34 protein-coding genes, 6 tRNA genes and 1 riboswitch are annotated in these 44528 nt (G+C 72.5%); of the genes, 22 read left to right on the forward strand and 18 right to left on the reverse strand.

The genetic code is table 11. From position 1 onward, the window contains the following. Positions 1-43 precede the first annotated feature (43 nt). From ACIP67_RS17020 to hrpA, 3 genes are all read right to left on the reverse strand, one after another. Positions 44-235, reverse strand: coding sequence for a DUF6274 family protein (locus ACIP67_RS17020; RefSeq protein WP_401692462.1), 192 nt, complete (start codon positions 233-235; stop codon positions 44-46). A 367-nt stretch (positions 236-602) separates the two neighbouring features. After that, positions 603-677: transfer RNA gene (locus tag ACIP67_RS17025), tRNA-Asp, on the reverse strand. Between the two features lie 94 nt (positions 678-771). Further along, positions 772-4716: an ATP-dependent RNA helicase HrpA gene (gene hrpA, locus ACIP67_RS17030; protein ID WP_401692464.1), complete on the reverse strand. Its 3945-nt coding sequence runs from the start codon at positions 4714-4716 to the stop codon at positions 772-774. A 380-nt stretch (positions 4717-5096) separates the two neighbouring features. Between hrpA and ACIP67_RS17035 the strand changes: the two genes are divergently transcribed. Next, positions 5097-5810, forward strand: coding sequence for a hypothetical protein (locus ACIP67_RS17035; protein ID WP_401692465.1), 714 nt, complete (start codon positions 5097-5099; stop codon positions 5808-5810). 119 nt (positions 5811-5929) lie between these two features. Here ACIP67_RS17035 and ACIP67_RS17040 read toward each other — a convergent pair. From ACIP67_RS17040 to ACIP67_RS17055, 4 genes are all read right to left on the reverse strand, one after another. Continuing rightward, positions 5930-6003: transfer RNA gene (locus ACIP67_RS17040), tRNA-Phe, on the reverse strand. 24 nt (positions 6004-6027) lie between these two features. Continuing rightward, positions 6028-6102: transfer RNA gene (locus tag ACIP67_RS17045), tRNA-Asp, on the reverse strand. Between the two features lie 38 nt (positions 6103-6140). Further along, a tRNA-Glu gene (locus tag ACIP67_RS17050) sits at positions 6141-6213 on the reverse strand. An 80-nt stretch (positions 6214-6293) separates the two neighbouring features. Next, positions 6294-7850, reverse strand: a complete 1557-nt coding sequence (locus tag ACIP67_RS17055; RefSeq protein WP_401692467.1) for a metallophosphoesterase — start codon at positions 7848-7850, stop codon at positions 6294-6296. 84 nt (positions 7851-7934) lie between these two features. Here ACIP67_RS17055 and ACIP67_RS17060 point away from each other — a divergent pair, with 84 nt between their 5' ends. The 8 genes from ACIP67_RS17060 to ACIP67_RS17095 all read left to right on the forward strand — a co-directional run bounded on the left by ACIP67_RS17060 (position 7935) and on the right by ACIP67_RS17095 (position 16603). Next, complete coding sequence (locus ACIP67_RS17060) at positions 7935-8285, forward strand: metallopeptidase family protein (protein ID WP_003999986.1); 351 nt, start codon at positions 7935-7937, stop codon at positions 8283-8285. Between the two features lie 85 nt (positions 8286-8370). Next, positions 8371-8910, forward strand: coding sequence for a hypothetical protein (locus tag ACIP67_RS17065; protein WP_401692469.1), 540 nt, complete (start codon positions 8371-8373; stop codon positions 8908-8910). 260 nt (positions 8911-9170) lie between these two features. After that, positions 9171-11429 carry a DEAD/DEAH box helicase gene (locus tag ACIP67_RS17070; RefSeq protein ID WP_401692470.1) on the forward strand — a complete coding sequence of 753 codons (2259 nt, stop codon included), beginning with the start codon at positions 9171-9173 and terminating at the stop codon, positions 11427-11429. Between the two features lie 235 nt (positions 11430-11664). Then, positions 11665-13227 carry an amino acid permease gene (locus ACIP67_RS17075; RefSeq protein WP_401692471.1) on the forward strand — a complete coding sequence of 521 codons (1563 nt, stop codon included), beginning with the start codon at positions 11665-11667 and terminating at the stop codon, positions 13225-13227. A 90-nt stretch (positions 13228-13317) separates the two neighbouring features. Continuing rightward, a tRNA-Lys gene (locus tag ACIP67_RS17080) sits at positions 13318-13390 on the forward strand. Positions 13391-13771: 381 nt separating this feature from the next. Next, positions 13772-14788 carry an STAS domain-containing protein gene (locus ACIP67_RS17085; RefSeq protein WP_401692472.1) on the forward strand — a complete coding sequence of 339 codons (1017 nt, stop codon included), beginning with the start codon at positions 13772-13774 and terminating at the stop codon, positions 14786-14788. Positions 14789-14891: 103 nt separating this feature from the next. Further along, positions 14892-15329, forward strand: a complete 438-nt coding sequence (locus ACIP67_RS17090) for a DUF5994 family protein (protein WP_401692473.1) — start codon at positions 14892-14894, stop codon at positions 15327-15329. Positions 15330-15409: 80 nt separating this feature from the next. Further along, a complete protein-coding gene (locus tag ACIP67_RS17095; RefSeq protein ID WP_401692474.1) occupies positions 15410-16603 on the forward strand; it encodes a PP2C family protein-serine/threonine phosphatase in 1194 nt (397 codons plus the stop codon). Positions 16604-16640: 37 nt separating this feature from the next. Here ACIP67_RS17095 and ACIP67_RS17100 read toward each other — a convergent pair whose 3' ends face one another. After that, positions 16641-17123, reverse strand: coding sequence for a DUF5994 family protein (locus ACIP67_RS17100; RefSeq protein ID WP_401692475.1), 483 nt, complete (start codon positions 17121-17123; stop codon positions 16641-16643). A 697-nt stretch (positions 17124-17820) separates the two neighbouring features. Beyond that, positions 17821-18078, reverse strand: a complete 258-nt coding sequence (locus tag ACIP67_RS17105; protein WP_401692476.1) for a winged helix-turn-helix domain-containing protein — start codon at positions 18076-18078, stop codon at positions 17821-17823. A gap of 182 nt (positions 18079-18260) precedes the next feature. On the opposite strand from ACIP67_RS17105, the gene ACIP67_RS17110 reads away from it, so the two are divergent. Genes ACIP67_RS17110 through ACIP67_RS17130 form a run of 5 tightly spaced genes read left to right on the forward strand, consistent with a single transcriptional unit; the run spans position 18261 to position 20812 of the window. Further along, positions 18261-18545, forward strand: a complete 285-nt coding sequence (locus ACIP67_RS17110; RefSeq protein WP_401692478.1) for a hypothetical protein — start codon at positions 18261-18263, stop codon at positions 18543-18545. Then, entirely contained in the window at positions 18545-18886 is a 342-nt protein-coding gene (locus ACIP67_RS17115; protein WP_401692479.1) for a hypothetical protein, read from the forward strand. The genes ACIP67_RS17110 and ACIP67_RS17115 overlap by 1 nt, the downstream gene beginning before the upstream one ends. 45 nt (positions 18887-18931) lie before the next feature. Next, positions 18932-19720: a DeoR/GlpR family DNA-binding transcription regulator gene (locus ACIP67_RS17120; RefSeq protein WP_401692480.1), complete on the forward strand. Its 789-nt coding sequence runs from the start codon at positions 18932-18934 to the stop codon at positions 19718-19720. Positions 19721-19775: 55 nt separating this feature from the next. Further along, entirely contained in the window at positions 19776-20135 is a 360-nt protein-coding gene (locus ACIP67_RS17125) for a DUF4406 domain-containing protein (RefSeq protein ID WP_401692536.1), read from the forward strand. Continuing rightward, on the forward strand, positions 20132-20812 hold the full coding sequence (locus ACIP67_RS17130) for an NUDIX domain-containing protein (RefSeq protein ID WP_401692481.1): 681 nt from the start codon (positions 20132-20134) through the stop codon (positions 20810-20812). The genes ACIP67_RS17125 and ACIP67_RS17130 overlap by 4 nt, the downstream gene beginning before the upstream one ends. A gap of 87 nt (positions 20813-20899) precedes the next feature. On the opposite strand, the gene ribA is transcribed toward ACIP67_RS17130, so the two are convergent. Both ribA and ACIP67_RS17140 read right to left on the reverse strand, forming a co-directional pair. Next, on the reverse strand, positions 20900-21535 hold the full coding sequence (gene ribA, locus ACIP67_RS17135) for a GTP cyclohydrolase II (protein WP_401692482.1): 636 nt from the start codon (positions 21533-21535) through the stop codon (positions 20900-20902). A 167-nt stretch (positions 21536-21702) separates the two neighbouring features. Then, positions 21703-22224 (reverse strand): MarR family winged helix-turn-helix transcriptional regulator, encoded by a 522-nt coding sequence (locus ACIP67_RS17140; RefSeq protein WP_401692483.1) that lies wholly within the window; start codon positions 22222-22224, stop codon positions 21703-21705. A gap of 119 nt (positions 22225-22343) precedes the next feature. Between ACIP67_RS17140 and ACIP67_RS17145 the strand changes: the two genes are divergently transcribed. From ACIP67_RS17145 to ACIP67_RS17160, 4 genes are all read left to right on the forward strand, one after another. After that, the gene (locus ACIP67_RS17145; RefSeq protein ID WP_401692485.1) at positions 22344-23480 is read left to right on the forward strand and encodes a dihydrofolate reductase family protein; all 1137 of its coding nucleotides are present in this window, start codon (positions 22344-22346) and stop codon (positions 23478-23480) included. Between the two features lie 84 nt (positions 23481-23564). After that, positions 23565-23638: transfer RNA gene (locus ACIP67_RS17150), tRNA-Met, on the forward strand. A gap of 433 nt (positions 23639-24071) precedes the next feature. Continuing rightward, positions 24072-24230: riboswitch (cyclic di-AMP (ydaO/yuaA leader) on the forward strand. Positions 24231-24237: 7 nt separating this feature from the next. Beyond that, a complete protein-coding gene (locus ACIP67_RS17155; protein WP_401692486.1) occupies positions 24238-25263 on the forward strand; it encodes a M23 family metallopeptidase in 1026 nt (341 codons plus the stop codon). 117 nt (positions 25264-25380) lie between these two features. Beyond that, positions 25381-26325 (forward strand): aldo/keto reductase, encoded by a 945-nt coding sequence (locus ACIP67_RS17160; RefSeq protein ID WP_401692488.1) that lies wholly within the window; start codon positions 25381-25383, stop codon positions 26323-26325. A gap of 22 nt (positions 26326-26347) precedes the next feature. On the opposite strand, the gene ACIP67_RS17165 is transcribed toward ACIP67_RS17160, so the two are convergent. From ACIP67_RS17165 to ACIP67_RS17180, 4 genes are all read right to left on the reverse strand, one after another. After that, positions 26348-27871 carry a PrsW family intramembrane metalloprotease gene (locus ACIP67_RS17165; RefSeq protein WP_401692489.1) on the reverse strand — a complete coding sequence of 508 codons (1524 nt, stop codon included), beginning with the start codon at positions 27869-27871 and terminating at the stop codon, positions 26348-26350. A gap of 132 nt (positions 27872-28003) precedes the next feature. Next, positions 28004-28807: a tRNA (guanosine(46)-N7)-methyltransferase TrmB gene (gene trmB, locus ACIP67_RS17170; RefSeq protein WP_401692491.1), complete on the reverse strand. Its 804-nt coding sequence runs from the start codon at positions 28805-28807 to the stop codon at positions 28004-28006. A 151-nt stretch (positions 28808-28958) separates the two neighbouring features. Further along, on the reverse strand, positions 28959-30218 hold the full coding sequence (lhgO, locus tag ACIP67_RS17175; RefSeq protein WP_401692493.1) for an L-2-hydroxyglutarate oxidase: 1260 nt from the start codon (positions 30216-30218) through the stop codon (positions 28959-28961). 248 nt (positions 30219-30466) lie between these two features. Then, the gene (locus ACIP67_RS17180) at positions 30467-31891 is read right to left on the reverse strand and encodes an MFS transporter (RefSeq protein ID WP_385071379.1); all 1425 of its coding nucleotides are present in this window, start codon (positions 31889-31891) and stop codon (positions 30467-30469) included. Between the two features lie 735 nt (positions 31892-32626). Here ACIP67_RS17180 and ACIP67_RS17185 point away from each other — a divergent pair. Further along, the gene (locus ACIP67_RS17185; RefSeq protein WP_401692494.1) at positions 32627-34762 is read left to right on the forward strand and encodes an asparagine synthase-related protein; all 2136 of its coding nucleotides are present in this window, start codon (positions 32627-32629) and stop codon (positions 34760-34762) included. 86 nt (positions 34763-34848) lie between these two features. On the opposite strand, the gene ACIP67_RS17190 is transcribed toward ACIP67_RS17185, so the two are convergent. Beyond that, the gene (locus ACIP67_RS17190; protein WP_401692495.1) at positions 34849-36810 is read right to left on the reverse strand and encodes a sigma-70 family RNA polymerase sigma factor; all 1962 of its coding nucleotides are present in this window, start codon (positions 36808-36810) and stop codon (positions 34849-34851) included. 607 nt (positions 36811-37417) lie between these two features. Then, complete coding sequence (locus ACIP67_RS17195; RefSeq protein ID WP_401692497.1) at positions 37418-38188, reverse strand: TetR/AcrR family transcriptional regulator; 771 nt, start codon at positions 38186-38188, stop codon at positions 37418-37420. 382 nt (positions 38189-38570) lie between these two features. On the opposite strand from ACIP67_RS17195, the gene ACIP67_RS17200 reads away from it, so the two are divergent. Both ACIP67_RS17200 and ACIP67_RS17205 read left to right on the forward strand, forming a co-directional pair. Beyond that, positions 38571-40088 (forward strand): NAD(P)/FAD-dependent oxidoreductase, encoded by a 1518-nt coding sequence (locus ACIP67_RS17200; protein WP_401692499.1) that lies wholly within the window; start codon positions 38571-38573, stop codon positions 40086-40088. A 292-nt stretch (positions 40089-40380) separates the two neighbouring features. Next, positions 40381-42033: a SpoIIE family protein phosphatase gene (locus ACIP67_RS17205; protein WP_401692501.1), complete on the forward strand. Its 1653-nt coding sequence runs from the start codon at positions 40381-40383 to the stop codon at positions 42031-42033. A 101-nt stretch (positions 42034-42134) separates the two neighbouring features. On the opposite strand, the gene ACIP67_RS17210 is transcribed toward ACIP67_RS17205, so the two are convergent. After that, complete coding sequence (locus tag ACIP67_RS17210) at positions 42135-43409, reverse strand: MFS transporter (protein WP_401692538.1); 1275 nt, start codon at positions 43407-43409, stop codon at positions 42135-42137. Positions 43410-43559: 150 nt separating this feature from the next. On the opposite strand from ACIP67_RS17210, the gene ACIP67_RS17215 reads away from it, so the two are divergent. Beyond that, entirely contained in the window at positions 43560-44120 is a 561-nt protein-coding gene (locus tag ACIP67_RS17215; protein WP_401692503.1) for a MarR family winged helix-turn-helix transcriptional regulator, read from the forward strand. The last annotated feature ends 408 nt before the right edge of the window (positions 44121-44528 follow it).

Below are 44528 nucleotides of genomic sequence, written 5' to 3' on the forward strand. Positions count from 1 at the left end.
GTCACCGCGCCGGACGCCGTTCCGTCTGCCGTTCCGCCCGCGGTCACGTCGACGGGGCGCCGTCCCCCTCGGCGGCCTCCTGGGGGGCTTGGGCGGCCCGTGGAGCGCCGTCCATCGCCAGCCGCAGCAGGCGGTGGCAGATCGGGCAGTGACGGGTCCGATGTCGGTAGGACGACGCGGCCGACAGATGCGCGCGGAGCAACGCTCGCGTCTCGTGCCTGGCCGATGCCGCCATACGCCACCTCCGAGAGGTCCACGCGGGGAACAGAGCCCTGAACTCTGGGGTACCGGGCGAATGTGACGCCGTCAAGGGAGCGCGGCGCGTGCACGGCGACGGCGAGCCCGTACGGAGTCCCTCGCACCGGCCGGAACGGCCCCGCGGTGCGTCCGCCGGAACGGCCCCGCGGTGCGTCCGCCGGAACGGCCCCGCGGTGCGTCCGCCGGAACGGCCCCGCGGTGCGTCCGCCCGGCGGGTACGGCCCTGCGTTCGCCGACCGGCCGTGGCCCCGGGACTGGACCCGGCTCCCGGTTCCAATTCCGAACCGGAGCCGGAGCCGGAACACACGAGAGCCCGGGTCCGAAGACCCGGGCTCTCGATACTGCGGTCCTGACGGGATTTGAACCCGCGGCCTCCACCTTGACAGGGTGGCGAGCACTCCAAACTGCTCCACAGGACCAGGTTTCGCGGCACTTGGTGTTGCGTTGTGCTGCGAGAAGGACTGTACAGGAGGGTGAGCCCCTTGGTCGAACTCACCCTCCGCACCGGGACCGTCACGGCACCGCCGCGTCGATCGCCTTCACGATCCGCTTGTCGGAGACCGGGTACGCCGTGCCCAGCGCGTGGGCGAAATAGCTGACCCGGAGCTCCTCGATCATCCAGCGGATGTCCAGGACGGCGGACGGGACCGGGCGGCCCTGGGGCAACTGCTCCAGCAGCCACGCGTACTCGTCCTGCATCTCGTGGACCTTCTCCATACGGGTGGTGTCCCGCTGGACGTTGGTCGGCATCTGCTGGAGGCGCCGGTCCGCGGCCACCAGGTACCGCATCAGGTCCGGCAGCCGGCGCAGCCCCGTCTGCGTCACGAAGCCCGGCCGTACGAGCGCGTCCAGCTGCTTGCGCACGTCCGTCAGGTTCGCCAGCAGCGTGGGGCTGTTCACGGCCTTCAGGCGACGCTCACAGGCCTGCCAGGCGGCCAGCACCTGCTGCACCTGGCCGACCGTGCGTACGGTCACGTCCACGATCTCGGCGCGCACCTTGTCGTAGAGCTTCCGGTACGACTCCTCGTCCCACGCCGGGCCGCCGAAGTCGCCGATCAGCCGGTCGGCCGCCGCCATCGCGCAGTCGTCGAACAGCGCCTGGACGGAGCCGTGCGGATTCGCCGAGAGGGCGAGCTTCTGAGCGTTGGTCAGCTTTTCGGACGCGAACTTCGCCGGGTTGACCGGGATGTTGCGCAGGATCAGCCGGCGCGTGCCCTTCCACATCGCCTCCGCCTGCTCCGCCTCCGTGTCGAAGAGGCGTACGGACACGGTGTCGCCGTCGTCGACCAGCGCCGGGTACGCCTTCACCGGCTGGCCGGCCCGGCGGGTCTCGAAGACGCGGGTGAGCGATCCGATCGTCCAGTCGGACAGGCCCGAACGCTCCAGGGACTCACCGCCCCGGCGCTCGGCGGTGGCCGCGGCGGCCTGGGAGAGGGCCTGGCGGGCCTTCGGCTTCAGCCGCAGCCGCAGGACCTCGAGGTCCTTGTCCTCGGCCAGTTTGCGGCGGCGCTCGTCGACGATCCGGAAGGTGATCTTCAGGTGGTCGGGGATCCTGGACCAGTCGAAGTCGTCCGCCTCGAAGGGGACGCCGACCATCCGCTTCAGCTCACGCGCCATCGCCGTGGTGAGCGGCTCCTGAAGAGGCACAGCCCGGTCCAGGAACCGCTTGGCGAAGTTCGGCGCCGGCACGTAGTTGCGGCGGACCGGCTTCGGCAGGGAGCGGATCAGCTCGGTGACGACCTCTTCCCGCAGACCGGGGATCTGCCAGTCGAAGCCCTCGTCCGTGACCTGGTTGAGCACCTGGAGCGGGATGTGGACGGTCACCCCGTCCGCGTCCGCGCCCGGCTCGAACTGGTACGTGACCCGGAACTTCAGCTGCCCCTGCTGCCATGTGTCGGGGTAGTCGGCCTTGGTGACCGCCTCCGCCGACTCCCGGATGAGCATCTCCCGCTCGAAGTCCAGGAAGTCGGGCTGTTCGTGCCGCTTGCGCTTCCACCAGGAGTCGAAGTGGGCGCCGGACACCACGTGCTCGGGCACCCGCTGGTCGTAGAAGTCGAACAGCGTCTCGTCATCGACCACGATGTCCCGGCGCCGGGCCCGGTTCTCCAGCTCCTCGACCTCGCTGAGCAGCTTGCGGTTGTCGGCGAAGAACTTGTGGTGGGTGCGCCAGTCGCCCTCCACCAGGGCGTTGCGCAGGAACAGCTCCCGGGAGACCTCGGGCTCGATCCGCCCGTAGTTCACCTTGCGCTGCGCGACGATCGGCACGCCGTACAGCGTGACCTTCTCGTACGCCATCACCGCCGCCTGGTCCTTCTCCCAGTGCGGCTCGCTGTAGGTCCGCTTCAGCAGGTGCCCGGCGAGCGGCTCGATCCACTCCGGTTCGATCTTCGCGTTGACGCGGGCCCACAGGCGGCTGGTCTCCACCAGCTCCGCCGACATCACGAACCGCGGCTGCTTCTTGAACAGCGCCGAGCCGGGGAAGATCGCGAACTTGGCGCTTCGGGCGCCGAGGTACTCGTTCTTGTTGCCGTCCTTCACGTCCTTCATCCCGATGTGGGACAGCAGGCCGGCGAGGAGGGAGACGTGGACGCTGTCGCCGGAGGCGTCCTGCTCGTTGAGGTGGATGCCCATCTGCTTGGCGACCGTGCGGAGCTGGGTGTAGATGTCCTGCCATTCGCGGATGCGCAGGAAGTTGAGGAACTCCTGGCGGCACATGCGGCGGAAGGACGACGAGCCGCGCTCCCGCTGCTGCTCGCGGACGTACCGCCACAGGTTGAGGTAGGCGAGGAAGTCGCTCGTCTCGTCCCGGAAGCGGGCGTGCTGCTGGTCGGCCTGGGTCTGCTTGTCGGCCGGGCGTTCCCGTGGGTCCTGGATGGAGAGCGCGGCGGCTATCACCATGACCTCGCGGGCACAGCCGTTCTTCTCGGCCTCCAGGACCATCCGGGCCAGTCGCGGGTCGACGGGCAGCTGGGCCAGCTTCCGGCCGGTCTGGGTGAGCCGCTTGCGCGGGTCCTTCTGCTCCGGGTCGAGCGCGCCCAGCTCCTGGAGCAGCTGCACGCCGTCCCGGATGTTGCGGTGGTCCGGCGGGTCGATGAACGGGAACTTGTCGATGTCGCCGAGGCCGGCCGCGGTCATCTGGAGGATGACGGAGGCCAGGTTGGTGCGCAGGATCTCCGCGTCCGTGAACTCCGGACGGGCGGTGAAGTCGTCCTCGGAGTACAGCCGGATGCAGATACCGTCGCTGGTCCGTCCGCAGCGGCCCTTGCGCTGGTTGGCGCTGGCCTGCGAGACCGGCTCGATGGGCAGCCGCTGCACCTTGGTGCGGTGGCTGTAGCGGCTGATCCGGGCGAAGCCGGGATCGATGACGTACTTGATGCCCGGCACGGTCAGGGAGGTCTCGGCGACGTTCGTGGCCAGAACGATCCTGCGTCCGGTGTGCGGCTGGAAGACGCGGTGCTGCTCGGCGTGCGACAGCCGGGCGTACAGCGGCAGCACTTCGGTGAACCGGTACTTCTTCTTCTCCAGCGCGTCCGCGGTGTCCCGGATCTCCCGCTCGCCGGAGAGGAAGACGAGGATGTCGCCCCGCCCCTCTCCCATCAGCTCCTCGACGGCTTCGGTGATCGCGGTGATCTGGTCCCGGTCGGTGTCCTCGGAGTCCTCCTCCAGGAGCGGCCGGTAGCGCACCTCCACGGGATACGTCCGGCCGCTGACCTCGATGATCGGCGCGTCCCCGAAGTGCCGGGAGAACCGTTCGGGGTCGATGGTCGCGGAGGTGATGACGACCTTCAGGTCGGGCCTGCGCGGCAGCAGCCGGGCGAGGTAGCCCAGCAGAAAGTCGATGTTGAGGGACCGTTCGTGGGCCTCGTCGATGATGATCGTGTCGTAGGCGCGCAGCTCGCGGTCGGTCTGGATCTCGGCGAGCAGGATGCCGTCCGTCATCAGCTTCACGAAGGTGGCGTCCGGGTTCACCTGGTCGGTGAAGCGCACCTTCCAGCCGACGGCCTCCCCGAGCGGCGTCCGCAGCTCGTCGGCCACCCGCTCGGCGACGGTCCGGGCGGCGATCCGGCGGGGCTGGGTGTGCCCGATCATCCCGCGCACGCCCCGCCCGAGCTCCAGGCAGATCTTCGGGATCTGGGTCGTCTTGCCGGACCCGGTCTCACCGGCGACGATGACGACCTGGTGATCGCGGATGGCGTCGGCGATCGCGTCCTTGCGCTGGCTGACGGGGAGCTGCTCCGGATAGGTCACGGCGGGCACACGGGCGCGCCGTGCTCCCATCCGCTCCTCGGCCTGGGCGACCTCCGCCTCGATCTCGGCGAGAACGGCGGCCCGGCCCTCCGGCTTGCGGATCTTGCGTGCGCCTTCGAGCCTGCGCCCGAGCCGGTGCGCGTCACGCAGGGACAACTCGGCCAGGCGGGGGGCGAGGGCGCCCAGGGCGGGGGCAGGGTGCGTAGACATACGCGATCCAGGATCTCATCCCGGAGAAAAACGTGGCGAACGCTTTTGCCTCCGGTCGGGGGGGCGGTTCGTGGGGTGGGGCGGGTGCGGGTGACTGCTCCGGGGCCGGCCTTCCCCGTGCCCCCCCGGCATCCGGCCTGCGGGGACGGAGAGACCCGGTACCGCCGGACGGGCCGCCGGTGCCAGGCCGGTGAACGGGAAAGACGGGGTCTGTTCCGATCGGAATCGATCTCATACCGCCCTGTCCCGTTCAGCTGGACGGTCATATCTATCCAATTGATCGACGGCTGGTGAATGTCAATCCGAAGGATGGTGCATGGTGCCGGGTGTTCGTATAATGCGTGATCGACTCGAATGGGTCGCATACGGGGGAGGGGCGGATGGCGTTACATCGAGAAATCGAGATCTCACAACAGGGCGACCCGGGATTCGTGCGATACCGGCTGGGTCCTTCGAGGCTCTATTTGAACGATGTCGAGCTGATTCACACAACACTGGTGAAGGCGGCCAAGGAGCGGGCCGACAGTCTGGACACCGAGGCGGCCGAGGTGCGGATCACGGCACGGGACGCGACTGCGGACGCACCCGGGGACCTGAGGGACGCCACCCTCAGTGAACTGCAGCGGGTCCGGATCTCGGTGGAGGCGCCCTTGATCTCGGTCGACCTCTGGTCGGAGAACGCCGATGTGTCCGCTCAGGCCTCCGATGCCGAAGGGAAAGCGGTGGCGGAGGGGATCAAGAAATTCGTCGACGCCAAACGCAGCCTCCGGGGAGGTTATCAGTGGCTCGACGGTACTCATGACGTCGTTCTCCTGATCAGTGGAATCGCCTTGGCGGCGTCTTCGTTTTTCGTCTTCGGTGATTGGCGGGCGGCCCTGGCGTCCTTCCTCGGCGCATGCTTCGTCACCTTCGGATTCAACAGCACCTTCGCGTATCGCACCGGAACGGTTCGCATCGTTCCGCGGAACGAGAGCGAAGTGCGGAAGCTGAGTTCGGAAACCCGTAAGCAGTTGTGGATCGCTCTGGCGGGTGCGGCCGCCGGAGCCCTGATCGTCGGGACGGCAGGGCTCTGGGCCGGCTTCGCGGTCAAGTGATCTTCCGGTCGACGCGGACTGCGTCTTCGCGCCGTGCGCGGCACGGGCAGGCGCGGTCCGCACACACGAAAGACCCCCGCCGGTTTCCCGACGGGGGTCTTTCCGCTGTTCAGCGGTTGTGGCTGGGGCCGGGGTCGAACCGGCGACCTTCCGCTTTTCAGGCGGACGCTCGTACCAACTGAGCTACCCAGCCACGAGGTTCCCAAGGGAACCTCAGCGGTCCTGACGGGATTTGAACCCGCGGCCTCCACCTTGACAGGGTGGCGAGCACTCCAAACTGCTCCACAGGACCAAGCTGTTGTGTACGACAGTGTCGCACACGGTGTTGCGTGCCCCCAACGGGATTCGAACCCGTGCTACCGCCTTGAAAGGGCGGCGTCCTAGGCCGCTAGACGATGAGGGCTATCGGCCCGCCTGGGCGCTTCTCAGCGCGTCGGGGACGTGAGAAGCATATGGGATGGCGGGAGGTATCGCCAAAACGGTTTACGGAGCGGTGCCGGAGGGCGCGGGGGAGGAGGTGGCGGTGGACGTGGGGGAAGGGGTGGCTCCCGGCTGGTTCTCCTTGGGGAGGTGGCGGCTGACCTCGGCCGTCGTCAGGCCCAGGCCGCCCAGCTTGATCGCGTCCCAGGCCTGGAGGCGGCGGGTGTCGCGGTCGAAGTAGAGGATCGACGCCTCGATGGGGTCGGGGTACGTCCCCTCGACGGCGCGCAGGCCGCTGCCGCCCGTGGAGCCCTCGGTGCGCAGCCGGGTGCCCTTCTTCAGGACCTCCATGTCCGCGTGGTGGAGGTGGCCGGCCAGGGCGAGGGGGACCTCGCCGTCGGTGCGGCGGGCGGCGGAGGGTTCGTGGGCGACGGCCACGTCGACGGGGGTGCCCGCGGCCCGCTGGGCGCGCAGCGCGTCCGCGAGGCGGTCGCCGGCCGCTTCCTGGACGTCCTCGCCGCCCGGGGCGGTGGAGCGGTCGGGGGTGAACCGGGGGTCGCCGATGCCGGCGAAGCGCAGGCCCGCGAGGGTGACCGCGCGGCCGTCGTCGAGGACGTGGACGTTCTTCATTCCGTCGAGGTAGCGCTGGGTCAGGGCCGAGTCGTGGTTGCCGCGCACCCAGACGTACGGCGCGCCGAGGTCGGCGATGGGGTCGAGGAAGCCGTTCTCGGCCGCGGTGCCGTGGTCCATGGTGTCGCCGGAGTCGACGATGACGTCGACCTTGTACTGCTCCACGAGCGAGGCGATGATCTTCCAGCTCGCCGGGTTGAGGTGGATGTCCGACACGTGCAGGACGCGGACCGTGGTGGGGTCGGGCTGGTAGACGGGCAGGGTGGAGGTCACGTCGTAGAGCTTGGTCACGTTGGTGACGAGGCGGGCGAGTTCGCGCTGGTAGACGTCGAACTCGGTGACGATGCTGCGGGCGCTGCCGACGAGGGACGGGGCGGAGGAGAGCAGGCCCGAGAAGCGGGGCTCGAGGACGGACTTGGGGTTCCAGGTGGCGTACGCGGTGGCGCCGGAGGCGGCGAGCAGGGCGAGGGCCAGGCCGCCGGCGGCGAGGGCGCGGCGCGGGCGGCGGTAGACGGCGAGACCGAGGGCGGTCGCGCCGGTGACGACGGCGACGCAGGAGCGGGCGGCGAGGTCGAGGGTGCCGTGGCCGACGTCGCGGGCGATCTCGTCCTGGAGTCCGGAGAGGCGTTCGGGGTGGTCCACGAGGGCCTGGGCGCGGGCGGGGTCGAGCTGGTCGACGTTGACGTCCAGGCGGACGGGGGCGGTGTGGCTGTCGAGGTGGAGGGCGCCCAGGGGGGAGACGTTGATCTTGGTGCCGCCGGTGAGGGAGGGGCGCAGGGTCATCGTCGTGTTCATGGGGCCGACGGGTGCGCGGACGTCGCCGACGACCAGCAGGCCGAGCCAGGCGCCCAGGAGGACGACGACGGTGAGTCCGAGGGCGCGGGCCCAGGGCCGGGGGCGTCCGGCGAGTTCGGGGGTCGTGCGGGGGGAGCGGCGGCGGTGCGGGCGGTGCACGGCGTGCGGGGCGGTGGGGAGGCGGGCGCGGGCCATTGATCCCGTATGCCCAAGTGTGCGCCCGGATATGCGGGCCGTTCGTGTGGCTCGTAGGGCGGTGTCGTGCCGGAGAATGAGCCTGTGCTGGAGATGACGCGCGAGGAGTTCGAGGAACTGGTCGCCGAGGCGCTGGACCGGATTCCGCCGGAGCTGACGCGGCTGATGGACAACGTCGCCGTGTTCGTGGAGGACGAGCCGCCGGCGGACGATCCCGAGTTGCTCGGTCTCTACGAGGGGACTCCGCTGACGGATCGCGGCGAGTGGTACGCGGGTGTGCTGCCCGACCGGATCACGATCTACCGGGGTCCCACGCTCAGGATGTGCGAGACGCGCGAGGAGGTCGTCGAGGAGACGGAGGTGACCGTCGTGCACGAGATCGCGCACCACTTCGGGATCGACGACGCCCGGCTGCACGCGCTGGGGTACGGCTGAGCCCTCGCCGTGCGGGACGCGTGTCCTCCTGCGGGCGGCGGGAGTTGGGCAGGTCGACTCCTGTTTCTGCTTCCGGAGGTGGCCCGTGCGCCCCTTGTACGTACCCGTTCGACTGGCCGCCACGGTCATGGCCGTCGCCGCGGCCGCCGGTTGCATGAGCGTGGGGGACGAGGAGGGGACCCGGACCGAGCCGTCGCGTTCGGCGGGGCACCGGGGCGACGAGGCGGCGAGCGGCGGGCCCGCCGGGCCGGTCGGCGGCCACGGGTTCGGCGCGGCGGGCGGTGACGGCCGGCGCGAGCACGGCAGCGGCGGCGGGAAGGGCGGGCCGGACGGATCGGCGGCTCCCTCGGCCTCCCCCGCGTCGCCCGGCGCGAGCGCCGCGGCCTCCCCGGGGGCGCGGCCGGGCCGGAGCGAGAAGCCGGGGGCTCCGGAGCCGTCGAAGGAGCAGCCCACGCCCTCGCGGTCGGCCGATCCGGAGCCGCCGTCGTCGCCCGAGCCGCCACCGCCACCGCCGTCGCCGGCGCCCGAGCCGACGGTCGCGGAACCGTCGTCGTCGGCCCACGAGGAGCCGTTGCCGCAGCTGGTGGAACGGGAGCCGGCACCGGAGGCTGGGGCGCCGGTGTAACCGGCGCGGCCGGCTCCGGCTCCGGCTCCGGGCGTTCGGTGCCGTGTGTGACCTACGTCTACGGGGTTCGGTTTGCCTTCGGGGGTGGTGGGTGCGTATGGTGGTAGATCGTTTGATCCCATTTGCCCGGCGCCACCGCAGAGCGCGCCGTGTGGCGCGTACTCTCCCTTGCCGTGGCTGACCGCATTGAGGCGGTCGTATTGCGAATCACGGAGTTGACGGGCGCGTGCCGACGAGACTCCGGAAGGTTTCGCATACGCATGTCCATTTCCCGTACTGATCACGTCGTCGTGCCCGAGAACGACGAGGCCGCGGAGGCCGTCGAGACCGCCCAGGCCGTCTCGACCGTCGAGGCCGCCGAGGTCGTCTCGATCGCCGAGGCCGTCGAGGCCGACGCCGACGAGGCGCCCCAGGTGACCTTCGCGGACCTGGGTCTGCCCGAGGGCGTCGTGCGCAAGCTCGCGCAGAACGGCGTGACCAGCCCCTTCCCGATCCAGGCGGCGACCATCCCGGACGCCCTGGCCGGCAAGGACATCCTCGGCCGTGGCCGCACCGGCTCCGGCAAGACCCTCTCCTTCGGTCTGCCGACCCTGGCCACGCTGGCCGGCGGCCGCACCGAGAAGCACAAGCCGCGCGCGGTCATCCTGACCCCGACGCGCGAACTGGCGATGCAGGTCGCCGACGCGCTCCAGCCGTACGGTGACGTCCTCGGCCTGCGGATGAAGGTCGTCTGCGGCGGTACGTCGATGGGCAACCAGATCTACGCCCTGGAGCGCGGCGTCGACATCCTGGTCGCCACCCCCGGCCGTCTGCGCGACATCATCAACCGCGGCGCCTGCTCCCTGGAGGACGTGCGGATCACTGTTCTCGACGAGGCCGACCAGATGTCCGACCTGGGCTTCCTGCCCGAGGTGACGGAGCTGCTGGACCAGGTTCCGGCGGGCGGCCAGCGGATGCTGTTCTCCGCGACGATGGAGAACGAGATCAAGACCCTCGTCGACCGGTACCTGAAGGACCCGGTCAGCCACGAGGTCGACGCCGCCCAGGGCGCCGTCACGACGATGTCGCACCACATCCTCATCGTGAAGCCGAAGGACAAGGCGCCGGTCACGGCCGCGATCGCCTCCCGCAAGGGCCGCACGATCATCTTCGTCCGCACCCAGCTGGGCGCCGACCGGGTCGCCGAGCAGCTGCGCGAATCGGGCGTGAAGGCGGACGCGCTGCACGGCGGCATGACCCAGGGCGCGCGCACCCGCACCCTGGCCGACTTCAAGGACGGTTACGTCAACGTCCTGGTCGCGACGGACGTCGCCGCGCGCGGCATCCACGTCGACGGCATCGACCTGGTCCTGAACGTGGACCCGGCCGGTGACCACAAGGACTACCTGCACCGCGCCGGCCGTACGGCGCGCGCCGGGCGCACGGGCACGGTCGTCTCGCTGTCCCTGCCGCACCAGCGCCGCCAGATCTTCCGCCTGATGGAGGACGCCGGCGTCGACGCCGGGCGTCACATCATCCAGGGCGGTGCGGCCTTCGATCCGGAGGTCGCCGAGATCACCGGCGCCCGGTCGATGACCGAGGTCCAGGCCGAGTCGGCGGGCAACGCCGCGCAGCAGGCCGAGCGCGAGGTCGCCCAGCTCACCAAGCAGCTGGAGCGTGCGCAGCGCCGTGCGGCCGAGCTGCGGGAGGACGCCGACCGGCTGGTGGCCCGGGTCGCCCGTGAGCGGGGCGAGGACCCCGAGGCCGCGGTGGCCGAGGCGCAGGCGGCTGCCGTGGAGGCCGTCGAGGCGTCGCCGGTGGCCGAGGTCTCCGTGCCGGAGCAGCCGGCCGCGCGGGACATCGACCGGAGCGACCGGAGCGACCGGGGTGACCGTGAGGAGCGGGCGTCGGCTTCGTCGTCGTACGAGCGGCGGGAGCGGCGGCCCTTCGAGCGGGACCGCGAGCGTTCCTTCGAGCGCCGGGACGACCGGGGCGGGTTCCGCCGGGACGACCGCGGTGACCGCGGTGACCGCGGTGGCTTCAACCGTGACCGCGACCGTGACCGTGACCGCGACCGTGGTTTCGGCCGGGACCGTGACGACCGGGGCGGCCGTTCGTTCGAGCGCCGTGACGACCGTCGTCCGTTCGACCGGGACCGGGACCGTGAGCGCGGCTTCAACCGCGACGACCGCGGTGGCCGTTCGTTCGAGCGCCGTGACGACCGCGGCGGCCGTGGCTTCGAGCGCCGTGACGACCGTCGTCCGTTCGACCGGGACCGGGACCGTGAGCGCGGCTTCAACCGCGACGACCGCGGCGGCCGTTCGTTCGAGCGCCGTGACGACCGGGGCGGCTTCCGCGGCCGTGACGAGCGCGCCGGTCACCGGGGCAGCGACCGTCCGTTCAACCGTGACCGCCGCGATGACCGCCCCGGCTTCCGTGCCGCCGGCCACGACCGTCCCAACGGCCGTCGTGACGACCACCGCGGCGGCGGTTCCTTCGGGCGCCGCGAGGACAAGCCGCGCTGGAAGCGCAACGGCTGACCCGCAGCGGTTGACCACAGCGGTTGACCACAGCGGTTGACCACAGTGGTTGACCGCAACGGCTGACCACAACGGCTGACCGCAGCGGTTGCCCGCGTCGGCCCGTGTGAGTGAACGCCGTGGCCCCCCACCGACTCCTCGGTGGGGGGCCACGGCGTTCTCCGTGCGGGGCCGGGCCGGTTTCCGGTCACGTTGTGACGTGTGTCACGCCTCCGGCGAGGGAATTGCTGGGGGCATGACAGATGACGCCAGAGCGGGAGGGCCGTCCGACGAGGAACGGCTGGCCCAGCTCGGTTACACGCAGGTCCTCGCCCGCCGCATGTCGGCGTTCTCCAACTACGCGGTCTCGTTCACGATCATCTCCGTCCTGTCCGGCTGCCTGACGCTGTACCTGTTCGGCATGAACACCGGCGGCCCGGCGGTGATCACCTGGGGCTGGATCGCCGTCGGCCTGATGACCCTCTTCGTCGGGATGTCGATGGCCGAGATCTGCTCGGCGTACCCGACCTCGGCCGGCCTGTACTTCTGGGCCCACCGCCTGGCTCCGGCGCGGACGGCCGCGGCCTGGGCCTGGTTCACGGGCTGGTTCAACGTGCTCGGCCAGGTGGCCGTGACGGCCGGCATCGACTTCGGGGCCGCCTCCTTCCTCGGCGCCTACCTGAACCTCCAGTTCGGCTTCGAGGTGACGCCCGGCCGGACGATCCTGCTCTTCGCGGGCATCCTGCTGCTGCACGGCCTGCTCAACACCTTCGGCGTGCGCATCGTCGCCCTGCTGAACAGCGTGAGTGTGTGGTGGCACGTGATCGGCGTGGCGGTCATCGTCGGCGCGCTCGCCGTCGTCCCCGACCGGCACCGGCCGGCGTCCTTCGTCTTCGGCGAGTTCGTCAACCACACCGGCTGGGGCAGCGGGGCGTACGTCGTCCTGCTCGGCCTCCTCATGGCCCAGTACACCTTCACCGGCTACGACGCCTCCGCCCACATGACGGAGGAGACCCGCGACGCGTCCACGGCCGGCCCGAAGGGCATCGTCCGGTCCATCTGGACGTCGTGGATCGCCGGCTTCGTCCTCCTCCTCGGCTTCACCTTCGCGATCCAGTCGTACGAGGGCGCCCTCACCTCCCCGACCGGCGCACCGCCCGCCCAGATCCTCCTCGACGCGCTCGGCGCGACGGCGGGCAAACTGCTGCTGCTCGTCGTGATCGGCGCCCAGCTCTTCTGCGGCATGGCCTCCGTGACGGCCAACAGCCGCATGATCTACGCCTTCTCCCGCGACGGCGCCCTGCCCTTCTCCCGGGTCTGGCGCACCGTCGACCCCGTCTCCCGCACGCCCGTCGCGGCGGTCTGGCTGGCGGCCGGCGGCGCCCTGCTCCTCGGCCTGCCGTACCTGATCAACGTCACGGCGTACGCGGCGGTCACCTCGATCGCCGTGATCGGCCTCTACATCGCCTACGTCATCCCCACGCTGCTGCGGCTGCGCAAGGGCGACGCCTTCGACCGGGGGCCCTGGCACCTCGGCCGGTGGTCCCGGGCCGTGGGGGTGGTGTCGGTGACCTGGGTGGCCGTCATCACCGTCCTGTTCATGCTGCCCCAGGTCTCCCCGGTCACCTGGGAGACCTTCAACTACGCCCCCGTAGCCGTCCTGGTCGTCCTGGGCTTCGCCGCCGCCTGGTGGATCGTCTCCGCCCGGCACTGGTTCCTGCGGCCCGCCCCCGCCGGCCCGGCCGCCGACCCGACCGCCGGGGAGGTCTCCGGCGAGGTCGCCGGAGCGCGGCCGGTGGCCGAAACGACGGATCCGTGACCTTATCTCCGCTTCCGGCAGGGCCGTGTCCCCGATACCCGATCGGAGACACGGCCTCCTCCGGCTATGCTCGGGGTGGCAACATCGCCTGGGCCCTTAGCTCAATTGGCAGAGCAGTGGACTTTTAATCCATTGGTTGTGGGTTCGAGTCCCACAGGGCCTACGGCTGGCAGGCGGGGTTCATCCCCTCTGACCTGCCACGCGGCGCTCGGGTCGGCTTCGGCTGGCTCGGGCGCTGTCTCGTTTTCGGGCGCGTGCGTGAGCGATGCGTGAGCGGAAGTGCCCGTGGTCTGCGGAACGTGCTTGGGTCCGGGCTCGGTGGTTACCCCGTAGGTATGGGGTCAGGCAGAGCGCCCCACGGGCGGGTCGTCTGCTGCGGATGCGTCCTTGGACCGGTCGGCAGGCGGTGTGCTCGGTCACTAGACGAATTCCGGGCCGCCCGAGCGGACGGGTCGGAGACGGGTCGGAGCATCATGTCCGCCGCGATGACAGCAACTTGGCAGCCCCTGCCAGTCGTAGCGCTTTCCTACCGCGGGGTGGCGTGATGGTCGGGCAGCGGCTGGACATCCACCGGCGTGATCGGGGAGAGCGGGCCCTCGTCACGCTCGTCGGCGCGATAGGTCCGGCGACGGCTCCCCTGTTGCGCGCCGCGCTGGAGCAGTGCCTGCGCGACGGCATGACCGCCATCGACGTCGATCTCGCCACCGTCGGATCCTGTGACGCCAAGGGCTTGGACGTCTTCCTGACGGCATCGGAGCGCGCCGACCGGGTGCACCCCTGCTTGCGACTGCGCCATCCGTGCGCGCAGATCGCCCGGCTCCTCGCCGTCACCGACTCCGCCTCTCTGCTCAACGACCCGCCGGGCGCGTCTCCGTCGGCCGACGAGCAGCAGGGGGCCGGTGACCGCACCGGTCGACCAGTCGTCAAGGACGGTGTCCGGCTGCGCCGCCTCACCCGCGAGCAGGCGGAGGGGATGAGTGAGGACATCGCCGACCTGGTTGTGGAGCCCGCTGCGGGCTTGTCCGCGCATGCGGACCGACAGCGGGACGCGTTCTTGGACCGGCTTGCCGTCAGCTCCCGACGGCCCGGCTTCGCGCTGCTGGTCGCCGAGACGACGGTGCTGGTGGGGTGCGCCTTCGGATTTCCGGTGGGCCCAGGTGCCCGCTCCGAGCGCGGGTTGCAGGAGAGCGTCCAACGGCTCACCGGCTGTGCCTGGTTCATGCTCCTCACCCAGGTCGTGGCACATCACCACGCCCAGTACAGAGACATCGGCCGCAGTCTGCAACAGCGTCTGCTGGCCGACCGGCACGCCGCCCTCGGAGTCGTCCTGCTCCATCCGGCAGACCAGGCCGGGCAGGCCGCCTTCGAGTCCTGGGGCTGGCGGAACTGCGGGGAGATGGTAGGGCTGCCCGGTCGGGGCGCGCCCTGCCTACTGGTGTTGTGCCGGGAGAGCAGGCCGGTACCGGCGCCTCGGCTACGCCCGCCCAGGCCGAGCGTACCCTGGGTCGTACCGAGAGCATGTCGGGCGCACGCTCCGGGCGGCGCCGTTCCCGGCGAGTGACGAACGAGGGCAGCGGCTTGGCTACCCGGGACGGGATCGCACGATGGAATCCGTCACACCGCCCGCCGGAGGTACACCCCAGGATGACGCGCACACGTACACGATGCCCCTGTCGCGGCTGAGCCTCACACCGGAGGCCAGCCATGGTCCACTGGACGGAGCGTGGTGGCCGCGTTGTGACGCCCTGGCCCTGGAGCTGCCGGCGCTCGTGGGCTCGCTGGACCCCGGCCACGGTACGGTCACCCGCGTCACGGTGGGCGCTGCAGCCTGGCCTGACGCGCCGCAGACGGTGCCGGCGCCCGACCATGTGATCGAGGTCGTCCTGAGCGACGACGCCGAGGAGGCGCATGCCATCACCCTGGACTGCGGCACCGTCGGACGCTGGGAACTGCTGGTCGTCCCGCCCGACGAGCCGGTCGGAACAGCCGGTCGGCTGATGACCGCCGCCGCCGATCCCTGGAACACGCTGTCGGCTGAGCGCGTCCTCGCCCGGGACGAGGGCGGTGTCGGCGCGGAGAGCGCCGGAGAACGGAACGGCTGATGATGGAGTGATGGAACGGGCAGCTTCCTTCGCCGGCCATATCCGCCGCCCGGGTTCGAGTGGATCCGTCGGGTGAGGGAATGACGGCCGAGCCGCGCACGGACCGCTCCGAGAGCTTCGGGGAAGCCCTGCTGGGGGCGGTCCTCGATCGCGCGCACGAGCTGCCACCCCACCTCATCGGCCCGCTGGTCGCCGAGGTGGTGGAGCGGCTGGGGGGCCGCTGCCCGCAGATCCTGTTGCAGGACTACAGCCAACTGCTGCTCGTACCCCTACCTGGCGAGGGCCTCGCGGACGGAGAGCCGCTGGTGATCGACGACTCCGCCGCGGGCCACTGCTTTCTCGACGCGGTGTCCGTGGAGCTGCCCTGGGAAGACGGGCTACGGATCCACGTGCCGCTGCTGGACGGCGGCGACCAGGTCGGTGTCCTGGCCGTGACGCTGAACCGCGCCGATGACGACGTGCGTCGCATCCTGCGCCGGCTCTCTGGTCTGGTGGCCGACCTGCTGGTGACCAAGCACGGATACTCCGACCTGTTCTTCCGTACCCGCCGCGGTGAACCGATGAGCGTGGCCGCCGAGATCCAGTGGTCTCTGCTGCCACCCCTGGCCATGATCATGCCGCGCGTCGCCCTGGCCGGAGTCCTGGAGCCCGCGTACGACGTGGCGGGGGACAGCTTCGACTACGCGCTCAACGGCGACGTCCTCCACCTGGCCATGATCGACGCGATGGGACACGGCCTCGACGCGGCCACCATGGCCACCGTGGCCATCGGCGCCTACCGCCACGCCCGCCGCCTCGGCACCGGCCTGACGGAGATCTACGCCTTCATGGACGACGCCGTGGCGAAACAGTTCGGCACCGAGCACTTCGTCACCGCTCAGATGATGCGGCTGGACACGGCTACGGGCCACCTGCAGTGGGTCAACGCCGGCCACCCCGCGCCGATACTCGTCCGCGACCACCGTGTCACGGGCCGGCTCGTCGCGCCGACGACGCTGCCGGTGGGCCTGGGTGGTGCGGAACCGGAGATCAGTGCGCTGGGCCTGGAGCGGGGAGACCGCATCCTGTGCTTCACCGACGGGCTGATCGAGGAGCACGCGGCGGGCGAGGAGCAGTTCGGGGAGGAGCAGTTGATCGACTGGGTGAATGGGCTGGAGGGGGCTGGCCGTGGGGTCCGGGCGGTGGCGCGCTCCCTGTCGCACACACTCATGCGGGCGCGGGGCGGACAGACCACGGACGACGCAACGTTGCTCCTGGTGGAGTGGCGCGGCTGACCGGACCGCTGGGTCTCCCCCGGTATGCGGTGACTCATCAGCCCGCCGTCGTCTGCCCGCCTCCTGTGTCGATGAGGATCTGCTCCGCAGAGCTGACGTTGCCGGCCAGGACGGCCTGGGTCATCGCCGCGCGGGCGGCCTCAGGTGTCGCATCCGGTGGGACGACCAGCAGCGAGAAGTGGTCTCTGTCGCCCCGGGTGATCAAGATGGTGTCATCACCCACCGGGAAGGAGTCCACATGTACCACGCGGTCGTCGACGGCGATCCGTGTGGGGAGCCCCTCCCAGGCCGTGGTGTCCAGCCCGACCCGGCTCAGGGGGCCGAGGTGCTCCGTGAGCGCATCCAGCAGTGCCGGCAACTCCGCACCGATGTCATGGGATCTCGGCCACCACGCCCCGTCGAGAACCCCTTCGCGTGATGTCGTCGTCGCCAGCCGAAGCAGCGCGCACCCCGGTCGTACGGTCTGATGGATGCCACTCGGCAGATGCCGGGGATCAGGGGATGTGTCGGAGTCGGTCATGAGGACCACCCGTTCGGGATCCGGCGCGAACACGGGATGCGCCTCGCTTCTGACCACGCTACTTCCTGGCGGAGCCAGTAGTACCCCGAGTCCGACTCCAGGCCGGACTTCGGGTGCCTCCGCCCCGGGGGTGGCGGAGGAGGCCCAGCGCCAGGGGGCGCCCCAGGCCGGGAGGCCGTGGCCGAGGGCGGCCCCGACCCGGACACAATCCACGCCGTGCAGCGCGACGTCCTCCGCCCCGCCCGCGCCGACAGGACCCTCACCGGCGAGCTCGCCGTGCAGAGCGTGCAGCCTGCCATCCGCCGCTTCACCGGCACCAAGCGCGTGGTCCGCTGCAGCCGTGGTGGGTGCGGCGGCCGCATACGGGCCGCGGGTCGCGATCGCCAAGGCAGCCGAGATCATGAGCATTTTGAAGCAGTAGTGCTGCGCTCGCGTTGGTAGAAACACGCTGTTCAGCAGGCTCTTTTGCGTGAGCGATGCGTGAGCGGATGGTGCGGCACGAGCCGTCACGAGCCGCACCGCGCATCACGGTCCACATGCTCTGACCAGGCCGTTCCGGACGCCGAATCAGCGTCCGGAACCACCCGGCAAGCCTTGGCCAGGACTTTTAGTCCATTGGTTGTGGGTTCGAGTCCCACAGGGCCTACCGGAACGCCCCCGGCTCAGGAGTACTTCGAGCCGGGGGCGCTGCCGTTTCTCAGGCTTGCGGATCGCTGTCCGCGGGCTGGTCAGGCATCCCGATGACGTACGTCCCCTTCGCGGGCAGTGTCGCGACGAGCCCACGCTTCCGGAGTTCGACGACGGCGCGGCGCACGGTGCCGATGCTCACGCCGTACAGATCCGTCATGGCCCGCTCGCCCGGCAGGGCGGCCCCCTGCGGCAACTTGCCGGACGCGATGTCTGACGCGATCGCGTCGGCGAGTTTCACGTACTCGTAGCGCGGAAGCTCACTCATCCCTCCACCGTGCCGCAGCCCGACGCACAGCGCAGGGGCGGAACGCGTCCCGACGCGGTGGGACGCAGTATGACGTAGTGGGGTGCAGGGGGACGCGGTTGTCGGTATGGTCGGAAGGCAAAGCCCCGGCGAGGTGGCCAGACCTCCCGGGGCACGGCCAACGCTGAAGAAGGAGCGTCGACATGCACGACCTTATCCGCCGCGCCCTCGAAGGGCTGCGTCTTCTCTTCGCCCCGGGCACGGGCGAGCGGCGTCGGGCCCGGGGTCGGTCCGCCCCTCGGCCCCACCTCCCCGCCGTAGCGGCCTCCGCACCCCAGACCCCGTCCCTCCCCCGCCACCGCTCCCCCTACGGGCTCGTCACCCGCCTCGACGGCGCCGACTCCGCTCTCATGCGGCCCTTCCTCGCCGCCGATCTCGGGATCGGCCTCGACCGGCATGTGATCGGCGTGCGGGAGGTGGCCGCCTGATGGAGCACATGACCGACCCCGCGACGGCCTCCACCACACCTCGCCTGCTGCCTTGGCAGTCCCCCGACGGCAAGCCCTGCTACCTGGTCGCAGGCGGCGGTGGCGGATACGTGTCCCGCCTCGCCGACGAGATGGAGGCCACGCAGCTCGCCATGGGCGCCGATGTGCTCGGCCTCGCCCGCAGGGTGCTGGGCGACCCGCTCTCGCCGTACACCGAGGTGCGGTACGCAGGTCTCCGTTTGGCCGAGTGCCTGGTCGATGCCCTGCGGGTCGCAAAGTCGCGGGGGATGCGCCTCCCGGTGCCGGGCGGCGGTGACGGCCAGCCGGGAGGGTCGAGCTGAACAGCGAGATGTTTATTCGCACATCCGCATGGTAGAAATGCCTGCATGGGTGTAGCCAACCGTCTCGACCTGACCCTCCGCCTCGTCCAGGGCGCCGAAGGGCGCGTCTCCGTCGCCGAGCTCGCGCAGCGGCTCGGGGTGTCCGAGATGACCGTGCGCCGGGATCTCGACGCGCTGGAGAAGCAGGGCCTCGTGCGCAGGGTGCACGGCGGGGCCGTTGCCGACCGGGCGCGGGAGGAGGGGGGCGGGTTCGAGGCGCGGGCCGGGTGGCAGACCGCCACCAAGGACCGGCTCGGGGCGGCCGTCGCCGACCTGGTGGAGCCGGGGGCGCGGGTGCTGCTCGACGCCGGGACCACCACCGTGCACGTCGCCGAACACCTCGCCGCGCGCGGGCCGTTGACGGTCGCCGTGCTCAGTGTGCAGGCGGCGGTGCGGCTCGCCGACCGGCCGGGGATCGAGTTGCTGGTCGTCGGCGGGCGGTCACGGCCGGGGGAGCGGTCCTTCGTGGGGCCGTTGGCGCTGCGCACGCTGGAGTCGCTGGCGTTCGACGTGTTCGTGATGTCCATCGGCGGGGTGCACGCCGCACACGGCTGGTCCGAGTTCTCCCTGGACGACGCGGCCGTGAAGCAGGCGGGGCTCGGCCAGGCCGGCCGCACGGTCGCCGTGGCCGACGCGACCAAGCTGGGCGTCCGCGCGTTCAGCCAGGTCGCCCCGCTCGACGCCGTGCACACCTTCGTCACCGACGCCGCCGCGGCCGACCCCGCCACCCATCCCGGCGGCCCGCAGACCCTGGACGCCCTGCGGGAGGCGGGCGTCGAGACGCTGCTCGTGTGAGCCCTCAAGCCCCCAAAAACCCTCAGCCTCCGAAGGAGGTCCCGTGACCCCCCTGATGATCCTCGTCGCCGGCCCGTACCGCTCGGGCACCGGCGACGACCCCGCCAAGCTCGCCGCGAACGTACGGGCCATGAACGAGGCCGCCCTCACCCTCTACCGCGCCGGGCACCTGCCCGTCACCGGTGAGGCGCTCGCGCTGCCCCTCCTGGAGACGGCCGGCAGCACCGGCCCCGACGACCCGCTCTTCGCGGAGCTGTTCCACCCCGTCGCCGAACGCCTCCTCGACCGCTGCGACGCCGTCCTGCGCATCGGCGGGCCCTCCGAGGGCGCCGACCGGATGGTGGCCCGGGCCCGTGCGCAGGGCAAGGACGTCTACACCGAGATCGCCGGCATCCCGTTCGGCGGCGGACGATGACCGGGGACATCCGCGAGGGCCGCCCGGGCATCGACATCCCCGACCCCCGCGGCCGGACCGGACTCGACCGCCACGGCCGCGACCTGACGGGCAACCCCCGCGTCCGCGTCCTCGACGTCGAGGTCCTCGCCTGCGACTGGTCGGTGCTGCGCCGCACCACCTTCGACTACCGGCACGGCGACGGCCACTGGAGCCGCGAGCGGCGCGAGACCTACGACCGGGGCGACGGCGCGACGATCCTGCTCTACGACCCCGCACGCCGTACGGTCCTGCTGACCCGTCAGTTCCGGCTGCCCGCCTACGTCAACGGGCACCCCGACGGCATGCTGCTGGAGACCGCGGCCGGGCTGCTGGACGGCGACGAGCCGCGGGAGGCGATCCGTCGGGAGGCGCAGGAGGAGACCGGGCGGACCGTCCACGAGGTCGAGCATGTCTTCGACGCCTACATGAGCCCCGGCTCCGTCACCGAACGCCTGAGTTTCTTCGCCGCGCCCTACGACGGGTCGACGCCCGGCGCGGACACCGCCGGGGTGGCCGAGGAGGGCGAGGACATCACCGTCGTGGAACTGCCCTTCGGTGAGGCGCTCGACCTGATCCGCACCGGCGCCGTCGCCGACGCCAAGACGATCATGCTGCTCCAGTGGGCCGCGCTCGACGGGCCCTTCGCCCGCCGGTGAGAACCAGCGCGCGGCGGGCGCGTGGCGGCCGAGGGCGGGCGCGCGGCCGCCGAGGGTGGGCGCGGGTCAGCCGAAGGCGGGCCGGTGTCAGCCGACGCCGCGTCCCGTGAGGTCCGCCAGCGGCAGCGTGTGCTGCGTCTGGAGCACCTTCGCGCGGAGGTAGCGGACGTTGTGCGGGGTGGTGAAGACGCCCGTCGGCACACGGTCGTGCACGTCGATGCCCAGCGCGCGCAGCTGGCCCGCCTTGTCCGGGTTGTTGGACAGCAGGTCGAGGGCCGTGATGTCCAGGGCCCGCAGCATCTGGGCGGCGGCCGTGTAGTCCCGGGCGTCCTCCGGCAGGCCCAGCGCGGCGTTCGCCTCGTAGGTGTCCAGGCCCTGGTCCTGGAGGGCGTAGGCGTCGAGCTTGTTGTACAGGCCGATGCCGCGGCCCTCCTGGCGGAGGTAGAGCAGGACGCCTCCCCGCTCGGCTATGCGTTCGACCGCCTCGCGCAGCTGGGGGCCGCAGTCGCAGCGGGCCGAGCCGAGGACGTCGCCGGTCAGGCACTCGGAGTGCAGCCGGACGAGCGGGCGGGGGCCGGGCTCGCCGAGGACGACGGCCAGGTGTTCCCGGCCGTCCGTCAGACCGTGGAACGTGACCAGATCGGCGTCGACCGCGAAACCGTCGTGGAAGCGCAGCGGTACCCGGACGCGGGCACGCGGGGTGGCGGCGGGGGTGTCGGGCATGCGGGTTCTCCGGGTCAGGGGGCGGGGTCGGGGTTGCGGGCGGTGCGCGGGGCGGCGTGCGGTTCCCCGCCATGCCCGCCGTGCATCTGCTTCAGGTTTGAAGCAGTTGGGTGATCGGGACCCTACCGCATGCTTGAAAGTTGAAGCAATGGGATCCGGGGGGCGGCTCAGCGGCCGTCGGTACAGGGCGACGAGCGCCGCCGCCACGGCAGATCCTCGGGCGTGGCCTCGCCGCCGCCCTCCTGGAGCCCCTTCGCCACCTGCGTGAAGATCTCCTCCAGCTGCCCCACCTGCTCCGGTGAGAGCCGGTCGAAGAGGGAGGCACGCACCGTGTAGACGTGGCCCGGCGCCGTCCGCTCCAGCACCGCCATGCCCTCCTGTGTGAGGGCCGCGACGCTCCCGCGCTTGTCCCCGGGGCACTCCTCGCGCCGTACCAGACCGTCCTTCTCCAGCCGCGCCACCGCGTACGTCAGCCTGCTCCGCGTGATCTTCAGCTTCTCCGCCAGACAGGTCATGCGCAGCCGCCGCTGCGGCGCCTCGGAGAGGTGGGCGAGGATCGAGTAGTACAGGTGGGGCATGCCGGCCTCCTGCTGGAGCTGCCGGTCGATCGCGTCCTCCAGGAGGAGGTATCCGGCGACGTACGCGCGCCATGCGCGCTGCTCCTCGGGAGTGAGCCAGCGGGTCGTCATGCTCCCAGTGTAGGTTTGTTTCAAACTTGAACCAAGAGTTCCCAAGAGTCGCGGGCCCCCTGCCGCCGAGCCCCCGCCGCGCCAGGACCCCGTCGACCGTCCCCGGAGAGGCCGCGCCGATGCCGTACCCGTACGTCCTGCTGTCCGCAGCCGTCTCCCTCGACGGCTACCTCGACGACACCGGCCCCGACCGCCTGCTGCTCTCCGGCCCCGCCGACTTCGACCGGGTCGACGAGGTGCGGGCCTCCGTGGACGCCATTCTGATCGGCGCCGGCACCCTCCGCGCCGACAACCCCCGCCTCCTGGTCAACGCGCCCGAGCGCCGGGCCGCGCGCCGGGCGGCCGGCCGGCCCGAGTACCCCCTCAAAGTCCTGGTCAGCGGCTCGGGCGAACTGGACCCGGCGGCGCGGTTCTGGCACACCGGCGGCGAGAAGGCCGTGTACACCACCGACCCGGGCGCCGAGCGCGCCCGCTCGCTCGGCCTCGCCGCCGACGTCGTACCCCTCGGACCCCGCCTCGACTGGCGCCGGCTCCTGGAACACCTCCACGACGTCCGGGGCGTGCGACGGCTCATGGTGGAGGGCGGCGGCACCATCCACAGCCAGCTCCTGCGGGAAGGCCTCGCCGACGAACTCCAGCTCGTCCTGGCGCCCCTCTTCGTGGGCGACCCGGACGCGCCCCGGCTCTTCGGGCCCGGCGGCTACCAGGGCGGACGGCTGCGGCTCGTCGAGACACGGCGCCTCGACGACGTCGTCCTGATGCGCTACGAGCCCACCGCGCCCGGCGCCGGCCCGCTCCCCACCGCCGCCGACCGGCACTGGCTGGCCCTCGCCTGCGAGCTGGCCGCCGCCTGCCCGCCGTCGCGGACCGCGTTCAGCGTGGGCGCGGTGGTGGTGGCCGCGGACGGGACGGAGCTGGCCCGCGGCCACTCCCGCGAGGCCGGCGACCCCGTCGTCCACGCGGAGGAGGCCGCCCTCGCGAAGATCGACCCCGCCGACCCCCGTCTGGCCACGGCCACCGTCTACAGCAGCCTCGAACCCTGCGCCCACCGTTCCTCCCGCCCGACCCCCTGCGCCCGCCTCGTCCTCGCCGCGGGCGTCCGCAGGGTGGTGACGGCCTGGCGCGAACCGGACACCTTCGTGACCGACGCCGACGGCACCGGCCTGCTGACGGCCGCGGGCGCCGACGTCGCCGTCCTGCCCGAGTACGAGGAACGGGCCAAGGCGCCCAACCTGCATCTGCTGCACGGCAGTTGAGGCGGGCCGGGCCCCGTGGGGGCCACCCCCCGGGAAGCCGTGTGCTTCGGGTCCCGCGGATGGCGTACACTGGTGTCATAACGACGCGGGGTGGAGCAGCTCGGTAGCTCGCTGGGCTCATAACCCAGAGGTCGCAGGTTCAAATCCTGTCCCCGCTACTGAAGGCCGAGGGCCGGAATCCTGATCACAGGGTTCCGGCCCTCGGTGTGTTGTGCCATCGCGGCGTCGGCGCCCGCCCTCCCGAGGCCTCCAGAGCCCGCCCTCCCGAGGCCTCCAGCGCCCGCCCTCCCCAGGCCTCCAGTATCCGCCACCGAGGTCTCCGGTGCCGGCCCCGAGATCTTCGGCGGCCTACCTTACGGAACGTGAGCGGGTGAGCGCCCTGCGCATAACAACTGAGTCACCATCAAAAAAGGCCTGACGGGCGCGGCGTGTTCGACACCGGGTCAACTCGCCCTGATTTCATCGATCCTGAGGTAAAAGTCCAGGCCATCAATGTTGTTGATCAAGGGGAACGGCTTGGAAACCCAGCCCCGGGTCTATTAACGTTCGATAACGCAGCGCGGTCGTCCCAGCCGTCACAAGAGGCGGCTCCGTGCGCACGCGCCGAATCCCGTAAGGGAACCGGGGAACCACCACCTTGGGGTGAATCACGCGGAGCCGCCGTGAGGTAACGGCCGGTATACGCGCGTAGGAGACCTTCCCGCTCCGAACCCGTCAGCTAACCCGGTAGGCGACGGAAGGAAAGGAGTACGCCCGCGTGGCGTCCAACCGGCCTGCCTCAGAAGCCCCGAGCGCACCCAGCCAGACCTTCGGCTACGGCGGCTACCGCACCGACGAGGGCCCCTGGGAGGAGTGGAACCCCACCGCGGAGTCCGTTCGCCCCGTACGCGGCCGGCACCGCGTCGCCAAGCAGCGCGGCGGACTCGCCCGCAGCTCCACCGTTCTCGGCGTCGGTGTCATAGCCGCCGTCGGCGCGGGCGGTATGGCCAGCGCCAACACGGGCAAGCCCCCGGTTTCCCTCTCCATGCCGGACCTCCCCTCCGTGGGTTCCCTGATCTCGGACGACGACACCCCCGAGGAGTCCACGTCGTCCGCCCTCAGCAGCTTCGGCACCACGGCCGCCGACGACGACAGCGGCGACAGCGCCGCCGACGCCGGCGAGGCGCTGCGCAGCCGGATCATGGCGCAGGCCGAGTCGCAGCAGACCCAGCTCGAGAGCAAGGCGCAGGCCGCCGCCGAGGCCGCCGCCGCCAAGGCCGAGGCCGACGCGACCGCCAAGGCGGAGAAGGAGGCGGAGGCCAAGGCCGCCGCCGCGAAGAAGAAGGCCGCCGAGGATGCCGCGAAGAAGGCCGAGGCCGAGCGCCTCGCCGAGCTCGCCAAGCAGTACACGCTGCCGACCTCCTCGTACACCATCACCTCGACGTTCGGTCAGGCCGGCGCCTACTGGTCCTCCGGGTACCACACGGGCCTCGACTTCGCCGCCCCCACCGGCACCCTGATCAAGGCCATCCACAGCGGCACCATCACCTCGGCGGGCTGGGACGGCTCCTACGGGTACAAGACCGTGCTCACCCTCGACGACGGCACCGAACTCTGGTTCGCCCACCAGTCGTCCATCAGCGTCAGCGTCGGCCAGAAGGTCTCCACCGGTGACGTGATCGGCCGCGTCGGCGCCACCGGCAACGTCACCGGCGCCCACCTCCACCTGGAGGTCCACCCGGGCGGCAGCGCCTCGGGCGTCGACCCCGCGGCCTGGCTCCGGGACAAGGGGCTCAACCCCTGAGGCCGTCCCGTACGCCTTGAGTCTTCCGGGGGCCGGTGAGGTGGTTCCCCGGATGTTTGCGAGAACTTGGCCGGAGGCGTGAAATACGCGCCTCCGGCCGAGGCGTTGGCACGGAGCATGACGTCCCTGCGCAAGCTCGGCTCCTCCGACCTCGAGGTCTTCCCGCTCGCCCTCGGAGGCAACGTCTTCGGCTGGACCGCCGGCGAGGCGGCCTCCTTCGCCGTCCTGGACGCCTACACGGCCGCCGGCGGCAACTTCGTCGACACCGCCGACTCCTACTCGGCATGGATCGAGGGCAACAGCGGCGGTGAGTCCGAGACCCTGATAGGCAAGTGGCTCAAGGCCCGCGGCAACCGGGACGACGTCGTCGTCGCGACGAAGGTGAGCCAGCACCCCGACTACCAGGGCCTGTCCGCCGCGACGATCAAGGCCGCAGCCGACGCCTCGCCGCGCCGCCTGGGCACCGACCGCATCGACCTCTACTACACCCACTTCGACAAGCCCGAGGTGCCCGTAGAGGAGATCATCGGTGCCCTCGACGAACTGGTGAAGGCGGGCAAGGTGCGGCACATCGCCGCCTCGAACATCTCGCCCGAGCGGCTGCGGGCCTCCCTGGCGTTCTCCGACCGCGAGGGCCTCGCCCGGTACGTCGCCCTCCAGCCGCACTACAACCTCGTCTCGCGCGACACCTACGAGGGCGAGCTCCAGGACGTCGTCGCCGCGGCCGGGCTCGCCGCCGTGCCGTACTTCGCGCTCGCGGCCGGCTTCCTCACCGGCAAGTACCGGCCCGGGACGACCGTGGACAGTGCCCGGGCCGGGAGGGCCGCCCAGCACCTGGGGACCGAGCGCGGCCAGAAGGTGCTCGTCGCCCTGGACGAGATCGCGCGCGCCCACGACAGCGAGGTCGCCACCGTGGCACTGGCCTGGCTCGCGGCCCGGCCGACGGTCGCGGCGCCCATCGCCTCGGCGCGGACCGTGGAGCAGCTGCCCGCGCTGCTGGGGGTGGCCGGGCTGGAGCTGACCGAGGGCGACATCGCGCGGCTGACAGAGGCCTCGGCCTGAGGGGACCGCGCCGACCCGGCTCTTACGACCGGTAGGGGTGGTAGGGGCCGTGCCCCGGGTACGGCCCCGGGTACGGCCCCGGTCCCGTCGGGTACCCGTAACCGCCTTGTCCGTGACTGGAGGGGCCCTGACCGGAGGGGCCCTGACCGGAGGGGCCCTGACCGGGATATCCCTGACCGGGATATCCCTGACCGGGCCCGCCGTGGCCCGGCCGACCGTGGCTCGGCCCGCCGTATCCGGGATGCCCGGGGCCGAGGACCCCGTACCCCGGCCACGGCGGCACGGCCAACGGGACCGGAGGAGCCGTCATGCGGGCCGCGTGCTCCAAGGCGGGGCGAGCGACGTCCTTGCGCCGCCAGAGCTCGTTGAGCAGTTCCCGCTCCCGTACGACGAAGTCGGCGCCGGCCCGGCCGAGGCTCCCCCGGTGCCGCAGGAACGCGAGGGAGGTCGCGTACGCCTCGTACCGCGCCACCTCGCGCGCGGCGGGCTTGCCCAGGTACCGGCGGGCGTGGTCGCGGGCCAGCCGCCGGGCGCGCATCGAGCCGAGCGCGTACGGCTCGCCCGGGGCGAGCCACCCCGCGGCCGCGTAGGCGGGCAGTTCCTCGCGGACGGTGCCCAGTTCCCGCTGGCGTGTCCACACCACCAGCCAGGTCAGCACCGCGAACGCCGGCACCATGAACGCCCCGTACACCGCGAGGAAGCCCCACTCGCCGAAGGACGCCGAGCCGTTCCAGAGGGCGTGCATGACCATGGCGAGCAGCAGGCCGGCCAGCGGGAGCAGGACCCGGCGTGCGCGCCGGCGGTGCGCGGAGAGCGCGGCGACGCCGAAGCCGATGCCGGTCAGGACCGTGAACAGGGGGTGCGCGAACGGGGACATGACGATGCGCACGAAGAAGGTCGCGGCGGTGACGGAGGCGATGCCGCCGTCACCGGTGAGCTGGTCGGTGCCGAAGGCGTTGCCGAGGTAGAGGATGTTCTCGGTGAACGCGAAGCCGGTCCCGGTGACGCCGGCGATGACGACTCCGTCGACCAGCCCGGTGAAGTCCCGCCGGCGGAAGAGGAAGACGAGGAGGACGGCGGCCGCCTTGGCGGACTCCTCCACGACCGGGGCGACGACCGTCGCGCCCAGGGTGTCCGCTCCGGCGGGGTCGGCGGTCGCCGTGGCTATCCAGCGGGTGGCGAAGCTGTTGGCGACGATCGCTATCAGCGCCGCCGCGCAGGCCCCCCACGCGAACGCGAACACCAGGTTCCGCCAGGGTCCGGGCTCGACCCGGTCGAGCCAGCGGAAGACGGCTATGAGGAGCGGGACGGGCAGCACGGCCAGTCCCAGACCCACCAGGAACCCCTGGGTGCCCGTCTGTTCGCGGACCAGGGCGAGGATCACCAGCCCCGACAGGGCGAGCAGGGCGATCAGGGCGCCGTACCGCACCCAGGTGCGCTGCCACCAGTGCGCGTGCCGGATCCCACCGCCCTCCGGCACCGCGCCGGGCTGCGGCGGCTGCGGGGGCTGTGGCGGGTGCGGCGGGTACGGAGGGCTGGTGGCCACGGCATCGACCCTAACGAGGGAGAGGACGGCGGTGGGGGGGCGGGGGGAGGAGGCATCGGCTCGAAGGCGGGCCTGGGTGTGGATGCGGGCGTGGGCCGGGGGCGGTGACCCGGGCGGCGCGGGCGCTCGGGGTCAGCCGTGCTGTACGCGACGGAACAGCAGATCGTTCACCACATGACCCTTGTCCAGGCCCTGCCCCTCGAAACGGGTGAGCGGCCGGAACTCGGGCCGGGGTGCGAAACCGCCGTCCGCCTGCGTGTTCTCGAAGCCGGGGTGCGCGGTGAGCACCTCCAGCATCTGCTCCGCGTACGGCTCCCAGTCGGTCGCGCAGTGCAGCAGCGCGCCCGGCCTCAGCCGGGTCGCGGCCAGGGTGAGGAACTCCGGCTGGATGAGGCGCCGCTTGTGGTGGCGCTTCTTGGGCCAGGGGTCGGGGAAGTAGACGCGCAGGCCGTCGAGGGAGTCCGGGGTCAGCATCTCGCGCAGCAGGATGATCGCGTCGCCGTTGCCGACCCGGACGTTGGTGAGGCTGTCGCGGTCGGCGAGGTTGAGGAGGTTTCCCTGGCCGGGCGTGTGGACGTCGACGGCGAGGAGGTTGGTGCCGGGGGCGGCGGCCGCCATCCGCGCGGTGGCCTCGCCCATCCCGAAGCCGATCTCCAGGACGACGGGGTGGTCGTTCCCGAACAGCTCGGTGAGGTCGACGCGGTGACCGTCGATGTCGAGCCCCCACTTCGGCCAGAGCCGTTGCAGCGCGTCGGCCTGTCCCGTGGTCACCCGGCTGCGGCGGGGCTGGAAGCTGCGGATCCGCCGCTCGAAGTGCGAGCCGGCGGGGTCGGCCTTGGGGCCGTCCGGGAAGCGGGGCTCGCCCTTGGCGCGGGTGCGGCGGAGGGACTCGCCGGGGGCGGGTCGGAGGTCGGGGGTGTTCAGGGAGTCAGACACAGTGGGGCCGATTTTACGTGCGTGGGTGGACGGGTTTCCTGCCCGGCCGAGCCGAGCCGAGCCGAGCCGAGCCGAGCCGAGCCGAGCCGAGCCGAGCCGGGCCGGGCCGAGCGGGGCGGACGGGGCGGGGTGACCGCGTGCGCGGTGGGGATCAGTCGTCGGCCAGCGCCCCCAGGGCCCGCCGGGCCACCTCCCGGCCGATCGGCAGGGAGGCCGTCGCCGCGGGGGAGGGGGCGTTGAGGACGTGGACGGTACGGGGGCCCTCCCGGATCAGGAAGTCGTCCACCAGGCTGCCGTCCCGCAGCACCGCCTGGGCCCGCACTCCGGCCGCCGCACGTACCAGGTCCCCGTCCTCGACGGCCGGCAGCAGCCGGCGCACGGCGTCCGCGAAGGCCGCCCTGGACAGCGACCGGCGCAGCTCGCCGGCGCCGTGACGCCAGTGCCGTCGGGCCAGGTGCCACACCCCGGGCCAGGCCGCCGTCGCCGCCGCCTCCCGCGGGCGTACGACACCCCAGGCGTACCCCTCCCGGGCCAGCGCCGGGACCGCGTTGGGGCCGATGTGGACGCTTCCGTCGATGCCGCGGGTGAGGTGGACGCCGAGGAACGGGAACGCCGGGTCGGGCACCGGGTAGACCAGGCCGCGCACCAGCTCGGGGCGCGCCAGCTCGTAGTACTCGCCGCGGAACGGCACGATCCGCACCCCGGGCTCGTCGCCGGTCAGGCGGGCGATCTCGTCGCAGTGCAGACCGGCGCAGTTGACCAGGACGCGTCCCCGGACGATGTCGCCGCGGGCGGTCAGGACGGCTACGCCGCGGCCGGGGCGGCGGTCGACGCGGACGACCCGGGCGCCCTGGCGGATCTCCGCGCCGGACGCCTCGCCCAGTTGCCGGGCGACCGCCGTGAAGTCGCAGACGCCGGTCGTGCGCACATGGATCGCCGCGAGGCCGCGGACCTCCGGCTCGTACTCGGTGATCTGCGCGGGGCCCAGCTCCCGGACCGGGATGCCGTTCTCCCGGCCGCGCTGGACGAGGGCGTGCAGGCGGGGCAGCTCGGAGCGGTCGGTGGCGACGATCAGCTTGCCGGTGACGGCGTGCGGGATGCCGTACTCCGCGCAGAACTTGATCATCTCGGCGGCGCCGCGGACCGCGTAGCGCGCCTTGAGCGAGCCCGGGCGGTAGTAGATCCCGCTGTGGACGACACCGCTGTTGCGCCCCGTCTGGTGCCGGGCGAGCCCCGGCTCCTTCTCCAGTACGGTCACGCGTGTACCCGGCGCGGCCCGCGTGATCGCGTGCGCCGTCGACAGGCCGACGATCCCGCCGCCGATCACCAGCACGTCACAGTCGTAGCCGACCGCCCGAGTCCCCGGCACCCGCCGCGCCACCTGCACCACCTCCCGGCTCCGATAGTGCACTGCGCCACTGACAACGGCTTGAAACCCCGGACGGTGTCCCGTGCCCCGTGTCCTGCGTCTCGTGGGCGCGCCGCACGAGCCGCTGCGTCCCACCGGTTCCATCGGTCCCACCGGTCCCGCTGTCCCACTGGTCCCACCGGTACCGGCAGCCCCGACGGTCCCACCGGTACCGGCAGCCCCGGCGGTCCCACCGGTACCGGCAGCCCCGGCGGTCCCACCGGTACCGGGAGCCCCCCGTTGCGCGGTGCTTACGCGGGCGCCATCAGCAGGGGCCGGGCGCGCTCGCGCAGCTCCACCACGCGGGGCTCGTCGCCGTACGGCTCCAGACGGTGCAGGAGGTCCTTGACGTACTCGGTGGTGCGGGCCGACGAGATGCGTCCGGCCACCTCCACCGCGCGCACCCCCTGCTCGCAGGCCGCGTCGAGATTGCCCGACTCGAGTTCGGCGACCGCCGAGACCACGAGCCGGAGCCCGTGCGAGCGCACGAACTCCTCCGTCGGCTTCGACAGTGCCTGCTCCGTGAAGCGGCGCACCTGGCGTGGTGCCTTCAGGTCGCGGTAGCACTCGGCGGCGTCGGCGGCGAAGCGGTCGTAGGAGTAGAAACCGAGCCACGAGGGGTCGTGGTCGCCCTCGCGGGCGCGCTCCAGCCAGCTCTCGGCGGCCTTCAGGGCCGCGCCGGCGGCCTGCGCGTCGCCCGCGCGCGCGTGGGCGCGGGCCTCGACCAGGCGGAAGAAGCTCATGGTGCGGGCCGTGGCCAGGCCGCGGTTGCGTTCCAGGGCGGCCTGCGCGAGGTCGACGCCCTCGTCGCCGAAGCCGCGGTAGGTGGCCTGGAGGGACATCGATGCCAGGACGTAGCCGCCGAGCGGGACGTCCGCCGCCGCGCGCGCCAGACGCAGCGCCTGGATGTAGTACCGCTGCGCGGCCTCCTGCTGGCCGGTGTCGAAGGCCATCCACCCGGCCAGCCGGGTCAGTTCGGCGCTCGCCCCGAACAGGGCGCGGCCCACTTCGTCGGAGTACGCGCCGAGCAGCAGGGGGGCCGCCTCCACCCGCAGGCACTCCGGCACCATCGACGAACGCCAGTCGCCGCCTCCGTACTTGGAGTCCCAGCGCCTGGCGTCCTCGGCGGCCTCCCGCAGTTTCTGCACATCGCTGTGGCCGACTTTGAGCGGTGCGCCGGAGCCCTCGGCGGAGTTCACCTCGCGCGCCACCGAACTGTCGGCCGGGGTTATCAGCCACCGTGAGGCGGGCGTTGCGTATGCGCTGACCGCGAACGAACCGGCCAGCGACTGCCAGATGCCCCCCGAGCCGGCCCGGCGGCCGGCGAGGTCGAGGCGGTACAGCTCCGTCGCCGAGCGCACGGCCTGGCCGACGTCCCGGGGGAAGGCGAGGCCCACTTCGGGCGCGGGGTCCGCGTCCGCCAGGCCGATCTCGTGGAGCGGCACCGGGCGGCCGAGCTTCTGGCCGATCGCGGCAGCGATGAGGTGCGGAGCGGCACCTTGCGGCACCATGCCCTTCGACACCCAGCGCGCCACCGACGTCTTGTCGTAGCGAAGAGTCAGCCCGCGTTGGGCGCCGAGGTCGTTGACGCGTCGCGCGAGTCCGGCGTTGCTGATTCCCGCGAGGGCGAGAACGGCGCCGAGCTTTTCGTTCGGCCCGCGTTGCTCCCTGGACATTGCGCCACCCCTCGACACAGACGGCTGCCGCGCTGGCATAACCACGCGGCATTCGTAAACCCAGCGTAGTTCGCCGCATCCCAAGCGTTAAGGGGCATTCTTCCGGATGGCGGGATTGTGGCACGCACGAAAGTGTCGGCACCGGTACGCACTGTCGCGGCGCGCTCCCGCTGTGTGGCCGTGCGCCCGTCCGTGCGCTCTTCTCCGGCCATGGGGGGAGCGGTTCCATGGGCCGTGCGTGGGTCGGCCCGCTGTACTGGATCCAGTGGGCTGGGGGACACCGCTGCCACCATCCCCGCGGGCGGCGGAACGGTCCGGGAGGCGAACTCCGTCTCCCGGGCCGGCGCGCCGTCCGAGGCGCGCGGCTGTGTACGGAGCGTGTGCGGGTCCGGCCCGACGGCGGCCCGACGGCGGCCCGCCGTCCGGTAATTGGCCGAAAATCGACCCCTTGTTCTGTGGGTGAATTCGCTTCCCACCATGGAAATCGAGGGCGCGCGGGGGGTTTTGGGGGAGCGTTTCGGGGGCGCATTCGCGTCGCACAGGCGAGGGCATGTGCGGTCACCAGCGCCCCGCGCGCGCGAGTTCCCATGGTGCCGCAGGTCGGCGCGGGGGCGTTCGCGGGGGCGCACTCCGGGGATCTCAAGCGGCGTCACCTCCTTCTGCGGCGCGTTCTTCGTGGCAGCATGTGAACCGTTCGTGCGGTGCACTGGTTGTCCACAGCCTGTGGAGGCGTCGATGCGGTGGTTGGTGGGATGGAGCAGCACCGCCGCGGGAGGGAACGGCCCCGGCGCCGTCGGAGCGGGGGGCTACGGCGGTGGGTACGCCGGCCGCGGCGAGGACGCCGGGCGCATCGGCTACGACGGCGAGACGCTGCACCCCGTGGGCTCCCAACTGCTGTGGGGCGACCCCGATCCCCTGTGGGCGGTCGGCGATTGGCGGCCCGACGAGGTGCGCGTGGTGCGGGCGGACGCCCAGACCCGGATCGCCGTGCTCGGCATCTGCGGGGCGACGGACGAGCAGCTGCGCGTCGGGCTGTTCGCCGCGCGCGGAGGGGCACTGCGCCATCTGACGGCCTGGCCGGGCAGCTACACCGCGATCGTCCAGGTCGGGCGGCGCATCACCGTCTGCGGTGATCTGGCGGGCGCCCGCCCGGTGTTCCACACGCCCTGGGCGGGCGGCACGGCGTACGCGACGGCCGCGCTGCCCCTGGCCGACCTGGTCGAGGCCAACCTCGACTTCGGCCACCTGGCGGCCCTCCTCGCCGCCCCCGACGTACCGGCCGCCGTGCACGACTCCACGCCGTACGACGGCGTGCGGCGCGTTCCGCCGGGGCACGCGCTGATCCTGCGCGCCGGGGCGCGTGAGATCGCCGGGTACGAGCCGGTCGCCTCCCTCGCCGTGGCGGCGCCTCCGGCCGATCCGGACAGCGCGGTCGACGCCGTGCGCGACGCCCTCGTCGAGGCGGTACGTGCGCGTCTGTCCGCGCCGCGGCACGTCCCCGACATCGATCCCGGGCCCGTCCCCGGCATGGGCCCCGCCGAGCGACGGGCCGCGCGCGGGATGCCGGTCCCGGGCATCGGCGCCGACCTGTCCGGCGGTCCCGCCTCGGGGACGCTCGCGCTGCTCGCGGCGGGCCTGCCCGGCAGGCCCGGCACGCTCCTCGGGCACGGCACCGGCGCCGGCGAGCGCCTGCTGGCCGTCACCTTCAACGACCTGGCCGTCGGCGGCCACGAGGCCGAGGTCGAGCGGGCGGGCACCCTCGCGGCCAACCCCCGCCTGCACCACGTCGTCGTGGCCGGGGGCGAGGAGACCCTGCCGTACGCCGACCTGGACGGCCCCCTGACCGACGAACCCGGCCCCAGCCTGGTGACGGCCGCCCGCCACCGCGCGCGCCTCGCCGCGGGCAGCGCCGACCACTTCACCGGCCACGGCGCCCGCCAGGTCCTCGACGCCCACCCCGCCCGCCTGGCCGACCTGCTGATGGACCGCAAGAGACGCCACCTCGTCCGGCCCGTCGCCGCCCTGACGAAGGCGGAGGGGTCCGTGTTCGTCCCCGCGCGTGTGTACGGCGCCGCCCGCCGGCTGGCCCGTACCCCGTACGGGGCGGGCGTGGAGGGCCTCGCCGACCGGCTACTGCACCGCCGCTTCGACGACCCCGCGGGCGCCGCGGGCGCCGTGGGGGCCTCGCTGGCGGCCCTCGCCTGGGGCGGGCCCGGTCCGGCCGCGCGCTGGCTGACCGGAGAGGCACTGGCTGAAGTATCGGTTCGCCTCCAGTCCATGGCGCACCGCGCCGGTGTGGGCCCCGGCCAGCGTCCCGGCGACTACCGCGCGCGTGCCGCCCTCGCCCGCCACGCGGCCGATCTGCGCGTCCTGGAGCAGGCCGCCGAGATCCGCTCCCAGCGCCTGCACGCCCCGTTCCTCGACAACCAGGTCGTGCGCGCCTGCCGTGCGCTCCCCGAGACCCTGCGCGTGCAACCGGGGGCGCGTGCCGCGATCCTGCGCACCGTCCTGAAGGGCTCCGGCGTGGCCGACCTCCCGCCCGGCTGGGGTGCCCCCTCCCTCGGCTCCACCACCGCCGCGGCCCGTGCCGGCCTGCGGGTGGCCACGGACCCCGTGCTGGCCCTCTTCGACGCCCCTCTCCTCGCGGAGGCGGGCCTGATCGAGGCCCGGGTGGTCCGCAAGGCCCTGCGGGGGGCGGCGGCGGGCGAGCCCCTCCCGCTCGACGGCCTGGCCGACCTGGTCTCCCTGGAACTGTGGCTGCGCCGCCTGCTGTCCCGCCGCGGCACGTGCTGGACGGGCACCCCGGCCCGCGCGCGTGCGGTACCCGCGGGGATCGCTCCCCAGCGGCGGGCGGTCTCCTCCGGAGGCTGATCGGACCGGGGGACTTCTCCCCTCCCGGCGGGGACTTCTCCCCTCCTGGCGGGGACTTCTCCCCTCCTGGCGGGGCCTTCGCTCTCCTAGGAGCAGGTGAACCCGGACTCCGCCCAGTCCGCGAGCGTGAGCGTGTCGAGGGGGCCGTACGGCTCGACCACCAGCCGGACCGTCCGGCGCCCGGTGAGGTCCACATGGACGGGGACGGCCGGGTCACCGCCCCCGACCACGGGGGACGTCCAGAGCCGGTCCCCGTCGGCGTGGACGGAGAAGGTGACCTTGCCGAGCTTCCCCGTGAGGTCGTCGACGCCGACCACGGCGTCGTACGCGGTGCAGGCGCGGTTCAGATCGACGGTGACGGAGGAGTCCCCGTGGACGGTCACCCCGCGCGCGTACTGCCGGCCGGCGATGGACAGCTCGGAGCGCTGCCAGCCCCAACTGCTGCCGCCCAGCCGGATCTCCGGCCCGGTGCCGTCGCCGGCGACGTCGAAGGGCAACTCGTCGAGCCGGTGGACGGCCGGGGCCGGCGGGGGTGCCGACGACGGTGTGGAGGTGGGCGCCGGGTCAGGAGCGGGGGTGGGGGTCGGTGTGGGGGTGGGGGTGGGGGTCGACTTCCCGTCGGGCCGGGACGTGGGCGTCGGCGTGGCGGCCTCGGCCGGGACGATCACCGTGGGGGGCGGCGTGGACCTCTCCTGCGTGCGGGTGGGGCGGGGCGTCGGCGCCGGCGTGGGCTGCTCCGGCAGGACGGCCGGGACGGAGGTGGGGGGATGGGCCACGGGCTGCCGCGCGGGGCTGTCGTCGCCGACGAGGCCGAGAGCCACCGCCGCGGCCGCCACCGCGACCACGCCGGCCGCGACACCGGCCTTCACCGGCGCGCCCAGCCCCTCCGAGGCCGCCGTACCGCCCCCGGAGCCCGAGGAGCCGCCGCTCGCCGCCGCACCGCCCCCGGCGCCCCACGCGCCCGACGATCCGCCGCCCGACACCGCCGTACCGCCCGCGACGCCCGCCGCCCCGGCACCGCCGGCGATGAGCGCGGCCGCCTTGGCGTACCCGGCGGCTCCGAACCAGCCGATGACCGCGACCGGCACGACGGCGGGGATGCCTCCCGCCACCTCCTCGATCTGGAGGGCGGCCAGCCGACACCTCGCGCACTCCTCCAGGTGCTTGCGCAGCCCCCGTTCGGCGCGGGTGCGCAGCCGGCGGCGGGCGTACGTGCCGAGCTGGTCGGCCCACCGGGCGCACTCCTCGTCGCTGGTGAGGGTGGCGCTGACGTGGGCCTGGAGGTAGGCCTGCTTGAGGCCCTCACGCGCCCTGCTGGCCAGCACGCGGGTGCCGTTGGCGTCGAGCCCGAAGAGCGTGGCGACCTCGCTCGGCGACTCGTCCTCGACCTCGGTGTGCCACAGCACGGCCTGCCAGCGCTCGGGCAGCGAGCGGAAGGCCCGCATGGCCATGGACCGATCGGCCTCGTGCATCGCGCGCACCTCCGCGCCGAGGTCGAGCGCGTCGTTGTCGGAGACCTCGGAGGACCGGCCGGACTGCGCGGCGAACACCGCGAAGTCGTCCACGAGCTGTTCCCGCTTCGCCGACCGCGTCCAGTCGGCGGCGACCCGGCGGACGGAGGTGAGCAGGTAGGCGCGTACGGCGTGCTCGGGGCCGGAGCCGCGGCGTACGGCCTGGAGCATGCGGGCGAAGACCTCGGCGGTGAGGTCGTCGGCGGTGTGGGCGTCCCGGCAGCAGGTGCGCGCGTACCGGCGCACGGCGTCGGCATGGCGCCGGTACAGCTCCTCGTACGCCGTGTCGTCGCCCGAGCGCATCCGCCCGATCAGCTCGGCGTCGGCCGGCGGCGTGTCCGGCGGCGGCAGGACGCTGTCGTCCGCCCGCCACTCGCGCTGTGCCGGAACGCCGACGCCCTCCGGCGGCACGCCCGCGGTGTCGCGGCCTCGGGGGACACCCGGGCGCCCGCCCTGACTGGGCACCTGCGGCGCCACCCGGCCACCGGCCTCCGCGCCACCGTCGCCCAGTGACCCGTTCCGCCCCTCAACGCTCATCGCGGAAAGCCCCTGCCGCCTGCCCAACCGGTCCCGACCACCGGCTCAGAGTGCCATACCGGCCTTCCTCCGGGATCCCCGCGGACCGGGCCCGCCCACCCGTCCGTCGGGGGGCTGATTCGCACTTCAGTGCGGGAATTCACCCGAACGGGGAAGGTTCGGCTGCCGCGCCCGGCAGAGACGCCGCGCAGCCTGTCGGGCGCGCCGGGCACGCCCGTGGCGGAGGGCCGGGGGAGGAGCGCCGGAACGCCCCGTCCCACCGTCACCCTTTCGAGTCACTCACGGCTTCCGCCACCGCTGACGAATCCGGCCGCCGCCCATGACGGGCCTGGCCCGCCGCCCATGACGGGCCTGGCCCGCCACCGGTGACGGACCTGTTCCGCACCGTTGGCGGACCTTTCCCGCCACCGTTGACGGATGCGGCCCGCCACCAGTGAGAGAGCTGGCCCGCCGTCGTCAGCGGAACCGGCCGCCGTCGTCGGCGAAGCCGGCCCGCCGTCGTCAGCGGAACCGGCCGCCGTCCCCGGCGAAGCCGGCCCACCGTCATCGGCGAAGCCGGCCCACCGTCATCGGCCAAGCCGCCCACCGTCCCCGACGGAACCGCCCCCTACCCGACCGGCCGCGACCGCAGCCCCTCCAGCAGGATGTCCAGCAGCCGGGCCGAAGCGGCCGCCTGCTGGGCCGCGTCCGGCAGTGAGGGCGCCGCTGTGGCGATCACCAGCAGGACGTCCGACACCGACACGTCGGGCCGCAGTGCGCCCGCCGCGCGCGCCCGCTCCACGAGCTGGCCCACGACGTCCAGCAGCGCTGCCGCCCCGGCGTCGTCCACGGGCGCCGGACCGCCCTCCTCGGACACCAGCCGCAGCTCACCGCCGACCGGCTGGGACCGCTGCTGCGGCACCCGCACCGCGTCGGCCGTAGAGCCCTCGGCGCCGCCCTCGTCGGAGACACCGACCCTGAGCACCTGCGGCGGCAGCAGCCGCCCGGCACCCGAGGCCACCGACGTCCGCAGGAACCGCGAGAGCGCCGACCACGGCTCGTCCTCCTGGCCGAGCGCCGCCCGTGCCTGGTCGGTCAGCCGGGAGGTCTCCTCCTCGGCTATCCGCCGCACGAGCACGTCCTTGCTCGGGAACCGCCGGTACACGGTCCCCACGCCCACGCGGGCGCGCCGCGCCACGTCCTCCATCGGCGCGCCGTACCCCAGCTCGCCGAAGACCTCGCGCGCCGCGCGCAGCACGTGCTCCAGATTGCGCTGTGCGTCCACGCGCAGCGGCGTGGTCCGCGGGCCGTCCCCGCGTCCCGTGCCCGCCGCCGCGCTCACCGCGCCGCCCGGTGCAAGGGCGGACGCGGACGACCAATGCCTGTCCTGAATGTGCATGAATGATCCCCCGGTAATGACGTCTCCCCCCGGAGACTCTCCCCGCCATCGAAAAGCCGGGGCGATGGAACCGGGGGACCACGACCACCCGGACCCGCCCGTCGCGGACCCGAGGAGCGCCTCCCCCTACACCCCGTCGACACACGAACATAGTTGAGCGGGACTCAATTCAGAAGGGGCAGGTTCCGCACGGAGCGCCCCCCGATCGGAGTACGCGGCGTATACGTCCCGATTGCGCCTCTTCCCGCACCCCGGCGCACACCGGTTGACCTGCGCCGCCGCACTCCACACCGGTGTTTCGGCCAACCCGGCGCCCGCCTCGCTTCCGGACGCCCGCCGTGCCGGGGCTGTGGACAAACTCCGGCGCCGGGTGCGTCATGGGATGGTGAAGGAACGTGCGCGCATTCTCGTTGTCGGCGGCGGCTACGTCGGGATGTACACGGCCCTGCGGCTCCAGCGGAAGCTCAGAGGGGACATCGGCCGGGGCGAGGCCGAGATCACCGTCGTCACCCCCGACCCGTACATGACGTACCAGCCGTTCCTGCCCGAGGCCGCCGCCGGCGCCATCTCCCCCCGCCACGTCGTGGTCCCGCTGCGCCGCGTCCTGCCGCACTGCCGGGTCGTCGTCGGCGAGGTCACCGCCGTGGACCACGCCAAGCGCACCGCCACCCTCACCACCCTCGCCACCGAGGAGGAGGGCACCGGGCCCCGCCAGACGGCGTACGACGAACTCGTCCTCGCGCCCGGTTCCGTCTCCCGCACGCTCCCCATCCCGGGCCTCGCCGACCACGGCATCGGCTTCAAGACCGTCGAGGAGGCCATCGGCCTGCGCAACCACGTCATCGAACAGATGGACATCGCCTCCTCCACGCGCGACCCCGCGATCCGCGACGCGGCCCTCACCTTCGTCTTCGTCGGCGGCGGCTACGCGGGCGTGGAGGCGCTCGGCGAGCTGGAGGACATGGCCCGCTACGCCACGCGCTACTACCACAACGTCAAGCCCGAGGACATGAAATGGGTCCTCGTCGAGGCCTCCGACCGGATCCTGCCGGAGGTCGGCGAGGAGATGGGCCGCTACACCGTCAGCGAACTGCGCCGCCGCAACATCGACGTCCGCCTCCACACCCGCCTGGAGTCCTGCGCGGACCGCACGGCCGTCCTCAGCGACGGCGCCCGCTTCCCGACCCGTACGGTCGTGTGGACCGCCGGCGTCAAACCCCACCCGCTGCTCGCCGCCACCGACCTCCCCCTCACCGACCGGGGCCGGCTGAAATGCACACCCGAGCTGACCGTCGAGGGCGTCACACACGCGTGGGCCGCCGGAGATGCCGCCGCCGTCCCCGACGTCACCGCCGCCGAGCCCGGCACGTACACCGCCCCCAACGCCCAGCACGCCCTGCGCCAGGCCAAGGTCCTCGCCGACAACATCGTCCGCTCCCTGCACGGCGAGCCCCTGCGGCCGTACGCCCACAAGTACGCCGGCTCGGTCGCCTCCCTGGGACTGCACGAGGGCGTCGCGCACGTCTACGGACGCAAGGTGAAGGGCTACCCCGCCTGGTTCATGCACCGCGCCTACCACCTCAGCCGCGTGCCCACCGTCAACCGCAAGGCACGCGTGCTCGCCGAATGGACGCTGTCGGGCCTCTTCAAACGGGAGATCGTCTCGCTCGGTTCACTCGAACACCCCCGTGCGGAGTTCGAACTGGCCGCGGGGGGAAAGCCTTCCGCCGACCGGAAGGGCGCCCGGCGGGAGGACGGCCGGGAGAACGGCCGGGACGACGGCCGGGAGAACGGCCGGGACGACGGCCGGGACGACGGCCGGGACGACGGCCGGGACGACCGGCGGGACACCCCGAAGGACGACCCGAAGGGCGGCTCGAACAACAACCCGAACGGGTAGTCCTGGCCGGATCCAGGAACTCCACCGGCCGCCCCGGCGTCTGACGAATGTCGTCCCGCACGGCCACCCTGCCAGACTGCTGACCCATCCCTCCCCGAGCCTCTCCCCGACCCTCCCGAGCCCTTTCCCGAGCCCACGGCGGGCCACCACCCGCCCCGCCCCACGACGAGGCTGTTTCCACGTGCTGCATATCCCGGGTGTGCTGCAACAATGTGCGGCCACCGCCGCGCGGCCCCCGGAGCCCAGGCCGGGCCCGGAGCCGGCCGACGACGACTACACGAGGCAAGGAATCGTGAACTTCACGCGCTGGAGCGCCCGGCTCCCCGGAACACAGCGCCGCGCCAACGCGCGGGCCGAGCACACGGTCACCACCACCGACCGACGCAGCGAGGGCTCCGTGCCCGCGGCCCGCGCCGAACGGCTCACCGACGAGCCGCCCCCGGTCCCCGCCGTCGACGAACTCCCGGTCCGCGAGGTCCTCGACCGCGTCCCGGCCCTCGTCGCCCTCGTCCACGGCCCCGACCACCGCCTCGCCTACGTCAACGGCGCCTACACGGCGGCCTTCGGCGTCCGGCCGCCCGGCGAACCGGCCGCCGAGGCCCTCCCCGAGCTGCGCGAGCTGGGCCTGATGCCGCTCCTCGACCAGGCCCTGCGCAGCGGCCGGCCGCGCACCCTGAAGTCCCGCAGGGCCCCCGACGGCCGCTCCTACACCTTCACCTGCACCCCGGCCGCCGAGGACAACGGCGAGGGCGCCGTCCTCATCTTCGCCACCGACGTCACCGACCACGCCGAGGCCGCCGAACGTCTCAGAGCCAGCGAACGCCGCCAGCGCGAGACCGCCGTCACCCTCCAGCGCTCCCTTCTCCCCCAGGAGCTCGAACAACCGGACGACCTGCGCATCGCCGCCACCTACCAGCCCGGCGGCACCGAAGCCGCCGTCGGCGGCGACTGGTACGACGTCATCACCCTCGGCGGCGGCCGCACCGCCCTCGTCATCGGCGACGTCATGGGCCGCGGCGTCCGCGCGGCGGCCGTCATGGGGCAGCTGCGCACCGCCGTCCGCGCCTACGCCCGGCTCGACCTGCCCCCGCACGAGGTCCTCCAGCTCCTCGACGGCCTCGCCGCCGAGATCGACGCCAACCAGATCGCCACCTGCGTGTACGCCGTCCACGACCCGAACGAGGGACGCCTGGTGTACGCCTCCGCCGGCCACCTGCCCATCCTCGTCCGCGACGAGACCGGCACCGTCCGGCGCGCCGACGAACCCACCGGCCCCCCGCTCGGCACCGGCGGCTGGATGCACGCGTCCGGCACGGTCCCCCTCACCCCCGGCTCCACGGCCGTCCTCTACACGGACGGCCTGGTGGAACGCAGGAACGAGGACCTCGACGAGGGCATCGCCTCCCTGGAGCGCGCCCTGGCCGGCGCCACCGGCACCCCCCAGGTGATCTGTGACCGCCTGGTCCGCTCGGCCGGCGTCACCGCCGACCACGACGACGACGTCGCCGTCCTGGTCCTCCAGCACCCGCACCGCACCGGCGCCGACGGCGAGCTGTTCCGCAACGCCGCCCTGGATCTGCTCGGCGGCGTGGAGGCGGCCCCCCGCGCGCGTGCCTTCGCGTCCGGCGTCCTCACCAGCTGGCGCTTCCCCGCCGAACTGCACGACCTCGGCGTCCTCGCCACCAGCGAGCTCGTCGCCAACTCGCTCCAGCACGGCACCCCGCCCATGCGCCTGCGTCTGCGCCGCACCGACCGCCGCCTGATCATCGAGGTCACCGACGGCGACGACCACCTGCCGCGCCGCCGCCGCGCCGAACCGGGCGACGAGTCCGGCCGCGGCATCGCGATCGTGGCCACCATCGCCTCCGGCTGGGGCAGCAGACGGACCCCGGGCGGCGGCAAGGCGGTGTGGTGCGAGTTCGTCCTGCCCCGCACGACGGACTGACGACGCCACGGCCCGGGGAACAGCCCGGGGGCGGCCGTCGTCCACGACGACGCCGCCCCCGCACAGCCTCATGACGCCCTCATGACACCCTCAGGACGGCCTCACGCCTCGGCGCCGACGGGCTCCGTGGCCGCCCCGCCCCGAGCCACCACCCGGTTCCGCCCGAGCCACGGCTGATCCTGCTCGGCGGTGAGCCGCCGCCCCAGCCGCACGGCGAGGACGCTGATCCCCAACGAGAACACCAGGAACGTCACCACGTACGGCCCGTGCAGCGAGGCGCCCATCGGCCCGCCCACGGCCGGACCGATCGCCAGCGCCAGCTGCTTGACCAGTGCGAACGCCGAGTTGTACTGGCCCGCCAACCCGGCCGGCGCCAGATCGGCGACCAGCGGCGCGACCGTCGGCGACAGCATCGCCTCCCCCAGCCCGAACAGCGCGTACGTCGACACGAAGGCCGCCGTCGCCATCTCCCGGCTGCCGTGCCCCAGCCCCGCGTAGCCGGCCACGGCCCATGCCACGGCCCAGATCAGACCCACCGCAGCGATCACCCGCGACCGCTTCTGCCGCTCGACGAACTTCAGGACGGCGAACTGCGCGACGACGATCACCACCGTGTTCGCGGCGAGCGCGGTCCCGAGCGCGGACGTGGAGATCCCCGCGGCCTCGACCCCGTACGCACTCAGCCCCGACTCGAACTGTCCGTAGCAGGCGAAGAACAGGACGAAGCCCAGCACACACAGCTGCACCATCGCCCGGTTCCCGAGCAACTGCCTCCAGCTCCCCTTCGAGGATCCCCGCGGAGCGTCCTCGACCCGTGGCGCCTGCGGCATCCGCACGGTCGCCACCACCGCGGCCAGCAGCAGGAACATCGCCGCCTCGATCGCGAACAGCAGCGTGAACGACGACACGCGCGTGGTGTCGACGAGGTGCCCGCCGATCAGCCCCCCGACGCCGAGCCCCAGGTTCTGCAGGAAGAACTGCGTCGCGAACGCCCGCGACCGCGTGTCCGCGGTCGAGCAGTCCACGATCATCGTCGCGAGCGCCGGCTGCATCACGGCCTGCCCGCCCCCGAGCGCGGCCGCCGCGGCCAGTACGGCGGTGGCGCTGCCGGCCAGCCCCAGGCCCAGCGCGCCCACCGCGGCGGTGACCAGGGCGGCGATCAGGACCGGCAGCGGGCCGCGCCGCACGATCGCCCGACCGGCGAACGGCAGCACGATCAGCGCGGCCACGGCGAAGACGGCGAGGACGAGCCCCGCCGTCCCGGCCCCCAGCCCCCTCATCTGCGCCACATAGACGTACAGGTAGGGGACGGTGAAGCCGAGTCCGAACGCGCTGAGTGCGTTGCCCACGTGGATCCGGCGCATCGCCGCGCCCATCGCCCTGGTCACGTTCACCTCTCTCAGGTGGTCGCTCACTGGTGGCGAAGTCCAGTTCTTAGAACCGAAGACTTCGAAGATAAATTTCAAGGCTAAACAGTACACCTCGAAGAACTTCAAGGCGAATGACCCGCGTGCGATACTGAGCCCATGGGCGACACCTCCGGCAGCACCGGCATCGGCAGCGAGCCGACCCTCGAAGAGCAGATCGCCGCCTACCAGCGCGAGTTCCAGGACCTCGACCCCCAGGTCGAGAAGATCGTCTCGGCGCTGTCCCGCCTGAACCGCCGTATGAACGTCGCCTACGGCCGCCAGACCGCCGCCCTCGGTATCAGCAACGCCGAGTGGGAGGTGCTCAAGGCGCTTGTCCTCTCCGGCGCCCCCTACCGCCTGGGCCCCAGCGACCTCGCCAAGCGCCTCGGCCTCACGCCGGCCGCCATGACCCATCGGATCGACCGCATGGTCGCCGAGGGACTGGTGACCCGGGAGCGCGACGAGTCCAACCGGGTCCGGGTCATCGTGGAGCTGACCCCCGAGGGCCGTGAGAAGTGGCTGGAGGCGATGCGCCTGGCGACCGTCTTCGAGGAGGACCTGCTCCAGGACCTCTCCGCGGAGGACCGCACGGCCCTCGGGGACGTTCTGACCAGGCTGCTGCGCCGGGTGGAGCACGCCCAGCCGGACGCCGGCGGACGACTCACCGACCTCGATTAAAAGATCTTGACAGGGGGCGCTTGACACCCCCCTCCGCGATCCGTAAAGTTCTTCGGGTTGCCGCGGAGCCGTAACGGTTCTTCGACAGCACCTCCGCCGCTGAAGCGGCACCTCACACCACAGCAAGATCTCCCCATGGGACTGCATTCGGCATGCCCGAAAGCAATTCGAATTGGGGCCGGCGGCTCGATTAGCGCTCGCCGGGGCGGATCCGCTAAGGTTTGAGACGTCGGAACGGCCCAACGGCCGGGAAGACAACCCCCTCTGACTGGGAATCAGACGCCGAAAGGATCTGATAGAGTCGGAACCGCCGGAAAGGGAAACGCGAGAGCGGAAACCTGGAAAGCACCGAGGAAATCGGATCGAGAAAAGATCTGATAGAGTCGGAAACGCAAGACCGAAGGGAAA

The sequence above is a fragment of the Streptomyces sp. NPDC088812 genome (assembly GCF_044750285.1).
Lineage (GTDB): Bacteria > Actinomycetota > Actinomycetes > Streptomycetales > Streptomycetaceae > Streptomyces.

Excerpts from the sequence above, each read along its gene's own strand:
- ACIP67_RS17100 (WP_401692475.1), bottom strand. The coding sequence starts at position 17,123 with ATGACCGACTCCGACACATCCCCTGATCCCCGGCATCTGCCGAGTGGC.
- ACIP67_RS17140 (WP_401692483.1), bottom strand. The coding sequence starts at position 22,224 with ATGACGACCCGCTGGCTCACTCCCGAGGAGCAGCGCGCATGGCGCGCG.
- ACIP67_RS17020 (WP_401692462.1), bottom strand. The coding sequence starts at position 235 with ATGGCGGCATCGGCCAGGCACGAGACGCGAGCGTTGCTCCGCGCGCAT.
- ACIP67_RS17035 (WP_401692465.1), top strand. The coding sequence starts at position 5,097 with ATGGCGTTACATCGAGAAATCGAGATCTCACAACAGGGCGACCCGGGA.
- ACIP67_RS17190 (WP_401692495.1), bottom strand. The coding sequence starts at position 36,810 with ATGAGCGTTGAGGGGCGGAACGGGTCACTGGGCGACGGTGGCGCGGAG.
- ACIP67_RS17160 (WP_401692488.1), top strand. The coding sequence starts at position 25,381 with ATGACGTCCCTGCGCAAGCTCGGCTCCTCCGACCTCGAGGTCTTCCCG.
- ACIP67_RS17195 (WP_401692497.1), bottom strand. The coding sequence starts at position 38,188 with ATGCACATTCAGGACAGGCATTGGTCGTCCGCGTCCGCCCTTGCACCG.
- ACIP67_RS17200 (WP_401692499.1), top strand. The coding sequence starts at position 38,571 with ATGGTGAAGGAACGTGCGCGCATTCTCGTTGTCGGCGGCGGCTACGTC.
- ACIP67_RS17210 (WP_401692538.1), bottom strand. The coding sequence starts at position 43,409 with ATGGGCGCGGCGATGCGCCGGATCCACGTGGGCAACGCACTCAGCGCG.
- ACIP67_RS17055 (WP_401692467.1), bottom strand. The coding sequence starts at position 7,850 with ATGGCCCGCGCCCGCCTCCCCACCGCCCCGCACGCCGTGCACCGCCCG.
- ACIP67_RS17075 (WP_401692471.1), top strand. The coding sequence starts at position 11,665 with ATGACAGATGACGCCAGAGCGGGAGGGCCGTCCGACGAGGAACGGCTG.
- ACIP67_RS17125 (WP_401692536.1), top strand. The coding sequence starts at position 19,776 with ATGATCCTCGTCGCCGGCCCGTACCGCTCGGGCACCGGCGACGACCCC.
- ACIP67_RS17130 (WP_401692481.1), top strand. The coding sequence starts at position 20,132 with ATGACCGGGGACATCCGCGAGGGCCGCCCGGGCATCGACATCCCCGAC.
- ACIP67_RS17105 (WP_401692476.1), bottom strand. The coding sequence starts at position 18,078 with ATGAGTGAGCTTCCGCGCTACGAGTACGTGAAACTCGCCGACGCGATC.
- ACIP67_RS17110 (WP_401692478.1), top strand. The coding sequence starts at position 18,261 with ATGCACGACCTTATCCGCCGCGCCCTCGAAGGGCTGCGTCTTCTCTTC.
- ACIP67_RS17115 (WP_401692479.1), top strand. The coding sequence starts at position 18,545 with ATGGAGCACATGACCGACCCCGCGACGGCCTCCACCACACCTCGCCTG.
- ACIP67_RS17070 (WP_401692470.1), top strand. The coding sequence starts at position 9,171 with ATGTCCATTTCCCGTACTGATCACGTCGTCGTGCCCGAGAACGACGAG.
- ACIP67_RS17095 (WP_401692474.1), top strand. The coding sequence starts at position 15,410 with ATGACGGCCGAGCCGCGCACGGACCGCTCCGAGAGCTTCGGGGAAGCC.
- ACIP67_RS17145 (WP_401692485.1), top strand. The coding sequence starts at position 22,344 with ATGCCGTACCCGTACGTCCTGCTGTCCGCAGCCGTCTCCCTCGACGGC.
- ACIP67_RS17085 (WP_401692472.1), top strand. The coding sequence starts at position 13,772 with ATGGTCGGGCAGCGGCTGGACATCCACCGGCGTGATCGGGGAGAGCGG.
- ACIP67_RS17185 (WP_401692494.1), top strand. The coding sequence starts at position 32,627 with ATGCGGTGGTTGGTGGGATGGAGCAGCACCGCCGCGGGAGGGAACGGC.
- ACIP67_RS17215 (WP_401692503.1), top strand. The coding sequence starts at position 43,560 with ATGGGCGACACCTCCGGCAGCACCGGCATCGGCAGCGAGCCGACCCTC.
- ACIP67_RS17180 (WP_385071379.1), bottom strand. The coding sequence starts at position 31,891 with ATGTCCAGGGAGCAACGCGGGCCGAACGAAAAGCTCGGCGCCGTTCTC.
- ACIP67_RS17090 (WP_401692473.1), top strand. The coding sequence starts at position 14,892 with ATGCCCCTGTCGCGGCTGAGCCTCACACCGGAGGCCAGCCATGGTCCA.
- hrpA (WP_401692464.1), bottom strand. The coding sequence starts at position 4,716 with ATGTCTACGCACCCTGCCCCCGCCCTGGGCGCCCTCGCCCCCCGCCTG.
- ACIP67_RS17120 (WP_401692480.1), top strand. The coding sequence starts at position 18,932 with ATGGGTGTAGCCAACCGTCTCGACCTGACCCTCCGCCTCGTCCAGGGC.
- ribA (WP_401692482.1), bottom strand. The coding sequence starts at position 21,535 with ATGCCCGACACCCCCGCCGCCACCCCGCGTGCCCGCGTCCGGGTACCG.